Source organism: Enterococcus sp. DIV0712, assembly GCF_050554855.1.
In the GTDB taxonomy this organism is placed as follows: domain Bacteria; phylum Bacillota; class Bacilli; order Lactobacillales; family Enterococcaceae; genus Enterococcus; species Enterococcus faecalis.
In genome coordinates, this window is the sequence record NZ_CP187333.1 from 2,095,838 (window position 1) to 2,153,508 (window position 57,671).

General features: G+C 37.5%; 57 protein-coding genes and 1 riboswitch (2 of these 58 running past the window's edge). Of the genes, 12 read left to right on the top strand and 45 right to left on the bottom strand.

What is annotated here, in order from left to right; translation table 11 throughout:
- The 5 genes from IGL42_RS10005 to IGL42_RS10025 form a co-directional block, all read left to right on the top strand.
- Window positions 1–65, top strand: the end of a protein-coding gene (locus IGL42_RS10005; RefSeq protein ID WP_002381503.1) for a helix-turn-helix transcriptional regulator. Its footprint begins 574 nt before the window's first position; the window shows 65 of its 639 coding nt (coding positions 575–639); its start codon lies off the left edge, out of view; the stop codon is at window positions 63–65.
- A 205-nt stretch (window positions 66–270) separates the two neighbouring features.
- Window positions 271–1,623, top strand: coding sequence for a Mur ligase family protein (locus IGL42_RS10010; protein ID WP_002356584.1), 1,353 nt, complete (start codon window positions 271–273; stop codon window positions 1,621–1,623).
- On the top strand, window positions 1,613–2,305 hold the full coding sequence (locus IGL42_RS10015; protein WP_002356583.1) for a type 1 glutamine amidotransferase: 693 nt from the start codon (window positions 1,613–1,615) through the stop codon (window positions 2,303–2,305). The genes IGL42_RS10010 and IGL42_RS10015 overlap by 11 nt, the downstream gene beginning before the upstream one ends.
- A 114-nt stretch (window positions 2,306–2,419) precedes the next feature.
- Window positions 2,420–2,464: riboswitch (PreQ1 riboswitch) on the top strand.
- A 77-nt stretch (window positions 2,465–2,541) separates the two neighbouring features.
- On the top strand, window positions 2,542–3,522 hold the full coding sequence (locus tag IGL42_RS10020) for a nucleoside hydrolase (protein WP_002372239.1): 981 nt from the start codon (window positions 2,542–2,544) through the stop codon (window positions 3,520–3,522).
- The gene (locus IGL42_RS10025; RefSeq protein ID WP_002359620.1) at window positions 3,519–4,064 is read left to right on the top strand and encodes an ECF transporter S component; all 546 of its coding nucleotides are present in this window, start codon (window positions 3,519–3,521) and stop codon (window positions 4,062–4,064) included. The genes IGL42_RS10020 and IGL42_RS10025 overlap by 4 nt, the downstream gene beginning before the upstream one ends.
- 55 nt (window positions 4,065–4,119) lie before the next feature.
- Here the strand turns inward: IGL42_RS10025 and manA are convergent, their stop codons facing one another.
- The 10 genes from manA to licT form a co-directional block, all read right to left on the bottom strand.
- Window positions 4,120–5,091: a mannose-6-phosphate isomerase, class I gene (gene manA / locus IGL42_RS10030; protein ID WP_002359619.1), complete on the bottom strand. Its 972-nt coding sequence runs from the start codon at window positions 5,089–5,091 to the stop codon at window positions 4,120–4,122.
- Between the two features lie 41 nt (window positions 5,092–5,132).
- Complete coding sequence (locus tag IGL42_RS10035; RefSeq protein ID WP_010710639.1) at window positions 5,133–6,176, bottom strand: serine hydrolase domain-containing protein; 1,044 nt, start codon at window positions 6,174–6,176, stop codon at window positions 5,133–5,135.
- A 129-nt stretch (window positions 6,177–6,305) separates the two neighbouring features.
- Window positions 6,306–7,175 carry a VOC family protein gene (locus IGL42_RS10040; RefSeq protein ID WP_025191864.1) on the bottom strand — a complete coding sequence of 290 codons (870 nt, stop codon included), beginning with the start codon at window positions 7,173–7,175 and terminating at the stop codon, window positions 6,306–6,308.
- A gap of 162 nt (window positions 7,176–7,337) precedes the next feature.
- On the bottom strand, window positions 7,338–9,206 hold the full coding sequence (locus IGL42_RS10045; protein WP_002362258.1) for an ABC transporter ATP-binding protein: 1,869 nt from the start codon (window positions 9,204–9,206) through the stop codon (window positions 7,338–7,340).
- Entirely contained in the window at window positions 9,203–10,930 is a 1,728-nt protein-coding gene (locus IGL42_RS10050) for an ABC transporter ATP-binding protein (protein ID WP_010710641.1), read from the bottom strand. Before IGL42_RS10050 ends, IGL42_RS10045 begins: the two co-directional genes overlap by 4 nt.
- Window positions 10,931–10,950: 20 nt before the next feature.
- A complete protein-coding gene (locus IGL42_RS10055; RefSeq protein ID WP_002367146.1) occupies window positions 10,951–11,628 on the bottom strand; it encodes a TetR/AcrR family transcriptional regulator in 678 nt (225 codons plus the stop codon).
- A 147-nt stretch (window positions 11,629–11,775) separates the two neighbouring features.
- The gene (locus IGL42_RS10060) at window positions 11,776–12,345 is read right to left on the bottom strand and encodes a guanylate kinase (RefSeq protein WP_002367148.1); all 570 of its coding nucleotides are present in this window, start codon (window positions 12,343–12,345) and stop codon (window positions 11,776–11,778) included.
- 180 nt (window positions 12,346–12,525) lie between these two features.
- Entirely contained in the window at window positions 12,526–13,971 is a 1,446-nt protein-coding gene (locus IGL42_RS10065) for a glycoside hydrolase family 1 protein (RefSeq protein WP_010710642.1), read from the bottom strand.
- 24 nt (window positions 13,972–13,995) lie between these two features.
- Window positions 13,996–15,876, bottom strand: coding sequence for a beta-glucoside-specific PTS transporter subunit IIABC (locus tag IGL42_RS10070; RefSeq protein ID WP_002359609.1), 1,881 nt, complete (start codon window positions 15,874–15,876; stop codon window positions 13,996–13,998).
- Between the two features lie 162 nt (window positions 15,877–16,038).
- Entirely contained in the window at window positions 16,039–16,881 is an 843-nt protein-coding gene (gene licT, locus IGL42_RS10075; protein WP_002359608.1) for a BglG family transcription antiterminator LicT, read from the bottom strand.
- A gap of 301 nt (window positions 16,882–17,182) precedes the next feature.
- Here licT and IGL42_RS10080 point away from each other — a divergent pair, with 301 nt between their 5' ends.
- Window positions 17,183–17,809 (top strand): FMN-dependent NADH-azoreductase, encoded by a 627-nt coding sequence (locus tag IGL42_RS10080; protein WP_002356569.1) that lies wholly within the window; start codon window positions 17,183–17,185, stop codon window positions 17,807–17,809.
- Window positions 17,810–17,870: 61 nt separating this feature from the next.
- Here the strand turns inward: IGL42_RS10080 and IGL42_RS10085 are convergent, their stop codons facing one another.
- The 28 genes from IGL42_RS10085 to groES form a co-directional block, all read right to left on the bottom strand.
- Complete coding sequence (locus tag IGL42_RS10085) at window positions 17,871–19,040, bottom strand: AI-2E family transporter (protein ID WP_002381494.1); 1,170 nt, start codon at window positions 19,038–19,040, stop codon at window positions 17,871–17,873.
- 4 nt (window positions 19,041–19,044) lie between these two features.
- Window positions 19,045–19,413 (bottom strand): PTS glucitol/sorbitol transporter subunit IIA, encoded by a 369-nt coding sequence (locus IGL42_RS10090; RefSeq protein WP_002356567.1) that lies wholly within the window; start codon window positions 19,411–19,413, stop codon window positions 19,045–19,047.
- A 127-nt stretch (window positions 19,414–19,540) separates the two neighbouring features.
- A complete protein-coding gene (locus tag IGL42_RS10095; RefSeq protein ID WP_002356564.1) occupies window positions 19,541–19,717 on the bottom strand; it encodes a DNA-directed RNA polymerase subunit beta in 177 nt (58 codons plus the stop codon).
- Between the two features lie 13 nt (window positions 19,718–19,730).
- Window positions 19,731–21,032 carry a UDP-N-acetylglucosamine 1-carboxyvinyltransferase gene (gene murA / locus IGL42_RS10100; protein WP_002356562.1) on the bottom strand — a complete coding sequence of 434 codons (1,302 nt, stop codon included), beginning with the start codon at window positions 21,030–21,032 and terminating at the stop codon, window positions 19,731–19,733.
- 102 nt (window positions 21,033–21,134) lie between these two features.
- On the bottom strand, window positions 21,135–21,371 hold the full coding sequence (locus tag IGL42_RS10105; RefSeq protein ID WP_002356560.1) for a DUF1146 family protein: 237 nt from the start codon (window positions 21,369–21,371) through the stop codon (window positions 21,135–21,137).
- A 188-nt stretch (window positions 21,372–21,559) separates the two neighbouring features.
- The gene (locus IGL42_RS10110) at window positions 21,560–21,979 is read right to left on the bottom strand and encodes a F0F1 ATP synthase subunit epsilon (RefSeq protein ID WP_002356559.1); all 420 of its coding nucleotides are present in this window, start codon (window positions 21,977–21,979) and stop codon (window positions 21,560–21,562) included.
- 16 nt (window positions 21,980–21,995) lie between these two features.
- On the bottom strand, window positions 21,996–23,402 hold the full coding sequence (gene atpD / locus IGL42_RS10115) for a F0F1 ATP synthase subunit beta (RefSeq protein ID WP_002356558.1): 1,407 nt from the start codon (window positions 23,400–23,402) through the stop codon (window positions 21,996–21,998).
- Between the two features lie 73 nt (window positions 23,403–23,475).
- Window positions 23,476–24,384: a F0F1 ATP synthase subunit gamma gene (locus IGL42_RS10120; protein ID WP_002359606.1), complete on the bottom strand. Its 909-nt coding sequence runs from the start codon at window positions 24,382–24,384 to the stop codon at window positions 23,476–23,478.
- Between the two features lie 15 nt (window positions 24,385–24,399).
- Complete coding sequence (gene atpA, locus IGL42_RS10125) at window positions 24,400–25,956, bottom strand: F0F1 ATP synthase subunit alpha (RefSeq protein WP_002356555.1); 1,557 nt, start codon at window positions 25,954–25,956, stop codon at window positions 24,400–24,402.
- Window positions 25,957–25,984: 28 nt separating this feature from the next.
- Window positions 25,985–26,527 carry an ATP synthase F1 subunit delta gene (gene atpH / locus IGL42_RS10130; RefSeq protein ID WP_002356554.1) on the bottom strand — a complete coding sequence of 181 codons (543 nt, stop codon included), beginning with the start codon at window positions 26,525–26,527 and terminating at the stop codon, window positions 25,985–25,987.
- Window positions 26,514–27,044 (bottom strand): F0F1 ATP synthase subunit B, encoded by a 531-nt coding sequence (atpF, locus tag IGL42_RS10135; RefSeq protein ID WP_002365031.1) that lies wholly within the window; start codon window positions 27,042–27,044, stop codon window positions 26,514–26,516. The genes atpH and atpF overlap by 14 nt, the downstream gene beginning before the upstream one ends.
- 137 nt (window positions 27,045–27,181) lie before the next feature.
- Complete coding sequence (atpE, locus tag IGL42_RS10140) at window positions 27,182–27,403, bottom strand: ATP synthase F0 subunit C (protein WP_002356552.1); 222 nt, start codon at window positions 27,401–27,403, stop codon at window positions 27,182–27,184.
- Between the two features lie 48 nt (window positions 27,404–27,451).
- The gene (gene atpB / locus IGL42_RS10145; protein WP_002356551.1) at window positions 27,452–28,171 is read right to left on the bottom strand and encodes a F0F1 ATP synthase subunit A; all 720 of its coding nucleotides are present in this window, start codon (window positions 28,169–28,171) and stop codon (window positions 27,452–27,454) included.
- 302 nt (window positions 28,172–28,473) lie between these two features.
- A complete protein-coding gene (gene smpB, locus IGL42_RS10150) occupies window positions 28,474–28,938 on the bottom strand; it encodes an SsrA-binding protein SmpB (RefSeq protein ID WP_002356550.1) in 465 nt (154 codons plus the stop codon).
- Window positions 28,939–28,950: 12 nt separating this feature from the next.
- Window positions 28,951–31,320 carry a ribonuclease R gene (gene rnr / locus IGL42_RS10155; RefSeq protein ID WP_002356549.1) on the bottom strand — a complete coding sequence of 790 codons (2,370 nt, stop codon included), beginning with the start codon at window positions 31,318–31,320 and terminating at the stop codon, window positions 28,951–28,953.
- Window positions 31,320–32,093 (bottom strand): alpha/beta hydrolase, encoded by a 774-nt coding sequence (locus IGL42_RS10160; RefSeq protein WP_002384145.1) that lies wholly within the window; start codon window positions 32,091–32,093, stop codon window positions 31,320–31,322. Before IGL42_RS10160 ends, rnr begins: the two co-directional genes overlap by 1 nt.
- Window positions 32,094–32,238: 145 nt before the next feature.
- The gene (gene secG, locus IGL42_RS10165) at window positions 32,239–32,475 is read right to left on the bottom strand and encodes a preprotein translocase subunit SecG (protein ID WP_002356546.1); all 237 of its coding nucleotides are present in this window, start codon (window positions 32,473–32,475) and stop codon (window positions 32,239–32,241) included.
- Between the two features lie 167 nt (window positions 32,476–32,642).
- Complete coding sequence (locus IGL42_RS10170; RefSeq protein ID WP_002356545.1) at window positions 32,643–32,918, bottom strand: GNAT family N-acetyltransferase; 276 nt, start codon at window positions 32,916–32,918, stop codon at window positions 32,643–32,645.
- The gene (locus IGL42_RS10175; RefSeq protein ID WP_010710643.1) at window positions 32,908–33,192 is read right to left on the bottom strand and encodes a (4Fe-4S)-binding protein; all 285 of its coding nucleotides are present in this window, start codon (window positions 33,190–33,192) and stop codon (window positions 32,908–32,910) included. Before IGL42_RS10175 ends, IGL42_RS10170 begins: the two co-directional genes overlap by 11 nt.
- Before the next feature lie 91 nt (window positions 33,193–33,283).
- Window positions 33,284–35,113, bottom strand: coding sequence for a heavy metal translocating P-type ATPase (locus IGL42_RS10180; RefSeq protein ID WP_025189876.1), 1,830 nt, complete (start codon window positions 35,111–35,113; stop codon window positions 33,284–33,286).
- A 167-nt stretch (window positions 35,114–35,280) separates the two neighbouring features.
- Complete coding sequence (gene nadE, locus IGL42_RS10185) at window positions 35,281–36,108, bottom strand: ammonia-dependent NAD(+) synthetase (RefSeq protein WP_002356540.1); 828 nt, start codon at window positions 36,106–36,108, stop codon at window positions 35,281–35,283.
- 2 nt (window positions 36,109–36,110) lie between these two features.
- Window positions 36,111–37,595 (bottom strand): nicotinate phosphoribosyltransferase, encoded by a 1,485-nt coding sequence (locus IGL42_RS10190; protein WP_002362267.1) that lies wholly within the window; start codon window positions 37,593–37,595, stop codon window positions 36,111–36,113.
- Window positions 37,596–37,672: 77 nt separating this feature from the next.
- Window positions 37,673–38,083, bottom strand: a complete 411-nt coding sequence (locus tag IGL42_RS10195) for a GtrA family protein (protein WP_002356537.1) — start codon at window positions 38,081–38,083, stop codon at window positions 37,673–37,675.
- Between the two features lie 218 nt (window positions 38,084–38,301).
- A complete protein-coding gene (locus tag IGL42_RS10200; RefSeq protein ID WP_010710645.1) occupies window positions 38,302–39,849 on the bottom strand; it encodes a glucosaminidase domain-containing protein in 1,548 nt (515 codons plus the stop codon).
- A gap of 16 nt (window positions 39,850–39,865) precedes the next feature.
- Window positions 39,866–40,576, bottom strand: coding sequence for a hypothetical protein (locus IGL42_RS10205; RefSeq protein WP_010710646.1), 711 nt, complete (start codon window positions 40,574–40,576; stop codon window positions 39,866–39,868).
- Between the two features lie 23 nt (window positions 40,577–40,599).
- Window positions 40,600–41,319, bottom strand: a complete 720-nt coding sequence (locus tag IGL42_RS10210; RefSeq protein ID WP_002356534.1) for a response regulator transcription factor — start codon at window positions 41,317–41,319, stop codon at window positions 40,600–40,602.
- 302 nt (window positions 41,320–41,621) lie between these two features.
- Complete coding sequence (groL, locus tag IGL42_RS10215) at window positions 41,622–43,247, bottom strand: chaperonin GroEL (RefSeq protein WP_002362559.1); 1,626 nt, start codon at window positions 43,245–43,247, stop codon at window positions 41,622–41,624.
- A 57-nt stretch (window positions 43,248–43,304) separates the two neighbouring features.
- Window positions 43,305–43,589: a co-chaperone GroES gene (gene groES / locus IGL42_RS10220; protein WP_002356531.1), complete on the bottom strand. Its 285-nt coding sequence runs from the start codon at window positions 43,587–43,589 to the stop codon at window positions 43,305–43,307.
- 232 nt (window positions 43,590–43,821) lie between these two features.
- Here groES and IGL42_RS10225 point away from each other — a divergent pair, with 232 nt between their 5' ends.
- Entirely contained in the window at window positions 43,822–43,998 is a 177-nt protein-coding gene (locus IGL42_RS10225) for a hypothetical protein (protein WP_002356530.1), read from the top strand.
- 18 nt (window positions 43,999–44,016) lie between these two features.
- Window positions 44,017–44,670: a CPBP family intramembrane glutamic endopeptidase gene (locus IGL42_RS10230; RefSeq protein ID WP_002362272.1), complete on the top strand. Its 654-nt coding sequence runs from the start codon at window positions 44,017–44,019 to the stop codon at window positions 44,668–44,670.
- Window positions 44,671–44,714: 44 nt separating this feature from the next.
- On the opposite strand, the gene IGL42_RS10235 is transcribed toward IGL42_RS10230, so the two are convergent.
- Window positions 44,715–45,365, bottom strand: a complete 651-nt coding sequence (locus IGL42_RS10235) for a redox-sensing transcriptional repressor Rex (RefSeq protein ID WP_002356528.1) — start codon at window positions 45,363–45,365, stop codon at window positions 44,715–44,717.
- A 213-nt stretch (window positions 45,366–45,578) separates the two neighbouring features.
- Here IGL42_RS10235 and IGL42_RS10240 point away from each other — a divergent pair, with 213 nt between their 5' ends.
- From IGL42_RS10240 to IGL42_RS10255, 4 genes are all read left to right on the top strand, one after another.
- Window positions 45,579–47,525, top strand: coding sequence for an ABC-F family ATP-binding cassette domain-containing protein (locus IGL42_RS10240; protein WP_002394106.1), 1,947 nt, complete (start codon window positions 45,579–45,581; stop codon window positions 47,523–47,525).
- A 14-nt stretch (window positions 47,526–47,539) separates the two neighbouring features.
- On the top strand, window positions 47,540–48,172 hold the full coding sequence (locus tag IGL42_RS10245; protein ID WP_002356525.1) for a GntR family transcriptional regulator: 633 nt from the start codon (window positions 47,540–47,542) through the stop codon (window positions 48,170–48,172).
- 200 nt (window positions 48,173–48,372) lie between these two features.
- The gene (locus IGL42_RS10250; RefSeq protein WP_002388977.1) at window positions 48,373–49,563 is read left to right on the top strand and encodes a quaternary amine ABC transporter ATP-binding protein; all 1,191 of its coding nucleotides are present in this window, start codon (window positions 48,373–48,375) and stop codon (window positions 49,561–49,563) included.
- Window positions 49,556–51,265, top strand: a complete 1,710-nt coding sequence (locus IGL42_RS10255; RefSeq protein WP_002356521.1) for an ABC transporter permease/substrate binding protein — start codon at window positions 49,556–49,558, stop codon at window positions 51,263–51,265. Before IGL42_RS10250 ends, IGL42_RS10255 begins: the two co-directional genes overlap by 8 nt.
- Before the next feature lie 283 nt (window positions 51,266–51,548).
- On the opposite strand, the gene IGL42_RS10260 is transcribed toward IGL42_RS10255, so the two are convergent.
- From IGL42_RS10260 to IGL42_RS10285, 6 genes are all read right to left on the bottom strand, one after another.
- Window positions 51,549–52,283 (bottom strand): YcjF family protein, encoded by a 735-nt coding sequence (locus IGL42_RS10260; protein ID WP_002384134.1) that lies wholly within the window; start codon window positions 52,281–52,283, stop codon window positions 51,549–51,551.
- Between the two features lie 119 nt (window positions 52,284–52,402).
- Window positions 52,403–53,305, bottom strand: a complete 903-nt coding sequence (locus tag IGL42_RS10265) for a diacylglycerol/lipid kinase family protein (RefSeq protein WP_010710648.1) — start codon at window positions 53,303–53,305, stop codon at window positions 52,403–52,405.
- 122 nt (window positions 53,306–53,427) lie between these two features.
- Window positions 53,428–54,441: a CdaR family transcriptional regulator gene (locus tag IGL42_RS10270; RefSeq protein ID WP_010710649.1), complete on the bottom strand. Its 1,014-nt coding sequence runs from the start codon at window positions 54,439–54,441 to the stop codon at window positions 53,428–53,430.
- Between the two features lie 141 nt (window positions 54,442–54,582).
- The gene (locus IGL42_RS10275; RefSeq protein WP_002367172.1) at window positions 54,583–55,731 is read right to left on the bottom strand and encodes a glycerate kinase; all 1,149 of its coding nucleotides are present in this window, start codon (window positions 55,729–55,731) and stop codon (window positions 54,583–54,585) included.
- A gap of 21 nt (window positions 55,732–55,752) precedes the next feature.
- Entirely contained in the window at window positions 55,753–57,045 is a 1,293-nt protein-coding gene (locus IGL42_RS10280) for a GntP family permease (protein ID WP_002359581.1), read from the bottom strand.
- A gap of 109 nt (window positions 57,046–57,154) precedes the next feature.
- Window positions 57,155–57,671, bottom strand: the 3' portion of a protein-coding gene (locus IGL42_RS10285; RefSeq protein WP_002362276.1) for a TVP38/TMEM64 family protein. It continues 167 nt past the right edge of the window; 517 of the gene's 684 nt are visible here — the last part of the coding sequence; its start codon lies off the right edge, out of view; its stop codon occupies window positions 57,155–57,157.

Genomic DNA, 57,671 nt, shown 5'->3' on the forward strand with positions numbered 1-57,671 from the left:
ACAAAGTTTCTAACTTCTTCAATATTTCTAAATATACGCTATACAGTTATATTGATGCGAAATAAAAATGGAAATCGATGGACGATTTGTTGTTAAGACAAGTCGTCTATTCTCTTTTTTCCTTCACTATTCTACTTTTTCTAAAAGACTTTTTAAATAATAGTAAGAAAAAGTAAAAGGAATTAATTTTTTATTTTAGTTATGGTATGATAGATTGAGTTTAATTTAAAATAACGAAAAATTAAAGATATAGAAATTGGGGGACAACAAATGGGGATTCGAAGTCATTTAGCAATTGCTGCAGGAAAAACTTCGCAATGGGTTTTACAAACATTTTTTAAAGGCGGCAGTAGCTACCCAGGGAAATTAGCCCTAAAAATCGATCCTAAAATTTTAGATACATTGGCAAAAGACTATGAAATTGTCGTAGTCACTGGAACGAACGGCAAAACATTGACAACTGCTTTAACTGTTAACATTTTACGCCAAGAATTTGATGAGGTATTAACAAATCCAACTGGTGCTAACATGGAGCAAGGAATTGTCTCTACTTTTTTAAATGCCAAGGCGAAAAAAGGACAAAAGAAATTTGCGGTGTTAGAAATTGATGAAGCAAGTTTAAGCCGCGTCACTAAATATATTCAACCAAAATTATTTGTTTTTACGAATATTTTCCGCGACCAAATGGATCGCTATGGTGAAATTTATACGACGTATCGCTTAATTATGGAAGGCGCCGCCGCTGCTCCTGAAGCAACTATTTTGTGCAACGGTGATTCGCCAATTTTTAATTCAAAAGAAACTGTAAATCCTCGCAAATACTATGGATTTAATCATTTACCACCGAAAGAGCAATTGGCTCATTACAATACAGATGGGGTTTTATGTCCAAAATGTAATCATATTCTTCATTATAAAATGATTACGTATGCTAATTTAGGTGATTACTATTGCCCAAATTGTGGCTTCAAACGCCCTGAATTGGATGTGCAGTTAACGGAAATGGTCCGGATGGATAATACATCTGCTGATTTTGTGATTGATGGCGAAGAATACGGCATTGCTGTTGGTGGGATGTATAATGTTTATAATGCGCTAGCGGCCACAGCGGTAGCAGAATATTATCAGGTGGCACCAGATAAAATCCGAGCAGGCTTAGCTTATGATGAAAAAGTTTTTGGGCGTCAAGAAACCATTAAAGTTGGCGATAAAGAATGTACGTTAGTTTTAGTAAAAAATCCCGTTGGTTTAAATCAGGTCATTGATATGATGGGCTTAGCCCCTTACTCTTTCTCGCTGGTTTCATTATTAAATGCCAATTATGCAGATGGAATTGATGTCAGTTGGATTTGGGATGGTAATCATGAAGCCTTTGCTGATATGGACATTCCAAAAGTAATTGCTGGCGGTGATCGCCATGAAGATATGGCCTTGCGTTTAAAAGTTGCGGGTATTCCTGAAGAAAAATTACTAGAAATTGCTGATTTAGAGCAAGTAATTTCAGAAATTAAAACGTTGCCGACAGATCATGTCTATATTTTGGCAACCTATACTGCTGTTTTGCAATTAAGAAAATCATTAACAGCCCAAGGGTATATTCAAGGGGGAATGAATGGTGTCTAAAGAATTAGTCGTTTGTCATTTATATGGCAACTTATTAAATACTTACGGAGATAACGGAAATTTATTGATGCTTAAATATTTAACCGAAAAAATGGGCGTTACCTTCCGATCAGAAATTATCAGTATCTACGAACCGTTTGATCCCGAAAAATATGATTTAGTCTTTGTTGGTGGCGGTCAAGACTTCGAGCAACTGATCATCTCAGAAGACATTCAGAATAAAAAAGAAGCTTTGACTTCTTATATTGAAAATGACGGCGTCTTGTTAGCTATCTGTGGTGGTTATCAACTTCTAGGACATTACTATGTCGGCGCACAAGGCGAAAAAATTAAAGGAATCGGTGCATTAGATCATTACACTTTGAGCCAAGACAACAATCGTTTCATTGGTGATATCGAAATTTATAATGAAGAATTCGATGAAACGTATTATGGTTTTGAGAATCATAACGGCATGACTTTTTTAGGCGAAGGGGAACGACCTTTAGGAACAGTCAAACAAGGCAAAGGCAATAACGGTCAAGATAATGGCGAAGGCGTTGTCTATAAAAATGTGTTTGGCTCCTACTTCCACGGTCCAATCTTAGCACGCAACAAAAATCTAGGGATTCGGTTAATTCGGACCGCTTTAGAGAAAAAATATGGTGAACCGATCGCTATTCCTGAAACGCTTTATAAATAAAAGAAGAATCTAGTTCCTACATATAGGACTAGATTCTTTTTCATTTCTCCGACAACTATTTACATCTTTACAAAATATAGTAAGATAAAGAGGTGCATTTAAAATCGAGAATTTCTCGGACTGGTTCGGAAACTTCCCAGAATAAAAAACTAAGTATCTCTCAATACTAACTCAAGTCATAGCTTTTTTAACAAGAGTTATCATTTGCAGTTAACGAAAAAGGAGGATTGGAAAAAATGCAAAAAGTAATTATTGATTGTGATCCCGGAATTGATGACACGCTTGCTCTCTTGTACGCACTTGCTTCACCAGAGCTAGATGTCCAAGCGATTACAGTTGTTTGTGGAAATGTCCCTGTGGAGATTGGCGTGGAAAATGTTTTTAAATGTTTGGAAAAAGTTAATCGCTTAGATATTCCTGTCTACCAAGGGGCTGCTAGCCCTTTAAAACGGCCATTTGTTAGTGCACAAGATACACATGGCATGGATGGTTTGGGTGAAACATATTTCCCCAGAACTAGCAAAATCCAAGCACAAGCGCTTTCCGCTGCTGACTATTTAGCACAAACCTTTCAACAAGCTACCGATTGCTCAATCATTGCCCTTGGTCCTTTAACAAATATTGCTTTGGCTTTAAAAAAAGAACCTCTTCTGGGGCGAAATCTTCAACGTTTTGTCTCAATGGGTGGTACCTTTAAAAGCCACGGCAATTGCTCTCCTGTTGCAGAATTTAATTATTGGTGTGATCCTGATGCAGCAGCTTGGGTTTTTGAGGAATTAGGTGCAAAAATCGAGATGGTCGGCTTAGATGTCACACGAGAAATTGTTTTTACACCAACAATTCTCAATTATTGTCAACGACTCAACCCCAAAATGGGGAATTACCTCGCTGAGATTACTCAATTTTATTTTGATTTTCATTGGAAATATGAACGTATTTTAGGGTGTGTTATCAACGATCCCTTAGCGGTTGCTTATTTTATTGATCCTACGCTCTGCCAAGGCTTTTCCAGTTACGGACAAATTGTTCCTGACGGCATTGCTATGGGGCAATCAATGATCGATCAGTATCATTTCCAGCAGCAACCAGCTAATTGTCATGTCTTGACTACGGTTGATAGTCAACAGTTTTTCGTGAAGTTTCTATCCATTCTTTTAAATGTACAAATAGATGAGATCGAAAGAGATTTCAAAAATTTAAGGATGGGACAACCATGAAAAAAATAACACCACGAATCATTACAATTATCGCTTTTAGTGTTGCTTTAAATTACCTTGGCAGTACCATTGCGTTACTCCTTCGTTTACCAATTTATCTTGATAGTGCGGGAACTATTTTTACAGGTGCGTTATTAGGCCCACTCTTTGGCGCACTGACAGGTATTTTAACAAGTCTACTAACTGGATTGACAACGGATATCTTTTCTCTGTATTATTCACCTGTCCAACTCTGCACAGGAATTTTAGCAGGTTTGCTCCTTCATCAGCAGTTAAAAGTAACCAAATTACCATTTAAAACGTTGTGGTTAACGATACCAGGAACAGTGATTTCTTCCTTAATCACAGTTTGTTTATTTGGTGGAATTACTTCTGCTGGCTCCAGCATAATTGTCCAATTTTTATATGGTTTAGGCTTAAATCAGTTAGCAAGCGTCCTGTTGGTTCAATTGATAACAGATTACGGGGATCGTCTGCTATCAGTCATCATCGTCACAGCTGTTATCGCTGCCTTACCTAAACGTTCCTTTATAACAAAATAAACTGTTTTAATGCCAAAAAATGAGGAAATCATCTGTTGATGATCTCCTCATTTTTTTAGCGACTGCCAGGTTCTGAAGCTATAATCGTTAAATCACCTTCAAAACGCCAGCTCGGAATATCTGTTGGAAAGATAAAGCTATCGCCTTTTTTCAAATCAAAAGTAGCCACATCTGCTTTTGTAGCATCTTCTGTAATCAATCGACCCACACCTTCAATAACTGTTGCTAATGTATAAGGTGCTTGTTTTTTAACTTTTAGAATCCCACTGACACGCCACTCATAAACATTAAAGAAATCTGTTTTTACATAAGTAACAATGCTTGATTGTCCTTGATTTTCTTGTTGAATAGAGAGGTCAGGATCCTTTGCCGGAACGGTTGTCACATCAATGGATTGTTGAATATGCAATTCCCGGGTCTTTCCTTGATCATCTGTTCGATCATAATCATAAACCCGATACGTAGTATCACTGCTTTGTTGCGTTTCTAAAATTAAAATACCCGAGCCGATGGCATGAATAGTGCCACTTGGTACATAATAAAAATCGCCTTTTTTCACTGGTACTTTTCTTAAAAGATCGTCCCAACGACCTTCTTCAATCATTTCAGCTAGTTCTTCTTTTGTTTTCGCGTGATGTCCATAAATGATTTCAGCGCCAGGTTCTGCATCAATAATGTACCAACATTCAGTTTTGCCTAGCTCGCCTTCATGTTTTTGGCCATATGCATCATCGGGATGAACTTGCACGGATAAATCATCTTCAGCATCTAAAATTTTCGTTAATAATGGAAAGACAGCGCCACCTGCATGGCCGAATAACTCTTGATGGTCTGCCCACAATTCATCTAATTTTTTTCCTTTAAATTCGCCATTTAAAACAGTACTAACGCCATGTGGATGTGCACTGATTGCCCAATCTTCACCAATTTTATCGCTCGGTAAATCGAAACCAAATAGCGTGTGTAGACGATTGCCGCCCCAAATTTTTTCTTGAAAAACAGGTTGTAAAAATAATGGTTCTTGCATTGACTGTGACCTCCCAAATTGAATTCGCTCTCATTATATCACTAAAAACTAGTCATTTCATCTGAAACTGATGATTTCTCTTTTAAATAGGTTGCCAACAACTGATCTCTTTCTTCGATATAAGTGTTCCGGTGGTCCTCTGGATGGACTCGATTAGATAAAAAGATAAACGCTGATTGTTGTTGCACATCAATTAGCAAAAAAGTGCCTGTATAGCCTGTATGGAATAATAATGGCCGTTGCGTAGCTACATCATATTTAAAATCCCAGCCTAGAGAACGTGGTTTATCTGCAGCTGGCACTTGGTTAACTAGTAACAAATCAATCGTCTCTTTTTTTAAGAATTGGAGATTGTGATAACTGCCTCGATTTAAATACATTCGAACAAATTTTGTTAAATCATAGACATTGCTAAACAAGCCAGCATTCCCTGCATGTTCCCGTAAAACAAATGCCTTAGGATCATGGGTTGCACCTCGAATCAACCCTCGTTGTTCATGTAATTCTGTTGGCACACAGTTTAAAGGATTCTTTGGTAGAAACGTACTTTCGTTCATCCCTAAAGGAAGCAATACTCGCTCAGATAAAATTTCTATCATTGATTGTTGGAACATTTCTTCTAACATAAAGCCTAATAAAATAGTCCCTGCATCTGTATAGACGACTTTTTTACCTATTGCTTTGCCTGCGTGAAATGAATGATTGTAGGCGTCTTTTAATTCTTGAGCATTCAGCTGATCACGATTAGGAATATAGCCTTGTAAATCTGCCGTATGTGTCAACAAATGCCGGATTGTAATATTAGGATCTTGAAAAGAGGGATAATAGGTTTGTAATGATTGATCTAGAATAATTTTTCCTTCTTCCACTAATTGTAAAATAACGGTGGTGGTGCCGACTACTTTGGTTAAAGAAGCCACATCAAACAGCATGGCCGAGGTTAATTGTTCTTTGGTGGGTTTTACTTGTGCGAGTCCCCAACAATTGCTCTCCTCTTTTTCACCTTCAATGAAACAAAAACTAGCCCCCGAAAAAACACCTTTTTTCATCATTTTTTGAATTTTCCACTTTGTTTTTTCGTACATTTTTTCACCTTCTATTTTTAATATTAAAGGAAAAGTCTAGAATAAGTCCCGAACAAAAGTAGCGTTAAACTTTTATTCCGACTTTATTCCAGACTTGCTAAAACAAGCTTATTTTGTCTGTCTGAGCGTTTATTTTAAGACAAACCACCATTCCAAGCCAATTGGATCAAACACAGTGACAATCGCTTTTTTCTGGTCAATAAAGAACTCTTGATTTTTTGCCGTTAATTGTTGCTCCATTGCTAAAATATGGTCTTGATCAGAGAGCTTAATGGTAAAGAAATCTAAACCTAAGTGTGGATCAGGTAATTGATCCACTTCACTTGTTTCAGGTTTTTGGAATCCAATAGTTGCTTTGCCATCTTCTAAAACAAATTGATCTTTTTCATTGCGTTTTAAACCCAGAACTTCCTCATAGTATGCTTTTATTTCTTTTTGATTGTTTGTTTTTAATTGCACATGCGCTAAATATGACCCAGCGGCTAACCCTTGATGTGGCTCTAAGTCCTCACTGATAAGATCTTTAAGCACAATTGGTTGCTTTTCAGAAGTCGAATTTGCTGTTGCTTCATCGTGAAAAATCTCAAATTGATTGCCTTCAAGATCAGTAATGAACATGCTTTGTCGTGTGCCAATTTGGAAACTTTCATCAATTGGGTAGTCTTGCTCAAGCACTCGTTGAGCAATTTGTAAAAATTCTTTTTCCGTAGGAACTTTAATTGAAAAATAAGCCATTTGCTTTTCTTCATTATGAAAATCTTCGGCTTTTCTAGTTTCTTCTAAAATTAATAATTGCGTTCCTGCTTCACGTGTACCCCAGATAGACAGGTTATTTTCTTCTGACTTTAAAACAAAACCCATTACTTTTTTATAAAAGTCGACCATTTCGCCAACTTTTTTCGCACGAATGGCAATTGTTTTTAATGTCGCAGCTTTTTCTAATTGAAATTCAGTCATTTTTTTTGTTACCTCCATTTTCTTCTCTCCCATTTTATACATCTCTTGCTATTTCATCAAGTAATATCCTGTTTTTCTCAAAAGAAAATAGAAATTTTTCAATTTCGCTAACTTTTTGTCAAAAAAATAAGGCTTCAGGAACCAGTCTTTACGACTATGGTTCCTGAAGCCTTATCATGAATTACTATTTTTTTGCTTCGCCTTTTAGGCTACTTCTTCTGAAAACTGACTGTTATATAAATCAGCATAAAAACCATTTTTTGCCATTAATTCATCGTGGGTTCCTGTTTCCACAATTGAACCTTCTGCCATAACGATAATCGTATCAGCATCACGGATAGTCGACAAGCGATGAGCAACTACAAAGCTGGTCCGATTTTCCAATAAACGATTCATTGCTGCTTGAATCAGTATTTCTGTTCGAGTGTCCACACTTGAGGTGGCTTCATCCAAAATTAAAACGTCTGGATTTGCTAAGAATGCTCGTGCAATTGTAATTAATTGTCGTTGACCTTGAGAAATATTGCTGGCTTCTTCATTTAGAATCGTTTGATAGCCTTCTGGTAATTTTCTGACAAAATCATCCACATGGGCTGCTTTCGCCGCACGGATCACTTCTTCTTCGCTCGCTTGCTCATTACCATAATGAATATTGTCATAGATACTTCCAGTGAACAACCAAGTATCTTGAAGAACCATTGAAAAGTGTGCTCGCAACTCTTCGCGAGATAAATCGCGCGTATCTACGCCATCATATTTGATGCTGCCGCTACTAATATCATAGAAGCGTTCCAATAAGTTAATTAGGGTTGTTTTCCCAGCACCTGTTGGGCCCACGATTGCGACCATTTCCCCAGGTTTAACATTTAAATTGAAATCTTTCATTAATAATTTCTCTGGTGAATAGCCAAAAGCAACATGTTCAAAAGAAACACGATAAGGACTATCTGTTTCCACTGGTACGCCAGAAGGTTCATCCACCATTTCTTCTTCATCTAATACTTCAAAGACACGTTCTGCCGAAGCCACCGTAGCTTGGATTGTATTCATTAAATTAGCGATTTGAGTAATCGGTTGTGAAAATTGATTGGTATATTGAAGAAATGCTTGGACATCCCCTAAATCCATCATACCATTCGCTACTTTTACGCCACCAAGGACTGCAACAAACACATAGCCTAGATTTTTGATAAAGTTCATTAAAGGCATAATGATCGCTGAAATAAATTGTGCTTTGCGACCAGCATGGTATAATTTTTCATTTTCTTTTTCAAATACTTCTTGATCACTTTCTTCGTGGTTGAAACTTTTTACTACTACGTGACCACCGTAGGTTTCTTCGACTTGGTTATTCAATAATCCTAAGCTTTTTTGTTGAGCCGCAAAATGTTTTTGCGAGCGAGGCGCCACAACCATCACAACAATTAAACTTAATGGCACTGTTGCTAAGGCAATTAGTGTTAACTGCCAGCTAATGGTCAGCATCATCCAAAGTACACCCACAAATGTCACGATACTGGTAATTAATTGGGTTAAGTTTTGTTGTAAAGTACTCGCAATATTATCCATGTCGTTAATTGCCCGTGACATGATGTCCCCATTACTATGAGTATCATAATAGGAAATTGGAACTTTGTTCATTTTCGCTTCTAATTCTTGACGTAATTCATAAACTGTTCGCTGTGAAACACGTGTCATAATTACTTGCTGCAAGAAATTAAAGACAGCAGAAATAAGATACATGGCAATAACAATTAATAAAATTTGACCGATTTTGTCAAAATCAATTGGAAAAGATGTTATTTTTAAGCCTTGTTTCATTTCAGCAGCGCCTTTCATGACGCCTTTAAAAATTTCAGTTGTTGCCTGTCCTAATACTTTTGGTGTTTGAATTTGGAAAACGACGGCTGCGATTGCTAATACTAAGACAGCAATAATTGACAGCATTCGTTTAGACATGTACCGAAATAAACGTTTCACTGTTTTCCAGAAATTTTTTGGTTTTGGCCCTTTTGCGCCAATGTTGCGTCCTGGTCCACCGCCCATTGGTCCGCCTTTTGGTCGACTACTCATGCAAGGTCCTCCTCTCTCAATTGAGAATGTACAATTTCTTGATACGTTTGGTTGTTCGCTAATAACTCTTCATGCGTTCCTTTACCAACTAATTTCCCTTCGTCTAATACTAAAATTGTCGATGCTTCCATAACCGTACTTACACGTTGGGCCACTAAAACAACAATTGCATCCGTCATCTGCTCTTTTAAGGCTTTTCTTAAATTAGCATCTGTTTTGAAGTCCAATGCAGAAAAGGAATCATCAAAAACATAGACATCTGCTGGTTTTACTAAAGCACGAGCAATAGCCAACCGCTGGCGTTGTCCGCCAGAAAAATTACCGCCGCCTTGTTCGACATGACTATCCAAACCTTCTGCCAATTCTGAAACAAACGCCTTCGCCTGCGCAATTTCTAAAGCTTGCCAAATTTCTTCATCGGTCGCATTTGGGGCGCCGTATTGCATATTTTCACGAATCGTTCCTGTAAATAAAACAGCCTTTTGCGGTACAAAGCCAATCATTTCTCGTAAATTATGCTGTGACGTTTCTTTAATGTTTTTACCATTTAGTAAAATCTTGCCAGATTCAACATCATAAAAACGTGGTAAAAGATTAACCAGCGTTGTTTTCCCAGAACCTGTCCCACCAATAATTGCGACCGTCTCCCCAGATTTTGCTGAAAAATCTATATCTTCCAGTGCTAAGTTTTCAGCATGCTGGTAACGATAATTAACATGTTCAAACGCCAATGTTGCTTTGTCGCCTTTTAGAGAGAGTAGTTCTGGATTGGGTACATCTTTGATTTCTGAATCAGTATTTAGCACCTCATTAATCCGATCAGCAGAAGCTTGCGCCCGCGGTACCATGACAAAAATCATGGATAGCATCATGAAACTCATCAGAATTTGCATGGCATAAGTCATAAAGGCGATTAAGTTCCCTACTTCTAGTTGCATTTCCGCAATATAATGACCGCCAAACCAGGTGATTGCAATATTGGTACCACTCATAATGAGTGTCATTAAAGGAATCATCAAAGCGACAATCGTATTCACTTTAATCGCCGTTTGTGTATAATCCTTATTGGCTTCATCAAAACGTTGTTCTTCATAGTTTGCTTTGCCAAAGGCCCGAATCACACGAACTCCTGTCAGTCCTTCACGAAAAACTAAATTTAAACGGTCGGTTTTCTTTTGCATGCTCTTAAATAACGGAACCGCTAAAAACATGATACCTCCCACTAAAACAGCCATAATTGGTAAAACATATAGAAAAATTTTCGTTAATTGTGGGTCCTTGTTATACGCCATAAAACTTGCACCAATTAACGTTAAAGGTGCGTTAATCATTAAACGTAAAAACATTTGCATAACCATTTGAATCTGATTGACATCATTGGTTGTTCGTGTAATTAGCGAAGCTGTCCCAAATTTGTCAAATTCATTATTAGAAAAATTTTCAACTTTTCGATAAATATCAGTCCGTAATTTTTTACCTAAACTTTGTGATTCTTTGGTGGCAAAAAAGGTATTTCCAATAGAAGCGACAATGCTAATCAAAGAAAAGCCTAACATGACAACTCCTGTACTCCAAATATAGTTAATATCTCCTTTAGCGACACCGTCATTAATGATATTAGATGTTAATGTGGGCAGATATAAATCTGCGATAATTTGTACGATCATAAATACAACCGCTGCAAAGACCGACCATAACGACATCCGTTTGACTAGTTTAATCAACTAACTTCTCCTCCTTTTTGCTACTTATAAGCGCCATTTTTCAACCAATTTAATTTCATTTTTAATTGTTTGACTGCTTCAGTTGAATCATAGGCAGTATTTTCTCTTTGTTGACGATACCCATCAACAATTGTTGAGAAAACGGCATGCATCGCCGTCTGCATGAACCATGTGAATTCTTTTGGCGTTTCAATGGTTAATTTCGAACGATCGATTATTTGATAAAGATGTTCTGCATAGGCAGCATGCCCTTTTCTTCCTCTATGCTTATGACAGTGCTGTTTCCTATTTTTTTCCTCTTCTCCAGTCGCTAAATTATCCGTCACCCGACGTGAAGCACGATAGTCCATGTTGACAAATAAATTCCGATAGAAAGAAGCATTCTCTCCAGTTAGCACTTCGACAATCATTTTGGAGAAATAGACATCCATGGCTTCGATTAAATCACCATTTTCTGCAATAATTTGTTTCTCTAAATCTCGTTCACTATTTTTTCTTAATGTCGCAAAGTAATAAAAATACAAATCTTCTTTGTTCTCAAAATATTGATAAAAGCTACCGCGAGGAATTTCCGCTAATTTAACAATATTTGCAATTGACGCTTCTTGTAAAGAATGGCGTGAAAATTCAATTTGCGCAGCATCTAATAAGCGTTGTTGCTTTTCTTCTGGCAAATGAAAAAACGTATTCGTAGGCATATTTGTGTTCCTCCCTTTTATGACACATTGTCATATGACACCATGTCATTATAGCACTCTCTATTCAGAATGCAAGTTTTTTACAAAAAAAATCAAGCACCTAGCAAGACAAAATTGATGTTAGATTCTGTCTCACCAGTTGCTTGATTAATAATAGTGTTTGATGCATTCTTGTAACAAGCCAGCGACCTCTTTTATAGGTCCATTGGCATCTATTCGTTGATAATTAGGATATTGTTCCAATTGGTTTTTGATAAGAATTTCTTGATCATAAAGGTTTAAACGTTCTTCAATAATTTTAGGATCAGATTCTCGTTGTTTTAAACGTTGATAAATATTTTCTTTTGAAACGTCAAAAAAAACTGGAATGACGGACTCGCCGAAACGCTCAAAGACCGCTTGAAAGCCTGGAAAAGTTAACGCATTATAGGCTGGATGCTCTTTCGTTGTTTCAACGATGGCAGCTACACCGACACCGTAATAGTTTCCATGGTAAAAATCATACTCCACTAACTGATTGGTTTCAATCAAGGTTTGAAAACTTGCTTTTGTTTCAAAATAGTAATCCACACCATCCACTTCATCCAATCGTTTTTTCCTCGTAGTATGCGAGATAACTTTATAGTTTTTCGGAAAAACCTTACTTGTAATTGCGGTCTTGCCAGAACCACTAGGACCCATAATAACAAAAAATGGATGTTGTAATTGCTTAATCATTAGAAACGCTCCTCTCAGTTGTTTCTATTATAACGTATTGTGCACTATTTTGAAAAATTGACAAAAAGAGCTTGGGCCAAAAATCACTTTGGATTTTTGGCCCAAGCTTAAAAATTAATAAACGGCGGGAACAGAAGCAACAACCTACTACGCTTATCTTGTTTTGTTTAATTACAATAACTAGTCTAAGTTTTGTCCATTAGTTTCAATAACTTGTTTGTACCAATTAAACGATTTTTTTTCATAACGGTTTTTAGTACCATTTCCTTCATCGTTTAAATCAACGTAAATAAACCCATACCGTTTACTCATTTCACCTGTGGAAGCACTGACTAAATCGATACAGCCCCACGGCGTATAGCCCATTAAATCGACGCCGTCTGCAACTGCTTCTGCCATTGCTTCAATATGACGACGTAAATAATCAATCCGATAGTCGTCTTCCACATAGAAATTTTCGTCTACTTTATCAATTGCACCTAAGCCGTTTTCCACAATAAATAAAGGTTTTTGATAACGATTATATAATTCATTTAGGGCAATTCGTAAGCCTTCGGGATCAATTTGCCAACCCCATTCACTTGCTTCTAAGAAGGGATTTTTAACGCCGCCTAAAAGATTCCCATTTGCTGTATCGTTGGTAGTACCAGTAACATCGACAGCAGTCGACATATAATAACTAAAGCCAATGTAATCCACTGGGTATTCTTTTAATAATTCTAAATCTCCTTCTTCAATAACTAAGTCTTTCACAGCATATTTTTGATACATGCGTTCTGCGTATGCTGGATATTCACCACGAACTTGAACATCTGTACAATAATAATTAAACTCTTGGTTTTCAATCATTGTAGCAACTTGATTGACTGGATTCGAATCAATGCCATACGTTGTTGCATAAATAATCATACATCCAATTTGTAATTCTGGATTTAATTCATGGCCAATTTTTACAGCTTTACTACTTGCAACAAATTGATTATGCCATGCTTGGAAAATGTTTTGATAATCATTGGCTCCATTGCTTTTCACCAATCCTTGACTAAGTGCTGGGAAATGGAAAGCTGAATTAATTTCATTGAATGTCATCCAATAGTTAACTTTTTGGTGGTAACGTGTTAAAACAGTTTCCGCAAAACGTTCATAAAAGTCAACTAATTGACGATTTTTCCACCCGCCGTATTCTTTCGCTAAATGCAGTGGCATTTCATAATGAGAAATCGTAATTACTGGTTCAATGTTATAGCTTAAACATTCATCGATAACCGCATCATAAAATTTCAAGCCGGCTTCATTCGGTTGTGTTTCATCTCCTTGTGGAAAAATACGCGACCACGCAATTGAAAACCGATAACATTTGAAGCCCATTTTAGCAAACAACGCAATGTCCTCTTTAAAACGATCATAGTGATCAATTCCTGTATGATTAGGGTAGCGATATTTCGTTTCGTCAATCGTCCAATCAAACGCTTCATCTCCTAAAATAGCGAAACGTTGTTTTCCTCCAGGCATCGCATCTGCCACAGATAACCCTTTACCATCGGCTAAGTAAGCCCCTTCTAATTGATTGGCTGCGGTCGCACCGCCCCATAAAAATCCTTTTGGAAATTTTGTCGTTGTTGTCATACTTGTTCCTCCTCCAATTGTCTTTTATTTAATAATGGCTAAAAAGTCTTCACCATGTAACACGTCTGTTTGGTTCATATCCAAAACATCTAAATAATCATTCGTATTCGTTACCACAATCGGTGTAACTACTGGATAACCAGCTTCTTTAATGGCAGCAATATCAAAAGTAACCAGCAAATCTCCTTTTTTAACAGAATCACCTTGTTTCACTGATAATTCAAAGCCTTTACCATCTAATTCGACCGTATCCATGCCAATATGCATTAATAATTCAACGCCCTCTGTTGTCGTCAAGCCAACAGCATGTCCTGTCGGAAATAATGTGGTGATTTCACCATCTGCGGGTGCATACAGTTTGCCTTCAGTCGGCTCAATTGCAACACCTTTTCCTAAAGCACCTGAAGCAAAAACAGGGTCTTGTACTTTTTCTAGCGGTAAAATTTCACCTTGAAGTGGACTTGCTAAAATAATTTTATCTTCTTGATTCGTTTTTACAGGTGCCACCATCTTATCAGTTTCTGTTTTTTCAGTTGCTGTTTCTGGATTAGGTTGATCTTCAAAACGTAAGACAAACGTTAAGACAAACGCAATGATAAAGGCAATTCCGGCACCAATTGCACCAGTAATCATCGGTGCAGTATCTTTTGTCTCTGCAGGAATAAAGCCAGGCAAGCTCAACATACTAACCAAGCCAAACGTAAAGTTTTTCACGTGATTCATAGCCACAAATGCACCACCGATACCGCCACCAATACAAGCTGCAATAAATGGTTTTTTCAATGGTAAAGTCACGCCATATACAGTTGGTTCAGTAATTCCAAAAATAGTCGTAATACTTGAAGACAAAGCCAAACCTTTTAGTTTCACATTTTTTGTTAGGAAAAAGACAGCTAAAGCAGCCCCGCCTTGTGCAATAACGGCTGGTAATAACATCGGTACCATCGTATCGCCACCTTGTGTTAAGTTTAACATCATAATTGGTACAAAGCCCCAATGCATACCAAACATTACCAAGACTTGCCACAACGAACCCATTAATAACCCTGCGATAATTGGACTAAAAGCGTAAATTGCGTTGTATCCTTGTCCCAACCAATCGCCGATGACCGTCCCGATAGGACCAATAGCTAAGAAGGTAACAGGTGCCATAATAAGGAAAACAGCTAACGGAACGCAGATAATTTGTAGAAAACTCGGAATTACTTTTTTGAAGAAACGTTCTACATAACTTTGTGCAAAAACAGCCAAAATAATTGGTAAAACCGAAGAAGTATAGCCACTTGGCCCAATAATCACTGGAAGACCAGCAAAGCTAATTGTTTTGCCTGCTAAAGCAGTAATGCTGGGATGAACCAAGGCCATCGCCAAAGCAACCGCTAAAAAGGGATTAGTATTGAATTTTTTAGCAGCCGTAAACGCTAACATAATTGGTAAGAAAGTAAATAAACCATCTGCAATCGAAAAGAGAACAAGATATACGCCTGAAGTGTCAGCTAACCAGCCCATAGTTACAGCCAATGTTAAGAAGCCTTTTAGAACCCCAGCGCCGGCCATTGCACCTAAAAACGGTGTAAAAATAGAAGAAATAATATCAATTAAACGGTTAAAGATATTTCCGCCACTTTCTTTTTCTCTATTATCAGAATCATTACCTAGTCCACTGTTAGCCATCAAATCCTTATAGACATCACTAACGTGACTGCCAATAACCACTTGATATTGTCCTGCACTTTGAACTACCTGAATAACATCTGGGTCAGCATTCAATGCAGCTGTATCTGCTTTATTTTCATCTTTTAATTTAAAACGTAAGCGTGTAGCACAGTGAACAACACTATTAACGTTGCCTTCGCCCCCAACAGCTTTTAACACACGTGCTGCAATTTCTTGATTTTTACTCATCTCTAGATCCTCATTTCCATTAATTTTTAATATCAAAAAAACCTACATTGAAAAAGAGCCAGATCCTTCTCTTCACAGCTGCGCAGTCTGCGAAAATCGTTATCGGTTTTTTCAATCTAGGTTTTGCCTGCATTATCAGTAACAATCCGCGATTATTGGTTGTTATGCTTTTTTATCATTGACCACTCTTTGGATATGAATGGTTAAATAAATCATTTCCGCTTGATCAATTGGTCGATCATAGCTTTTTAATAAATACTCATTAATACGTTGGACCGCTTGAAACGCCTTAGGATACTTTCCTTGGACCAAAGCAAAAAGAAATTCGTCCTCCTCATCATGCGCTTCTTGTTTTAAATAACGTTGCGCAAAATATTGAAGATGTGTAACAATTCGTTGATAGTTCAATGAATCTTCATCAAACACCTGTCCAAAGTAGCGACTAATAATCGTTAAAATATCACGAACCATCTTGGTTGCTTCCATGGTAACTTCCATATTGCCATTTCCTTGTTCAGCATTCACAATATGAAAAGCAATGAAGCCCGCTTCATTTTCTGAAAATTGAACCCCTAGCTTTTCAGCAATAATCGCTAATGCTTGCTTTGCGATTTCAAATTCTTTAGGATAAAATTTGCGTGTTTCGAATACAAGAGGATTCGGAATATCAATTCCTTCTTTGGCTCGAAGTAACGCATAGTGAATATGATCCGTTAAAGTTAAATAAATATTTGATGAAAGCTCAATCGCTAGCGTTGTTTCTGCTAAATCAACGATTTGTTTGACGACTTCTACTTCTTTGGTGGGGACGTCTTCAAACAGCTGCTGGAATTGCCCTGCCATAGCGGAGTCCTTTAACACGAATTCCTTTTCAACATAATCTGGATTGATCGTGTCTCCAATCTTCTTTTGAAAGGCTAAGCCGCGTCCCATATAAACAATTTCTTCGCCTTGCTCATTTCTTGAAAGCACGACATTATTATTTAAAACTTTTTCAATCCTCATGATGAATGCAACCTCACTTTTTTATAAAAAAAGCCCAGAATCCCTCCACTGATTGTGTTAATGGAAGACTCTGGTTTTGCCTGCAAAGCAGTAACAATCCTTATTTACAAAGTAATAATAGCATGCTTTTTTTTAATATGCAAGCCTTTCCAAAAAAATATTTTTATTTATTTTTTACTCTGTTGATCCATTTTAAAAAAAAGTTTACTAAAAGTAAAAAAAAGACTTGCTTTCTCTTACTTTTTATTAGTAAAATAGAGATGTTGAATTTTTAAACTATTTATTTTAAGGAGATTACACAATGTCAAAATTATTAGTTGTTAAAGCACATCCATTAACAAAAGAAGAATCACGCTCAGTTCGTGCGTTAGAAACATTTTTAGCTTCATACCGTGAAACAAATCCATCAGACGAAATCGAAATTTTAGATGTTTATGCACCAGAAACAAACATGCCGGAAATCGATGAAGAATTATTATCTGCTTGGGGTGCACTTCGCGCTGGCGCAGCATTTGAAACATTAAGCGAAAACCAACAACAAAAAGTGGCTCGTTTTAATGAATTAACTGATCAATTTTTATCTGCCGACAAAGTAGTAATTGCTAATCCAATGTGGAACTTAAACGTACCGACACGCTTAAAAGCTTGGGTAGATACAATCAACGTTGCTGGAAAAACATTCCAATATACTGCAGAAGGACCAAAACCTCTAACAAGTGGTAAAAAAGCCTTACACATCCAATCAAATGGCGGCTTCTACGAAGGAAAAGATTTTGCTTCTCAATACATTAAAGCGATTCTAAACTTTATTGGTGTTGAGCAAGTCGACGGATTATTCATCGAAGGAATCGATCATTTCCCTGATCGCGCGGAAGAACTTTTAAATACTGCCATGACCAAAGCAACTGAATACGGTAAAACATTCTAAATTTTCCGAGTGATTTACATCAAAAAGAGACAAGCAGTTCATTCACTGCTTGTCTCTTTTGTTACGTAGATTCTTGTTGATCTGGCTTATCTTCATCATACAAACCGGAAACGATTTGGTACCACTCAAAAATGTGTGTAATTATCACCTTAGCTGCGGCATAAACAGGAATTCCTAAAATCACCCCGACAATCCCAAATAGTTTACCAGACGTTAATAAAACAACCAAAATGGTGACTGGATGAATGGATAACTGACTGCCTAGGACAAGTGGTGAAATAAACCGACCTTCGACCGTTTGCTCAATGGCAAAAACAATCAAGACTTTAATTAACAAAGCTGGCCCACTGACAATTCCTAAAAAGACTGCTGGAATCATGGCTAAAAATGAACCTAAATAAGGGATTAAATTTAAAAAGCCTGCTGCAATACCTAAAGTGACTGCATAATCTAAGCCAATGACAGAAAAACCAATCATAAACATAATTGCCACTGCGAAAGCGACAGTTAACTGTCCTCTAATATAAGAAGAGACTTGATCATTGACTTCTGCAAGAACTTTTAAGGTTGGTTTACGCATCTTCACTGGTAAAAACTTCATTAAATATGGCGCTAAGTTTTTGCCATCTTTCAGTAAATAAAATAGAATAAACGGCATCGTAATGATGGCGACAAAGATCGTAGCCACCGCCCCAAAGAAATTACCAATTCCTTGTACTGTGAACGTTGAGACGTTTTTAATGATGGTACCTAACGAGCTGACAACTTTATCGCCTGCCGCTTCAAGTTGTTCTCTAAATTGCGCGAAAAGTGGATCACTTAATATTTCCTGCGATTTTTGATCAATTGTATCAATATATTGAGGAAAATGATTCACAAAGCTGACAGATTGCTCACGAATTTTAGGAACGATTACAATACCACCCCAAATGAGTAGTGCCACAATTAAAATAAATAGGCCGATAATACTCCAGACACGTGAGATTTGTTTTTTCTCTAAATAATCGACAATTGGATTTAATAAATAATATAAAATCCCCGCCATAATTACTGGTAAGCCGACAACGCCGAAAAACTGCCAGACGGGCTTAAATAAATAAGAAACTTTCGTAAAAGTTAGAATAATTAACAGCACCAATAAGACAATCAGTAAGGCTGTTACTACTTGATTATTTAAAAACCAACGCCAAAACCAAGACAGGCGTTTATCAGTCGTTTGTTTTTTATCCATTGATTCACGCTCCATTTACTAAATAATCAATTGTTGTTCCAATAGTTATCTTTGGTAACTGATGGGGCGTTAAATAAACACCATTCCGGATAACATCATCCTCATCGGTTGGTGCATCAGCAAAGATTAAAGTGCTGTGAGCGATACTTTGCAAGTTACTATTGGCAAAAGAACCCACTTTTGTGATTGTATAGTTTGTATCGCCAATTTTCAGATGATCTCCTTCTGCCAAGGTAACTTGGTCTTTTTCTGGGAATGATTGAATAACTGCATGTTGCTTCAAGGTATCGGTAGCAGTTTCTCCAAAAAGAATAATCATTTTTTCTGAATCATCGATTGCATGTTTGCCTATTTCTGTTACGGTTGCTTGCATCTTCCATCCCACTCCTTCATTATCTTACTTCTATTATTATAGCATAGAATAAAATAGATATTCAGGAAAAAGAAAAGGCGGTGAACAATCGTCAATTGACTTTTGTTCACCGCCTTAAAATAAGTTTTTATTTAAAGAAGTTCATAATATGAGTCCAAATTTTTTCATCAAAGACATCCATTGGATTCCCATTTCCAATCAAACCATAACCAATCATTGTTCCCACAACAAATAAGATAATGACTAACGAAATGACCACTAGAATTTTCAATAATGTTACTAAAATATAACGAAATGAACTCATACGTTTGACTCCTTTAGATTACTGTCGTTGCTTGTTTTTCTTCAATTTTTTCATCATTGACACGTTCAACGTTCGCGCCTAATTTTTGAAGTTTTTTATGGAACTCATAATAGCCACGATCTAAATATTTCAAATTAGAGACACGTGTAATGCCATTTGCACGTAACCCTACTAAAATCAATGCGGCAGCTGCCCGTAAATCAGTGGCTTCCACTGCTGCTCCTTGTAACTCGTTGCCACCATTAATAACGGCAATGTTGCCGTCAATTTTTAAGTCAGCGTTCATTCGACGCATTTCCTCTAAGTGTTGGTAACGATTTTCAAAGACTGTTTCTGTCACGATGCTTGTTCCTTCAGCAAACATTTGGATCGCTGTCATTTGTGCTTGCATGTCTGTTGGGAAACCAGGATGCGGCATTGTCTTAACATCTGTTGGTTTTAGATGTTTTGGTCCAATTACACGGATGCCATTTTCTTCTTCTTCAATGATTGCACCCATTTCAGTTAATTTAGAAATTAGCGGACGATTATGTTCAGAAATTGCTTCTTCAATTAAAACATTGCCCTCAGTCATTGCTGCAGCTACCATGAACGTACCTGCTTCAATTCGATCTTGAACGATTGAATGCTCTACGGCATGTAATTTATCGACGCCTTCGATACGCATCGTTTCTGTTCCAGCACCGATAACATTGGCACCCATTTTGTTTAAAATGTTTGCTAAGTCAACGATTTCAGGTTCACGAGCAACGTTTTCAATGATGGTTGTTCCTTTCGCACGAACAGCAGCCATCATAATGTTTTGCGTAGCGCCGACACTTGGGAAGTCTAAGTAAATAGTGTTACCGATTAGTTCATCCGCAATTGCTTCAATGTAACCATTTTTTTGGATGATTTTTGCACCTAATGCTTGGAAGCCTTTTAAGTGTAAATCAATTGGTCGTTTCCCAATGGCACAGCCACCTGGCATTGCCACTTTGGCATGGCCATTACGAGCCAATAAAGGTCCCATTACAACGATAGAAGCACGCATTTTACTAACGTACTCATAGTTTGCTTCGATCCCTAAAGGTTGTGTTGCGTCTATTGTTACTTCATTCGCGTCTTCATCAAAATCAATGGCTACATTCAAATGCTTAATTACTTGATTCATTGTAAATACATCAGATAAAATTGGTACATTTTTTAAAGTAGTAACGCCTTCTTCAGCTAAAAGAGTAGCTGCTAAAATTGGTAAAACAGCGTTTTTGGCGCCTTCAATTTTTACAGTTCCTTCTAATTTTGTATTACCACCATGAACAATAATTTGTTCCATTTTGTTCCCCCCAAAAAAATGAGAATAGGTATTCCTATTCAAAATCTTTACTATTATACCATTATTCAACTAAAAATTGTACCTTTTTTTATTTTTCAATTTTTAAGGAAAATACACAATGAAAAGATTTCGACAAAGCGCAATCAATTCTAAAGCAAACGAGCTAACTGTGTATCCGATAGCGATGGCGAAAAATACCATCAACATTCTGATTTGCGGTGTAAATTGGGTTTTGAAAAATTGCTCAATACGCAATGATTGCAACGCCCAAAAACTTATGTAAATGAACATAAGATGACTAACGATTCGAACAATAGCATCTACTCCATAGTATTGCATAAGGAGCCTCCTTTTTTCTAACGTAGGAACATTTTATCACAAAATAATAAAAACCGATAATTAATCCACTTGAAATGCCAAAATTTGACACTATTTATTAAAAAATACGAAGAAATAGAGTTTAAGGCAACTGACTCAATAGCAAGCGCCTTAAACTCTACAAAAGTGACTGAATCCTTCAGCCTTTTTTACCCATGTTTCGATACGTTGATCCGGTTGATTGCTCGATGCAAAGCAACAGTCGCACGACGTAGTTGATCGCGGTCGTCTTTTGCTTTGGCTTCTTCAATTAAACGTTCTGCTCGTTGTTTTGCTCGTTCAGCACGAGGCACATCGATATCTCGTTCACGTTCGGCACTATCGGCAATAATAGAAACGACATTATCACGGACTTCCATGATACCACCATTTACAGCTACCCAGTCAACATGTGTATCTGAATCGGTCCGTTTGATGCGGACTTCATCAATCGCTAGCGGAACGATGATTGGCGCATGTTTTGGTAAAATACCAATTTCACCATCTGTTGTTTTCGCCACAACGATTTTTGCATGGTGGTCATAAACTAGACCATTAGGCGTTACTACATTCACAGTAAGACTATCCATTGTGTTTGCCGCCTTTCTAGTAGTTTAATTGTTTCGCTTTTTCGATGGCATCTTCAATTTTACCGACACTCCGGAAGGCTTCTTCTGGCAGATTGTCATGTTTACCTTCAAGAATTTCTTTAAAGCCACGAACTGTTTCCGCAACTGGTACATAAGAACCAGGTTGACCTGTAAATTGTTCAGCAACGTTAAAGTTTTGAGATAAGAAGAATTGAACACGGCGTGCGCGACCAACAAGTACTTTTTCGTCATCTGATAATTCGTCCATCCCTAAAATAGCGATGATATCTTGTAATTCACGGTAACGTTGTAAAATATGTTGCACTTCGGTAGCCACTTCGTAGTGTTCTTCTCCAACAATTTCAGGAGCCAAGGCACTAGAAGATGAAGCTAACGGATCTACCGCTGGATAAATCCCTTGTTCGGTTAATTTACGTTCCAAGTTAGTTGTTGCATCCAAATGGGCAAACGCTGTTGCTGGCGCTGGATCGGTATAGTCATCGGCTGGAACATAGATTGCTTGAATAGAGGTAATTGATCCTTTTTTCGTTGAAGTAATCCGTTCTTGTAATTGTCCCATTTCAGTCGCTAAGGTTGGTTGATAACCAACGGCTGACGGCATCCGACCTAAAAGGGCAGAAACTTCTGAACCGGCTTGGGTGAAACGGAAAATGTTATCAATAAATAATAGCACGTCTTGTCCTTCCACATCACGGAAATATTCAGCAATCGTTAACCCAGTTAAGGCCACACGCATCCGTGCACCTGGTGGTTCGTTCATTTGACCAAAAACCATGGCTGTTTTTTCAATAACGCCTGAATCTTTCATTTCATAGTACAGGTCGTTCCCTTCACGTGTCCGTTCACCAACACCAGTAAAGACGGAAATCCCTCCATGTTCTTGGGCAATATTATGAATTAATTCTTGAATTAAGACGGTTTTACCAACACCGGCACCACCGAAAAGTCCGACTTTACCACCTTTTAGATAAGGTGCTAATAAGTCAATAACTTTAATCCCTGTTTCTAAAATTTCATTACTGGTACTTAATTCATCAAATGCTGGCGCTTTTTTATGAATCCCACTACGTTCAGCATCTGCAGGGAATGGTGCTTCTAAGTCAATTGTGTCTCCTAAAACGTTAAACACACGACCCAATGTATCTTTACCAACAGGAACTGAAATTGATTTTCCTGTATCGATAACTTCCATTCCACGTTGTAAACCATCTGTCGATTCCATAGCGATAGAACGAATCACTCCATCACCTAGTTCTAAAGCGACTTCAAGTACTACTTTTTGTTTTGCTTCGCCATTTTTATAAACGACTAAAGCGTTGTTAATATCGGGTAAGGATTGATCTAATGAAAATTCCACGTCAACAACGGGACCGATTACTTGAACAATCTTTCCTGAACTCATAATTTCTTTCCTCCAGTCTTCATAAAGTCACACGCTTTGAACGTTTTTATAAACGTTCAAACGTAAGACTAGATTATTCTAGTGCAGCTGCACCAGCAACAATTTCTGTAATTTCTTGGGTAATCGCCCCTTGACGAGCACGGTTATAAGAAATTGTTAAATCGCTAATAATATTTTGCGCATTGTCAGTGGCTGTTTTCATGGCGGTCATCCCAGCAGCATGTTCTGCTGTTTTCGCATCAATGATCGCCCCATAAATTAAGCTTTCTGCATATTGTGGTAATAATTGATCCAAGATTGCTTCAGGTGAAGGCTCTAAAAGATATTCTTGTTCGTAAGAGGTCGCCTCTGATGGATCTAAATCAGTAATTGGCAACATTTTTTCCACACGAAACTGACTCGTTAGTGAGTTAACGTGGTGATTATAACAAACATACAATTCATCAAACACTTCGTTTTGGTACATAGTCGTTGCCGTTGTCACAATCTTACGGACTTCTTCAAACGTTGGTTGATCCGTTAAGCCTCTTAGCTCATAGGAAACATCGATTCCGCGTGCTTTAAAGAAATCCGCCCCTGTACCACCAATAGCGATTAAGGCATATTCTTTATTAGAATCATGGTCTTCTTGAATCATACTCATGGTTTGTTTTAAGATTGAGCTATTGTAGCCACCAACTAACCCTTTGTCAGAAGTGATAACGATATAGCCTGTTTTTTTGACAGGTCGTTGTGCTAACATCACATGATAGTTCCCTTCACTAAGAGAAGATTGTTCTGTTTCACGTAATTCACTTAACTGAGCAGCTACTAAATGCGTAACGACACTACGAATTTTTGAAGAATATTCTTGAAAGCTTTTAGAGGCGCCTTCTGACTTGGTCAATTTGGCTGCAGAAACCATTTGCATCGCTTTGGTAATTTGGCTTGTCTTTTTTGTTGATGCAATGCGTTGTTTGATTTCGTTTAATGAAGCACCCAATGTCGCTCACCTCTCTTATGCGTTATCGATTTTTTCTAAAGCTTCTTTGGCTGAATCTCCGCTATTGTTTGCCGCTGCAAACATTTCAGAAAACTCTGTAATCGCTGCATCTAATGCATCAGTATCTGGTAAGTCTTTCGTTGTACGAATGGTTTCCAATAAGTCTGCATGTTTGCCATCAAAATAATCGAATAAATCTTGTTCAAAGTGTAAAATTTTATCCACGCTCACGCTATCTAAAAAGCCGTGTGTTAACGCATATAAAATTAAGACTTGTTTTTCTACAGGCAGTGGCGCATGTAGTTTTTGTTTTAAAATTTCTACCGTACGACGACCACGGTTTAATTTAGCTTGGGTTGCCGCATCTAAATCAGAGCCAAATTGTGTAAAGGCTTCTAACTCACGGTAACTAGCTAAGTCTAAACGAAGCGTTCCGGCAACTTTTTTCATTGCTTTGATTTGCGCTGATCCTCCGACCCGAGAAACAGATAACCCAGCATCAACGGCTGGACGAGTGCCTGCATAGAACAAGTCGCTTTCTAAGAAAATTTGTCCATCAGTGATTGAAATAACGTTTGTTGGAATATAAGCAGAAATATCGCCTGCTTGTGTTTCAACGAATGGTAAGGCTGTCATTGAACCGCCACCTAATTCATCACTTAATTTAGCTGCACGTTCTAATAAACGTGAGTGTAAATAGAAGACATCCCCTGGATAAGCTTCACGACCTGGTGGACGGCGTAATAGTAGAGAAAGTTCACGATAAGCCACGGCTTGTTTTGATAAGTCATCAAAAATAATTAAGACATGTTTGCCGTTATACATGAATTCTTCACCCATTGCAGTTCCTGCATATGGTGCAATGTAAAGTAATGGTGCTGGTTGTGAAGCCCCTGCAGTCACAACGATTGTATAATCTAAGGCACCAAATTTACGAAGTGTTTCTACTTGGTTACGAACAGTAGATTCTTTTTGACCAATCGCTACATAAATACAAATTACATCTTGTCCTTTTTGGTTAATAATTGTATCAATTGCAATCGATGTTTTCCCTGTTTTACGGTCTCCAATAACTAATTCCCGTTGTCCACGACCAATTGGTACGAGGGCATCAATGGCTTTTAAACCAGTTTGCATTGGTTCAGCAACAGATTGACGTTGCATAACACCGGGAGCTGTTGCTTCCACAGGACGTGTTTTGTCTGTTTTAATTTCGCCTAAACCATCTAATGGTTGACCTAATGGATTAACAACACGGCCAATCAAAGCTTCCCCAACGGGTACTTCCATGATTTTGCCTGTGCGTTGTACTTTATCTCCTTCACGAATGGTTTCAAAATCGCCAAGGATAATAATCCCTACATCATTTGTTTCTAAGTTTTGTGCCATTCCGTATGAACCGTTTGAAAACTCAACAAGTTCTCCACTCATGGCATTTTCTAAACCGTGGGCGCGGGCAATTCCGTCACCGACGTAAGTGACTGTTCCAACTTCTTCAACAGCAAGCTGTTGTTGATAGTTTTCGATTTGTTCTTTAATCAAGGCACTGATTTCTTCTGCTTTGATAGCCATTCAATTCACCTCTTTGTAGTCCTAAAGATTATTTTAATAACTTCTGCTGCATATGTTCTAATTGTTTGCGGATGCTGCCATCGATTACTTGATGGTTTGCTTCAATAACCACTCCGCCGACAATTGACGGGTCAATTAAATTGACTAAATGCGCTTGTTCATACCCTAATAATTGGGCAGCTTTTTCTTCCATTGCTTGATGTTGTTCTTTTGATAAAGGAATGGCTGTTGTCACTGAACCCAAAATTAGTCCTTGGTGCTCATCATAACGTCGTTCATATTCATCAATCATCAAGAGCAGATCGTACATGCGACGATATTCGTAAACCACTCGCAAAAAGTTTTGCATCATTTCACTAAAACCTGTTACTAGTTTTTCCATGATGCTATCTTTTTCATAAGGTTCTAAGCGATCATCACTTAAAATATCGCCAATACCAGGTACTTGGTGATAGACTTCGCGAAGCGTCAATAATTCTTGATAAATTGCTTCAGCTTGGTTCTTTTCAACTGCCAACTCAAACAAAGCCTTGCCGTAGCGTTTACCAACTGTATATTTATCTAGTTTCATTTGCTTTACCTAAACTTTCAATATAAGAATCAATCAATGCTTCATGTGCATCTGGTGTTAATTCTTTATTTAAAATTTTGGCTGCAATTTGAAGAGAAAGATCTGCCACTTCATTTTTTACTGAAGACAATGCTTCTTCACGTTCTTGAGAAATATCTGTCCGAGCTTTTTCGCGTAGGCGAGTAACTTCCGCAGTTGTTTCTTTTAATGTTTTTTGGCGAGTCTGTTCTCCACTTTCTTTCGCGTTTTTAATAATTTCAGCTGCTTCTGATCTGGAAGAAAGTAATTGTTGTTGACGTTCTTTTTCCATTTTCGCTGCTGCTACGCGAGATTGTTCTGCAGAGTCTAAATCGTTGGCAATTTTTTCTTCACGTTGTGTCAAAATATCTACGATTGCTCCCCATGCATATTTCTTTAATAAGAGCATCAAGATTAAAAATGCACCACTGACAACAATCATCGTGCCTAGTGTGGTACTAGGAGCCGTTTCACCGACTACCAATGTAGTAAGTAGCATGAAGTCTCAACTTCCTTTCCTGCAAAAATCGATTTAGCTTCTTCAACTGCTTTATCACCAGCTATTGAAAAGGCTAAAGATAGAAGAAAGCAGTGACGGTCCCGATAATAATCAGCGTCCTGCCTCCATTTTATTGCTTATCTGAATAAAAGTAATAAAGAAACAACGACACCTAAAATTGGCACAGCTTCGATTAAAGCGACCCCGATAAACATTGTTGTTCTTAATTGACCAGACATTTCTGGTTGACGAGTCATTGACTCGATTGTTTTTGAAATAACTTGTCCGTTACCGATAGCGGCTCCGATAGCTGAACCGAAAATTGCAATTGCTGCTGCGATAAAATTTAATCCTTCCATTGTGTAAAATCCTCCTAAAAGATAATTTTTGTCCTTCGTATTTCTTGATTATTCTTCTGTTTCAATTTTGTGTGACATATAAACCATTGAAAGTGTCACAAAGATAAACGCTTGGATACATCCAATAAAGATTGAGAATGCTACCCAAATCATTTCTAGCGGAATTGCTAGTGGGATAACCCATAATCCAACGCTTGCTACGGTTCCAGCAATCAAGCCCAATAGAACTTCGCCGGCAAAAATGTTTCCGTACAAACGCAAGCCTAATGTTAATAGATTCGTGAATTCTTCCATTAATTTTACCGGTAGTAAGAAACCAACGGGTCTTAAATAACTATTAACTAGATAGCCTTTAAAACCAAAGCGTTTCATACCAAAGAAGTGTGTTAAGACAATCATCATCATCGCTAACGTTAAGGTTACGATTGGATCGGCGGTTGGACTTTTCCAAACGCTGAGATCGTCGCCCACAACGATTTTTGTAACGAGACCCAAGATGTTTGAAACAAGCACAAACATGAACAGGGTAAACGCCATTAAATGAAAATTGCTCACTTCTTTACGAGGTAAATTGTCTGTAATGATTCCACGAATAAAATCCACTAACCATTCGATGACCGTTTGTTTGCCTTTAGGTCGTAGCTTCATATTTCTCGTACAAGCATAGACAAAGGCGAAAACAATGATACACGTCAACAGCACCATCAAAACAATGGTTCCATCAAACCAAATTGGTCCGATATTGAAGAGTAATTTCTTCTCTTCCAAATCAATTCACCTCTTTTCCAACAATCTTTCAGAAGTTTCATCCTACTCCTGAGTGATAATCCCTGGCAAAGCTATCGTACCACCACTTGTTGATAATTTACAAATAGTTTACTTTTAAAATTTCATGTGTTGAAAATTGGTTGGAAAACCTTTTCCATAAACCAATCTAATGCAGGGTGGTACTGCTTTCCGAAGCGATTAAAAAATGAATCATTTACATTCATTTACTCAACACTTACCAGATTTTACACCTAATCCGAAGAAAGGCAAGCAAATATGCGAAAAAGAATAAATTTACATTTTTAACGTCGGTTATTTTTTAATGTTCGGCTGATTTGTCGGTCAACTTCCTTACGTTTCAAGTCTTCACGCTTGTCGTACTGCTTTTTCCCTTTAGCTAAACCAATCAAAACTTTGGCATAGCCGTCTTTAATATAGACCTTCAAAGGTACTAATGTGATACCTGTATTTTTGGTTTCGCCGATTAACTTATTAATTTGTTTTTTGTGTAATAATAATTTTCTGGTACGTAATGGGTCATGATTAAAAATATTGCCCTGTTCATATGGACTAATATGAACATTATACAAAAAGGCTTCTCCGTTTCGAATTCGTGCAAAACCATCTTTTAAATTGATACGACCATTTCGAATAGATTTGATTTCTGTTCCTTGTAAAACAAGCCCAGCTTCAACCGTATCGATAATTGAATAATCATGTCTAGCTTTGCGGTTTTGTGCGATTAATTTTCCTTCCCCTTTTGGCATAAGCGACCTCCTCTACTTCTTCTTTTTCCCTTTTTTATTTTTTTGTTTCATTGCTTCTTTATAAAAAGGTTGTTTTTTGCCTTTGCCTTTTTTCTTATTTTTCTTTTTCTTACCATCAAATGATTCATCTTTTTTATTTCTTCGTTGATTATTTGAACGAGTTGAAGAATTGGCTTTACCTTTTTTACGTCCTTTTGGTCCTTCGACTGGTGCGACTTCCTCAGCTGAAATCAATTCAAAATCAACTTCTCTTGTTTCTGGATCAGCTTTTTCAACACGGATTTGAACTTTCTGACCAATTTTCAAAGTCATTCCCGTCCGTTCACCAACTAACGCCATATGATTTTCAATAAAATGGAAATAATCTTGTTTTAAGTTGTTCACGTGAATTAAGCCTTCTATTGTATTAGGCAGTTCCACAAAGATACCAAATTTTGTGACTGAGCTGATGATCCCGTCATACGTTTCTCCCACTTTATCTACCATAAATTCGGCTTTCTTCATGGCGTCCACTTCACGCTCTGCATCAACTGCGCGACGTTCCATACTTGAACTATGATTGGCAATTTCTGGTAATGCTTCGTTCCATTTTTCTTGATTTTTTTCAGATTGATCTTGGCTATAGCTGCGAATCAAACGATGCACAATTAAATCTGGATAACGACGTATTGGTGAAGTAAAATGCGTATAATATTCAGCAGCCAACCCATAGTGTCCGTAGTTGTCTTCTGAGTATTTCGCTTGTTGCATACTTCTTAGCAACATTGTATTGATAACCACTTCTTCCGGCTTATTTTCAACTTGCTCTAAAACTTTTTGTAAATCTTTCGGTGAAATGTTTTCTTTTGTTCCTTTAACAAGAATGCCAAGTACTGCAGCAAAATCAAAGAAACGTTGCATTTTTTCTTCTTTTGGTTGTTCATGAATCCGATAAATAAATGGCAGTTTTAAGTCATGATAATGACGTGCCACAGTTTCATTCGCTGCCAACATAAAGGATTCAATTAATCGTTCACCCACGCCACGCGTGCGTAAAAGAATATCTTGGGGATGACCATTTTCATCAACTAGGACTTTGGCTTCACGATCTTCAAAAGAAATCGCACCACGGCGCATACGCATCTCTTCTAATATATGGTGCAGCTCGCCCATCTCTTTAAACATGGGAACTAGCTCTTTGTAGCGTTCTAACGTTTCAGGTTTTTGCTCTTCTAAAATTTCATTGACTGCTGTATAGGTCATTCGCTCCGTTGTTTGGATTACACTTTGGAAAATTTCATGCGAAATAACTTCTCCTTCTGGTGTAATTTCCATCTCACAACTCATGGTTAAACGTGGAACATGTGGGTTTAGCGAACAAATCCCATTTGATAATCGCTGCGGAATCATTGGCACAACTCGGTCAGTCAAATAGACACTTGTGCCACGTTCATACGCTTCCATATCCAATTGGCTTCCTTCAGTTACATAATAAGAAACATCTGCAATATGCACCCCTAAAAAGAAATTGCCATTTGCTAACTTTTGTACCGTTACTGCATCATCTAAATCTTTCGCATCTTCTCCATCAATCGTCACAATCAACTGATCACGTAAATCCCGACGACCGACTAAATCGCTTTCTGCAATAGTTTCTGGTACTTGGTCCGCTTCAGCCAAAACTTCATCAGGAAATGCTGTGGGAATTCCATGAGCCACCACGATTGATAAAATATCCATTCCTGGATCATTTTTATGACCAATCACTTGTTTGACTAGTCCTTCCATACTTGTCGGATATTCTTGATCTGGATAATAGGTAATTTCAGCAATGACAATACTACCATCTACTGGCTTAATCCCTTCAGGTGCAATTGATACAGTATACTGATTCAATTTCTTATCTTTGGGAATCATGTAGCCATACAGTCCCATTTCTGCCATTTCTTCTTCACTATATGCCACAAATTCTCCGACAACTTGGCTCACTGCTCGCTCTTTAATTTCTTTGACTTTACCTTCTGCGCCGCGATCTGAAAAAGGATCCGCATGTTGGATCACGTCGATTAAAACCGTGTCCCCATCCATTGCAAAGTTCGTTGCCTCTTTAGGAATGTAAACATCTGGTTCTTCAGGATCGATGGTCACGAAACCAAAGCCTCGTTCATTTGCACGAAACGTTCCTTCTATTAATAAGTCTTTCATTGGTAACAGGACTTTGCCTTTTTTGTTGAAACTAACTGACTTTTCTCGTTCCATTTGTGCAATGGTTTGCACTAAAATTTTAAAATCTGAACTTTTTTCTAAATTCAAGCCTTGTGCAATTTCTTCCATTGAAAAGCTTTTCTTTTTTTGGCTTTCCATGAAATGTAAAATTTGCTCTTTAATTGTTTGTTTTGTCATTATTTCTCCTCATTCCAAGGTAGTGTTGCTAAAAATTGCACCACATCTTGCTCTAATTGTTTATGTTCTCCACTCACCGTAATGACATGTCCGCTGTTTGGGTACCATTGTAAGGTCACACGTGCTTGTGTTAGCGCTTGGGCCGTTTGATAGACGCCCATTGGCTCAATCATTTCATCTTTGCCAGCTTGCGCTAAGAAAAGAGGTGCATGGATTTTGTTTAGTTTGTCAGCCGTCTGACTAGCAATCGTTTCAATCGCTCCTAATTGTTGTTTGACTCGTTGCTCAATCGATTGCAACCGGCTTTGTTGTTCCTCTGCAGGAACTTCTGCGATTTTCATCACATTTTCTGCGTATAATACGAAATTTTCTGGGACTTTATTTTCGACAGGGTAGATAGGTGAACAGAAAAATCCACCACCAATTAATCCTGTTAATTGTTCCGTTAATGCATGCATACTGAAAATCCCGCCCATTGATAAACCAAAAATGGCAATTTCTTGGTAGCCTCTTTCTCTCAAAAAAGCGACTGCTTCTTGTGTATCTTGCCACCATTGTTCCGTTGTTTGATCTAAAATATCTTCAGGAACTAGCGTGCCATGTCCTGAAAAATTAGGCGAATAGACAGTATAATTTTCTTTTTCTAAACGTCTGCTTAACATCCGTACATCATTACTGCTGCCAGAATAAGCGTGTAATAAAAGGACCGCCCGTTTTCCTTTTTCTGAAAATAACGGCTTCGGTAAATTGATTTTTTTTGCCACTTCGCTCACCTCAGCTTCATTCTATCATATTCTCAAAAGAAAACCTTCCGAAATGATAAGTTTCAAAGACTTTTTCAGAAAGAAAAAGAACAGAAAAATAAGTGTCCGCACTCATCTCTCTGTTCTAAACTTGTCATTTTAAAAGATTACGTACTTATTTTGAAGATAAGAACGCCAAAACAAATAATAAAATCATCCAAATTGCGCCAAGAACTGCTGTTGAGCGTTGCATAACAGCTTCAAAACCGCGCGCTTTTTGCTTCCCAAATAATTTATCTGCACCGCCAGTGAAGGCACTTGCTGCACTGTTTTGTTTGCTTGGTTGCATCATAACAGTAATGACGATTAAAACAGATAAAATGATGACCAACGTTAAGATTAGATTATACATGCGTTAATTCTCCTTTTTATACAAATATGCGAAATTCATCTACTTTAATGTAGCATATTTTATCTGTAAACACCAGTGAAATTTAATGTCTTTCCCTATTTGTCTCTAATAGCAACAGCCGCAAGTAGGAATCAGATTTCTACTTGCGGCTGTTGCTAGTTTCTTCTTTATTTTCTCAATACGTCTCCGTATTCAGGTTTAGTATCAAATTCTTTTTTGGCAAATGGACATAGCGGAATAATTTTTTTATGCTCTTTTCTCGCTTTTTCAACACCGGCTAAAACAAGTTTTTCAGCTAATTTTTGTCCACGATAAGTTGGATCAACAAACGTATGATCAATAATCATCATGCTTTCGCCAGCATCTGACCAAGTCATTTCACCAATTTCTTGGTTTTCATCGTTATATAGAGCAAAACGATTGTTTTCTTCTTTAATTTGCATATTCGTTCCCTGCTTTCCGAATATATTTTAGAGCACCACTTGGACATGAATCTACCACAATCATGTCATTTTCAACACTTCCGTTATCTGGAATAATCCATGGTTTCCGACCAACTTCAAAGACTTCTGGATTTCCGCGAACACAATTACCAATATGTTCACAAATATCTTTATTATAAAAGATATCAATTCCTTTCCCAGTATATTTACGGTAGCCTTCTTTTAATAGTTGTTCTTCCGTGACTGGTTGCCCATCTATTTGGTTTCCTTTCATTGCACAATCTCTCCCCTGTAACTTATTAATATTAAAAACGTACCTTTATTTTACCACTAAGCTGGACATTCAGGCAATTAATTGTTCCACCTTACTTGCCAATTCGACGAGCACGCAAAGCAGATAAGATTGACACAGTGTCCACGACTTCTTGTAGCATAGCCCCGATTAGCGCCGGAATGATCCCGGTACTAGCAATTAGCATTAGTAAAACGCAGATAAAAATTCCGATTAATACAGATTGTTTGGCAATTTTCATGGTATCTTGGGCAATTTCGACCGCTTGGCTGACTTTACTTAAGTCATCTTTTAAAATAACAACATCAGCAGTTTCACTAGCCGCAGTAGCTCCATGAGCGCCCATAGCAATACCTACGTCTGCAGCAGCAAGCGAAGGTGCATCATTTACACCATCTCCTACCATGATGACTGGATGATTTTCTTTAGGCAATTCTTTTAGAATAGTTAATTTATCTTGTGGTAAACATTCCCCATGTACTTCGGTAATTCCTACTTCTGCAGCAATCGTTTCTGCGACGGATTCTTGATCCCCCGTCAGCATTAAAATTCGTTGAAGATGTAATTGGTGTAATTTTTCCATAGTCTCTTTTGCTTCTGGGCGTACAGTGTCTGTAAAAGTAATTCGGCCTAAATATGTGCCATTACGTGAAATATGAATAGTCGTTTTATCAATTTTTTCAGTTGCTTGAGACTCTTGTGTCACAAAATTCTTTTTACCTACCCGTATCTCAGCACCATCCACAAATGCCTTCACGCCAGCACCAGAAACTTCCGCTAGATCTGTAATATTTTTTAATGGGACATCTTGCTTTCTGGCATAAGCAACAATTGATCTAGCTAAAATATGACTTGATTCTTGTTCCACGCTTGCTGCCAATCCCACTAATTCAGCAGCAGTTATTCCAGCATTGATTGGTTGGACTTGATCAACAGAAAGTTGTCCTTGCGTAATCGTGCCTGTTTTATCAAACGCAATCGTTTTTGCAGAAGCTAATTTTTCGACCATCGTTCCCGATTTAATAACGACCCCATGACGACTTGAACGACCCATCCCTGCCACTAAAGCAATTGGGGCAGATAGAATTAAAGGACACGGCGAAGCAACCACTAAGACTTCCGCAAAGCGTGTCGGACTTTTCGAAACAAACCAAGCAACACCTGCAATTAAGTAGGCAACTAGTGTAAAAGGTACCGCATAGCGGTCTGCTAAACGTACAAAATGAGCTGGACGTGCCGCAGATTCTTTCACTAAGTTCACAATTGTTTGATATTGACTGTCGGCTACAGTTTTTTCAGCAACCATTTTCAAAGAGCCATCACCATTCACGGAACCCGACATTAATTCATCACCAGGATTTTTTTCAATTGGTTTTGATTCTCCTGTTAATGAAGATTCATCGACTGTTGATGTCCCGGTTTTTACCAAGCCATCAACTGGAACTAGTTCCCCTGGTTTTACTACTAATTCATCGCCAACATTGATTTCCTCAACAGAAACATCTTCTAAATTTTCGCCATTCAAGCGATGAGCTTTTTGTGGCGAGTTATCCAATAATGACTTCAGCTCTTGGTTAGCTTTTCCAGCGGCATAGTCTTCTAATGAATCACCACCAGTCAACATAATTAAAATCATCAAACTGGCCCAGTATTCTCCCACAGCTAAGGTTGCAACGATAGCGGTAATCGCTAAAATATCGACACCATATTTTCCTTCACGTAAGGTTTGAATCATTTCCCAGAACATCATTAACGCCATTACAGAACCTGTTATTAAAATAATGCCATACGCCCAATTCGGCTGATGTAAAATAAATTCAAATAATAATGCCAAAACTCCTGTTATAATTGTAATCCCCAATTTTGTTACATGCTTCATCTCTTTTTCTCTCCCATCATTCACTTTACATTATTGAGCGTACCTTTTCTGTTTTGAAAAAGAAAGTGAAAACGCCTAAATGAAAACGACTTTCATTATCATAGGATAGTTGCTGTAGCAACGTTTACTTTCTGAAAAGTAGTTATGTAAAAAAACACAGACCATCGTTCATTCGCCGATGGTCTGTGTTTTTATTTCCAAAAATCATCAAAAATTGTAATGGGTAAATGCCGTTTGTGTTGTCCTTTTTTATACCAGTTTTCAATTGTTTGTTGATCTGTTTCCGAGACTTTTTTGCCTTCCAAATAGTCATCAATGGCATCATACGTGACACCTAAGGCAACTTCATCTGCAACTAACGGTTTGTCATCTTCTAGATCAGCTGTTGGTATTTTTAGATACAAAGCTTCTGGTGCCCCAAGTTCTTTCAGCAAAGCTTTTCCTTGGCGCTTATTTAAACGAAATAACGGTAAAATATCCGCTCCGCCATCGCCATATTTGGTGAAGAAAGCTGTCACATTTTCGGCTGCGTGGTCTGTGCCAATTACTGCGCCAGCATTTTCGCCAGCTACTGCATATTGTGTAATCATACGTTGACGTGCTTTCATGTTCCCTTTATTAAAATCGCTAATTTGAACGCCAGCGTTTTCTAGCGAACCAACCATTGCATCCACTGCTGGTTTAATATCCACTCGTAAAGAAACATCTGGCTGGATAAAGGCTAGCGCGGCTTGTGCATCAGCTTCATCTGCTTGCTCACCGTATGGAAGGCGAATCGCAATAAATTGATACGACATATCTCCTGTTTCTTCGCGCATTTCAGTCATCGCTAATTGTGCTAAGCGCCCAGCTAATGTTGAATCTTGTCCGCCACTAATTCCCAAGACAAAGGTTTTTAAAAAAGGATGTTTAGTTAAATAAGCTTTCAGAAAATCAATACTTTTACGAACTTCTTCTTTTGGATCAATTGTCGGTAAAACACCTAACTCTTGAATGATTTTTTCTTGAAGTGTTGTCATTTCTAGGCCTCCTTATTCACCGTTTCCGTTAAATATTTAACGTCTTTACGCACTTTTTCCAATAAATTCATTTTGTGGTTCCAACAATCTGTTGAAAGGTCCACTGGATATTTCTGCGGATTCAAGTCCCGCTTGTATTCTTCCCAAAGTGAATCTAAATTTTCTTTTGCATATTGTTTAATTTCATCTAAAGTTGGTAATTCATACACACGTTTTCCTTCAACGAAAATATCTTGGAGTACTGGCCGTGCTTCAAAATCACGGACATACTTATTAATAAAGGTATGAACGGGATGGAACATATAAATTTCTTCTTCTTGGCGAGGATCTTCGTTCCAAAGTGTCACATAGTCCCCTTCTGACTTTTTATCAGATTTACGTGTAATGCGCCAGACTTGTTTTTTCCCTGGTGTTGTCACTTTTTCAGCATTGCTAGATAGTTTAATGGTATCTTTCATTTGACCATCTTCACCTTCAATTGAAACTAATTTAAACACCGCTCCTAAAGCCGGTTGATCATAGGCCGTAATCAGCTTGGTACCCACGCCCCATACATCAATTTTTGATTTTTGCATTTTTAGATTCAAAATCGTATTTTCATCTAAATCGTTCGATGCATAAATTTTTGCTTCAGTAAAGCCTGCTTCGTCCAGTTGTTCACGAACTCGTTTAGAAATATAAGCCATATCGCCACTATCAATCCGCACGCCTAGGAAATTAATTTTATCACCCATTTCTCGAGCTACTCGAATTGCGCTTGGCACTCCCGCTTTCAAAGTATCATACGTATCAACAAGGAAAACGCAATCCCGATGTGTTTTGGCATACGCCATGAATGCTTCATAATCATTTCCATACGACTGAACCAATGAATGGGCATGAGTCCCACTAACCGGAATACCAAAAATTTTACCAGCACGAACATTACTTGTCGCGTCCGCCCCACCAATATAGGCGGCTCTTGTGCCCCAAATGGCAGCATCTAATTCTTGTGCCCGGCGTGTTCCAAATTCCAATAAAGGATCATCGCCTATCACGGATTTAATTCGAGCCGCTTTTGTCGCAATTAATGTTTGGAAATTCACCATATTTAGCAAGGCAGTTTCTACCAATTGACATTGTGCCAAAGGACCTTCAATTTGAATTAACGGTTCGTTATTAAAAACCAAATCCCCTTCTAAAGCAGAGCGTACAGTACATTTAAATTCAAAATTTGCTAAATACGTCAAGAAATCTTCTGGATATTCTTCAACTTCTCGGAGATATGCAATATCAGATTCTGTAAACGTTAAATTTTCGAGATAATTGACTAAACGTTCTAAACCTGCAAAAATTGCGTAGCCATGATTAAAGGGCATCTCTCTAAAGTAACATTCAAAAACAGCATGTAAATCTGCTCTCCCTAATTCCCAGTATGTTTGCATCATATTGATTTGATACATATCTGTATGCAATGTCAAACTATCATCTGCATATGTATAGTCCATCGTTTTCTACCTCTATTCTTTGTATTAAAAACTTGTTTATATTATAACAAAAAAATTTTTTTTAGCCTAAAATCTGCTTAGACCTCTTTTTCTTTAAAAATGAAAAATTTACTGAAGAAATAATTTAAAATCACTACTACAACTTGTGTAATCATTTTCGCCCAAAACGATGAAAAATGAATGCCATCAATTAGGAGAATCATTAAACCCATATCAGCCACAAAAGATAAAATTCGGTACCAATAAAATAAGCCCATTTCTTTAAAAAAACCAGCTATGCTTTCATGCTTACTTGCGAATACCCAATATTTATTCGTGAAAAAGGCAAATAGAACAGATAAAAACCAACTAATTGTGTTACTTATCTTGTAATCCAGCCCTAACACATTTTGACAAACAAAAAACACAACTAAGTTGACGACAGTCGTTGCACCACCAAAAAATAAATAAGCCAGTACTTCTCGGTATTTACGAAATAATTCTTTCAATTTTCACGCATCCTTTCAACTAATCATTTTATCAAACTTCGACAAGAAAACCTATCTATTTTGTGTAAAGACACAATTCTCTTGCTAATTTTACTATTTATTAAGTATTTATGAAAAACATAGTAAGAGTAGAGGGTAAGTTCATTCATGGATGAACTTACCCTCTACTCTTACTCTAATAATATATTGACTCCATCGACCGATAAGTTAAATCAGCATTAGTCCTTTAGCTTAGGAAGTGCTATCGTTTGTCCTTCGGTTAATACAGAATACGTTAAGTCATTTGCCTGCTTGAGGGCGGTTAAGGAATAGCCCGTTTTTTTTGCAATTTTTGCGAGTGTCTCTCCTCTTTTTACTTCATAATACTCAGTAGACTCTGTTTTTGAGTCATTCGCTTTACCATTTGATTGCTCTGCTGTTTTCAAAGCATTAGTCACCGATTTACTGATTATTAGTGATTGAAGTAACGCTTGTTCTTTCGGTTCTAGAGAAGTCGCCGCTGTATGCTGAGGAATCGTGATCTTTTGGCCAATATAAAACATTTCTTGAGTCTTTGAATTTTGCTTTAAAATGGCTGTTGCTGACACACCAAACGTCTGGCTAATGGTGGCGAGAGAATCTCCTTTGCTTACTTCGTAGACGACTGCTTCTTTTTTTAGCTGTTCTTTGACTGCTTCCTTATCAAACGAAGGTTTCTTTTCTTCTGCCAAATTAGTCACTACTGGTTTCTTCTTTTCTTGATCGTATTCAGTTAATTGATAGGTTTCAATCAACGCGTTTAATTTTTTATCGTAATATGTATCCGTTGCATAACGACCTGTTAAAAATTTTGTTGCCTGCTGATAATTCGTCGTGTTTGCTTTCAAAACGCCGTGATAAAACGTTGGATTACCCGCCAGCCCATTGATGATTAATTTACTATAGTCTGTTAATGACTCTTTATAGGAAGGATACTGACGAAAATCGGCATGAATGGTGGTCATCTTCCCTTTACCATCATCTTCTTGTGTGGGAAAGCTGACACTTTGACCTTGATAAGCGCCTTTAATGCCAAACAAATTATAATTAGGCGGCGCTGCTAACGCACTATTGCCCGAGCCACTTTCTAAAATAGCTTGAGCTATCATGACAGAAGCGTATAGATCATGTTGCTGACCAATAACTCGTGCTTCTTCACCGATTTTTCTAATAAACTCAGAAGTAGAAGCATTCTCTTGGACAACAAAATTTGCCTCGGCTTGTTGTTGAATTCCTGCTTGCTTTTCCTTTTCTTGACTATTGTCTACCTCTGAATGTACCAACGGCTCTTTGGTCTTTTCAGTTAATGTAGAATTTTGTGGTTCCTGATTATGAGGTAACTTCTCAGTGAGCGCTTTACGCTCTTCAGATACTGGTTGCTCATTTTGTAACGATTCGGTTGGTTTAGTACTAGCAATTGTCTTTTCTTGTGGCGGTAAACTATTTTCAGATTCTGAAGGTTCCACATTATTTTCTGGATGGTCACTGCTGTCATTTTGTGTTGAGCTTTCTTGTTGTTCAAACGAACTTATTATTGTTTCGTTCAGCGTTGAAGAAGTAAGGGTTCCTTGATCTTGATTGGCTTGGTCCGCTCTTTTTTCTTCCAGCGATAGCTGTCGACTTTCGTCCCTCGTTTCGGTCTCTTCTTGAGCGATTAATGGTTCCGAATTGTAGTAACTGGCGCCCGCATAAATCCCTAAAATTCCAATACATACCAACTTCAAATATCTTGCCTTTCTTTTTTTCATCGCATTTCTCCTTCATTTACCTCTTTATTTCTGCTAATAATTGCTCTATCTGTTGGTACGTTCCTGTTGATTCATTCTTGATTGTCAGCATTTGTTCACAATAAGCTTGGTACTCTCTTGCCACTTGCTTCATGCGTGTTAAAGTTGCTAAACGTTGTTCCATCTCTTCATGAACTGTTGCAACTTGTTGGTTAGCTTGGGCAATTGTTTCTTTTGCTTGACGTTTGGCTTCTAATAACACTTCGCCAATTTCTTTTTGAGAAAGCGTAACGGCTGTGTCTAAATTCTCTTCACTGGTCTGTCTCTGTTGCATCTTTTCTTCAGACAATTGTTTCTGTAAAGAAGTGATAGTTGCTTCTTTATCACTTAACGTTTCTTTAACATCTTTAAGTTGAACATCTTTTTCGACTACTTGTTTTTGTAATGCTTCCACTTCATTGGTTTGCATTAATAATTGCTCCGTTAGCTTTTTAATGGATTGCTGATATAGTTGATTTTCTTCTTCTAGTTTTTCAACAAAAGAAAATGACTCTTCTGACAGTTCAGTCGGCACTTGTTGCTGGACCTGCTTAACTTTTGCAGCTTGCTCTTTTGCATAAACAACCTCGTCATCAAAGCTTGCTTCCTCTGTTACCTTTGGTTGTGCTTTCATCGATTGTTCATTTTCAAAATCCGGCATCTTCTCATACTCCTCATCTTCATTGTTTTTAGTCAAAAATTGCCACATTTGTTTCTCCTCCTTCGTACCTTTTACACCGTTAACATATAGCCTTTTGAGCGAATTGTTTTGATATATTGTGGTTTGTTCACATCTTGTTCAATTTTTTTACGCAAATGGAAAATCACATTAGCGACACGATATTTTCGTTCATTCGCAGTATCTTTCCAGACATTTTTGTAGAGTTCTTCATATGTAATTGTTTGTCCTGCGTGTTTGTATAAATACTCTATTGTGAAAAATTCCAATTTTGTTAAAAGAATTTCTTCTCCACTTCCCAAGCAAACACTCAAATTTGGCGCAATTAAATACAATCTCTCAGAAAGATTCTTAGTAACTGTTTGTTCCTCGTTTGCAATAGCTAATTTAGGATAAAAACGTCTTTTTACACGTTGCAATAAATTACTCATGCTTAACATGCATTCTTGACGATCATAAGAATGATCAAAAACGCCATCTGCACCTAATTGTAAATAAATAATTCGATTGACTTTACTAATTACTTCTGTCCGAGAAAATAACCAAATTGGTAAATCTGACTGCTTGCGAATCGTCATTAATAACTCACAACAAGTATTTACTTGCTGGTGGTCAGTAACTTCAATCACTAATCCATCAATATGGTGCAAATGAAGAAGTATATTTGTTCCTTGGATGATCTGACATTCTACTTGATTACTAACAAACCAATTTTGACAGTATTCTTTTGTTTCAATTGTCAAAGGAACGACACCAATTGTATATTTTTCCATTTTCCCACCTCAATCTTCCTAATATTCCCCTTCAAAATATAATAATTTTTATTTATATTCTATTAATAAATAAAAATTACCAACTACTAGTTTTCAAAAAATGATTGTTATTACTAAATTTTATCGAATAAAAACAAGGCTGTCTAGCTAAAACGAAGCCTTTAAATTATCATCTTTTTTGTTAATTGAGTAAATATTTGAGAAAACACTACAAGCAAAGATATTATTTAGATTATTTATTCTTTATGTAAAAAAAAGCTTACGATTTTTCAATCGTAAGCTTTTAGAATACTTTTTTATTTTTACATCATACCGCCCATGCCCATTGATGGATCCATCATAGGAGCTGGTGCAGCTGGTTCTGGTTTGTCTGCAACAACTGCTTCAGTTGTTAATAATAAAGCTGACACAGAAGCTGCATTTTGTAAGGCAGAACGAGTTACTTTTGTTGGGTCAACAATACCGGCTTCAACCATGTTTACCCATTCACCGTTAGCTGCATTGAATCCGATACCTAAGTCAACATTTTTTAGTTTGTCAACAATCACTGATCCTTCATAACCAGCATTTTCAGCGATTTGACGGATTGGTTCTTCTAATGCACGAACGACAATCTTGATCCCTGTTGCCACATCGCCTTCAGCTTCTAGCGCAGCGACTTTACCAATTACATTGACCAGTGCGGTACCACCACCAGAAACCATGCCTTCTTCTACAGCGGCACGTGTTGCGTTTAATGCATCTTCAATTCGTAATTTTAATTCTTTTAATTCTGTTTCAGTTGCAGCACCGACTTTAACGACAGCAACCCCGCCAGCTAATTTAGCTAAACGTTCTTGTAATTTTTCACGATCAAAATCAGACGTTGTTTCGCCGATTTGGTTTTTAATTAAATGAACGCGGGCATCAATGGCTTCTTTTGAACCAGCACCTTCAACAATTGTTGTGTTATCTTTGTCGACAACTACTTTGCTAGCATTTCCTAAGTTTTCAATGGTTGTGTCTTTTAACTCTAACCCTAAGTCGTCAGTGATTACTGTACCACCTGTTAAAATAGCAATATCTTCAAGCATCGCTTTGCGGCGGTCACCAAATCCTGGCGCTTTTACTGCGACAACATTAAATGTACCACGGATTTTGTTCAATACTAATGTTGGTAGAGCTTCCCCATCAACATCATCCGCAATGATCAATAGTGGACGGCTTTGTTGTAGAATTTGTTCTAATAAAGGTAAGATATCTTGAATATTTGAGATTTTTTTGTCGGTAATTAAGATATATGGATTTTCTAAAACAGCTTCCATTTTATCGTTGTCAGTAACCATGTATTGAGATAAATAACCGCGGTCGAATTGCATTCCTTCAACCACATCTAATTCTGTTTCAATCCCTTTTGATTCTTCAATGGTAATTACGCCGTCGTTACCAACTTTTTCCATTGCATCGGCAATTAATTGGCCGACTTTTTCAGAACCTGATGAAACAGCAGCGACTTGTGCAATCGCTTCTTTTGAATCAACTACAGATGAAATATTGTGTAATTCTTCTACTGCTGTTTTTGTTGCTAATTCAATCCCACGACGAATACCTAATGGGTTAGCTCCAGCAGTTACGTTTTTTAAGCCTTCACGAACAATGGCTTGTGTCAAAACAGTCGCTGTTGTTGTTCCGTCACCAGCAATATCATTCGTTTTAGAAGCAACTTCTGAAACTAATTTTGCGCCCATGTTTTCAAAATGATCTTCTAATTCAATTTCCTTAGCAATTGTTACTCCATCGTTAGTAATCAATGGTGAACCAAATGATTTTTCTAAAACAACGTTACGACCTTTAGGGCCTAATGTCACTTTCACTGTATCTGCTAATACATCTACTCCGCGTAGCATTGCTGCACGTGCATCTTCTGCAAATTTAATCTCTTTTGCCATGATTTCTTCACCTCATAATTTTTTTCTTCTATTATATTATTCTGTAAAAGTTGTTTATTATTCAACAGTGGCAATAATGTCTTTGGCTGATACAATTAAGTATTCTACGCCTTCGTATTTCACTTCTGTTCCTGAATATTTTTCAAACATTACTGTGTCACCAATTTTTACTTCCATCGGAACTTTTGTGCCATTTTCAAGCACACGACCTTCACCTACTGCGATAACTTCACCTGTTTGTGGTTTTTCTTTTGCAACGGATGCAAGAACAATTCCTCCAACAGTTTTTTCTTCTTCTTTCGCGACTCTAATTACGACGCGATCGCCTAATGGTTTTAACACAATAAATCCCTCCAAATAAAAAGTTTTCGCTTATTTTAGCACTCGATACATAAGAGTGCTAACTCACACTATTTATAATACTCATTTCACTCTAAAAATGCAAGTCTTTTCTCTCTTTTTCTTGTCAATTATAAGATACGCATTTTTTATTGAGTATTCTTTTTTCATGGAATGTTTTTCCAATCCTTTAATTCATGGTAAAATAAATTGACTACGATTGGAGGCGAATAAAATGAAACAACGTTTACTTACAGCACTAATAGCAACCTTCGTTTATTTTGTGATAGCGAATTTAGGAAATCTTGTTTTCAGTGTCACAGAAGGAATTGTTTCGACACTTTGGGAATCTCTTTTCTTTTTCTTATTCGTTTTTCTTTTATTAGGATATCGCAATAATCGTAAAAAATAATTATAGAAAGGATTAACCATGACCTTAAGAAAATCAAGTTTATTTATTTTAGTCACATACATTATCGCTTTTTTCGGGCCGTTACTTTTTTCGGGTATTTCCCCCAATGCAGCGATTAATGTGACAACTGCTCTCTACATTATTGGCGCCCTTGTAATGATTGGCATCTTTTTAAAAACAACAGAACCTTCTCCTTTAGAGGAAACAGCAACCTTGAAATCACCTATTTTTATTTTTTTACTAGGTGTTAGTGGGATTTTCATTGCCATGCTGATTCAAGGGGTTACTTTTGCCATTGAAGTAGCCATCACAGGAGAACAAGCTACTTCTCAAAATACACAAGCTATTGTAGCGGTGATTTTGGCAAATCCTTTATTTATTTTGGCAACTACTATCGGTGGTCCGATTATGGAAGAATTCGTCTTTCGTTATGCATTTATCCATTTAATCCAGCCTTTTACAAATTTCTGGATTGCGGCTACTGTTAGTTCGGCGATTTTTTCACTCGCACATGCCGATGGTCACTTTTTTGTTTATTTCTTTATGGGATTTTTCTTTGCTCTTTTGTACAAGCAAACTGGAAAAATTTGGACCTCAATTATTGCCCATTGTGGCATGAATACGATTGTGATTATTGTTCAACTACTTTTGCATAATGGTACAATTCAATAAGAAAAGGGCCTAGTCATTTAAACGACTAGGCCCTTTTCTTTTGCTTATTCTTCTTCGTCAATCAATTCGTTGTCATGATGTAAGAAATAAATTAATGTTTGTAATTCGTTGGTTAAGTCAACATTTTGAATTAATACTTCAGGTGGCGCTACTAAACGCGCAGCCGTAAAGTTTAGAATTCCTTTAACCCCTGCTTCGGCAAGTTTGTTCACAACTTCTTGCGCTTTGCGAGCTGGAATAGTTAAAATAGCTACTTCGATTTGTTGAACACGGATTTGTTCCATCATATCTTCCATTGGATAAACCGGAATACCGTCAACAATGCGTCCCACAATATCTTCATTCACATCAAATGCGCAACTTACACGAATACTGTTGCTTTGATGGAATTTGTACTTTAATAAAGCACTTCCTAAATTACCAACCCCGATTAATGCGACATTGGTTAACTCATCTTCATTCAATGTTTTTGCAAAAAAGTTCATTAAGTTTTCAACATCATAGCCGTACCCACGTTTACCTAATTCACCAAAATATGAAAAGTCACGACGAATAGTCGCACTGTCTACTTGTACCGCTTCACTTAATTCAGTTGATGAGACTTTATTTTTTCCTGTATCATGTAACATTCTTAAGTAGCGATAATATAAAGGAAGGCGTCGCGCCGTTGCTTTTGGAATAACTTGATCTTTCACAATTGGACCTCCAATACTTTCACTTAAATCTTATCCATTAACATAATAGCAGTTTTTCACAATAAAAAGCAATTCTATGGCTCAAAAATAGCATTTTTCTTCAAAAGTTTGTGATAAAAGGTATAAACCTTCACAAAGCATTTTTTGATACGTGCTATTTTAGCAGATTTTATGCTACACTAAGGGCAATGAATTTAGAAATGAGGACTACTGATGATTTTATTACAAGCAAATCAAGTTGCCCGGCATTTTGGCTCGGAAACATTGTTTGAAAACATACATTTAGAAATTGCAACAAAAAGTCGGATTGCCTTAGTTGGTCGTAATGGTGCTGGAAAATCGACTTTTTTAAAAATCATTGCAGGCATTGATGCTCCCGATAGCGGAACCATTGCCAAAAATAAAACTGCTACGTTAGGTTATTTAGCTCAAAATACCGGCTTAGAATCAGATAAAACCGTTTGGGAAGAAATGACAAAAGCCTTTGCTGACATCCTAGAAATGGAACAGCGTATGCGAGAATTAGAAACTAAAATTAGTGAAATGGATCCAACCACTTCCGTTTATGAAGGAATTTTAAAAGAGTACGATCAATTGCAACATACGTTTTCTGAAAAAAATGGCTACGGCTATGAAAATGAAATTCGTTCAGTCCTTCACGGCTTTGGCTTTGATGAATCCTTTTACACGAAAGATATTCAAACCTTATCTGGTGGTCAAAAAACCCGGCTTGCATTAGCGAGAATGCTTTTACAAAAACCAGACATTTTAATTCTGGACGAGCCTACAAACCACTTAGATATCGAGACGCTTTCTTGGCTGGAATCTTATTTGCCAAGTTATCCCGGCGCCCTATTAATTGTTTCCCACGATCGTTATTTTTTAGATAAGGTAGTTAATGAAGTTTATGAACTGAGTCGCAAAAAAATGACTCACTACAAAGGAAACTATTCCAAATACTTAGAGTTAAAAGCAGAACAATTAGCCAGTGAATGGAAAGCGTATGAAAAGCAACAAGAAGAAATCAATAAGTTAGAAGATTTCGTTGCCAAAAATCTGGTTCGTGCATCTACAACGAAACGTGCACAAAGTCGCCGAAAAGTATTAGAAAAAATGGACCGTTTAGACCGACCTCAAGGAGATGAAAAATCGGCGCATTTTCTTTTCGATAGTGAAAAAGTCTCGGGAAATGTTGTTTTACAAGTCGAAGATGCCGCCATTGGTTACGACCAAGAACATATTTTATCCGAACCTATTCACTTGGATATTCGTCGCAAAGAAGCCATTGCCTTAGTCGGACCGAACGGAATTGGTAAATCCACTCTCTTGAAATCAATTATTGATCGCATTCCTTTCATTAAAGGAAGTAAAACTTTTGGCACCAATGTTTCTGTAGGTTACTATGACCAAGAGCAAGCCAATTTACATGGCAATAAAACGGTCTTAGCGGAATTATGGGATGAACACCCAACCACACCTGAAAAAGAGATTCGAAGTATTTTAGGCGGCTTTCTCTTCAGTGGAGACGATGTTGAAAAAACGATTCCTTTATTAAGCGGTGGCGAAAAAGCCCGTGTGGCATTAGCAAAATTAGCGATGGATCGTGACAATTTCTTGATTCTCGATGAGCCAACCAACCACTTGGATATCGATAATAAAGAAGTTTTAGAAAATGCGCTGATTGATTATGAAGGAACCATCCTCTTCGTTTCTCATGACCGTTACTTTATCAATCGAATTGCAACAAAAGTTGTTGAGCTTTCTGAAAAGGGCAGCAAACTTTATTTAGGCGACTATGATTATTATTTAGAAAAGAAACAAGAGGAAGAAGAAATCGCTGCCCTCTTAGCTAATGAAGAAGCGGCGAAAAAACCCGAACCAGTTACAGCCAAAAATACCTTTTATCAAAACAAGGAGCAACAAAAATTACTCCGTACTTTGCAAAGAAAAATAACACAAGTCGAAGAAAATCTTGCTCAGTTAGATACGACAATTGCACAATTAGAAGCACAAATGAGTCAACCAGACATTCTAGAAAATCATGTTGAATTGCTGGCTTTAAACCAACAATTAGATGACGCTCGTCAGCAACAAGATGAACTACTTGAGCAATGGGAAAATTTCAGTTTAGAATTAGAAGAAATGGAAAATAACAATTAACGGAGGGATTCACTATGGCTTCCAAAAAAATCAGTTTAACGAAGCCCAAATATCAACAAATCGCCGTTGATGTTGCGGAAAAAATTGCAGAAGGCAAATTACATGTTGGAGATAAAATCCATGCCCGTTCCACCCTAGCTAACCAATACCAAGTGTCGCCAGAAACAGCTCGCAAAGCCATTATCGTTTTAGTCGATTTAGAAATCGTTAAAGCCAAACACGGCAGCGGCTTCTATGTGGCATCAAAAGAAAAAGCACAGGACTTTGTGACACAATATCAAGACGTTCAAACGATTGCTGAAATTAAAGAAGAATTGCTAGATAGCGTAGCGAAACAAAAAGAAGAACTTACTCATTTTTCTAGCATTCTAGATACTCTTGTTGAACAAACAAAGCGTTTTGATTCTTTCAATCCAATGAATCCTTATTCATTAGTTTTAACAGAAGAAGCTGCTTATCTTGAGGCGACGATTAGCGAAATGAATTTTTGGCAAAACACTTCGGCAACGATTATCGCTATCAAACACAAAGAAGAGCTGCTGGTCTCACCTGGTCCATATGCAAAGATTTCGTTGAACGACACACTTTATTTTGTTGGACATGACGAATCAACCTTACAACGAGTGCAGAATTTCTTTTATCCTTAAACAAAAAAGTGACTACTTACCTTGCGGTAAATAGTCACTTTTTTTATTTATTATTTCTATTTTTCATAAAAAACCACTATAAAACCTAGTTAAAACACTGTTTTTCTTCATTTTCAGAAAGATTTTCATCTAATTTGACAAAGTGACAACTTTATAGTAGTCTGATGTAGTCACTTTTTTTAATGAGGAGGAACAATGATTTGCCAAAAGTAAAAGTAAATCACCTTACCAAGATCTTTGGTAAGAAAACCAAACCGGCACTTGAAATGATTCGTGCCAACAAAAGCAAAACAGAAATTTTAGAAAAAACGGGTGCCACAGTCGGTGTTTATGATGTAAATTTCGAAGTTGAAGAAGGCGAAATTTTCGTTATTATGGGGTTATCAGGAAGTGGGAAATCAACATTAATTCGTTTATTAAATCGTTTGATTGAACCAACTTCAGGAAATATTTATATTGATGGACAAGATATTTCTTCTTTAGATAAAGAAGGATTACGTGAAGTACGTCGAAATAAAATGAGCATGGTTTTCCAAAACTTTGGTCTTTTCCCCCATCGAACTATCTTAGAAAATACGGAATATGGTTTAGAAATTCGTGGTGTTCCTAAAGAAGAACGCCAAGCAAAAGCTGAAAAAGCCTTAGAAAATTCTAGCTTAATTGCTTTTAAAGACCAATTACCAAGTCAATTATCTGGTGGGATGCAACAACGTGTCGGCCTTGCTCGTGCCTTGGCTAACGATCCAGAAATTTTATTAATGGACGAAGCGTTCTCTGCTCTTGATCCGTTAATTCGTCGTGAAATGCAAGACGAACTATTAGATTTACAAGAAAATGTCAAAAAAACCATTATCTTTATCACACATGATTTGAATGAAGCTTTACGAATCGGCGACCGGATTGCTTTGATGAAAGATGGTCAAATTATGCAAATTGGGACTGGAGAAGAAATTTTAACCAACCCAGCCAACGAATATGTGCGAACCTTCGTGGAAGATGTGGATCGTTCAAAAGTCTTAACTGCCCAAAATATTATGGTACCTGCTTTAACTACTAACATTGAAATTGATGGCCCAACTGTTGCTTTAAAACGGATGCGTCAAGAAGAAGTGAGTATGTTACTTGCCGTGGATAAAAAACGCCAACTAAAAGGCGTGGTACGCGCAGAAAAAGCTTTAGAAGCGCGTAAAAACGGGACTTCTCTTGTAGAATGTGTGGATCCAGAAATTCAAACAATCGACAAAGATATGTTAGTGAATGATATTTTCCCACTGATTTATGATGCACAAACGCCTCTTGCTGTGACTGATAACGGCAAACTATTAGGCGTGGTCATCCGTGGTAGCGTACTTGAAGCACTTGCAGAAACAGAGGTGAACGAACATGAATAAGTATCAATTACCTGTCGCGTCTTGGGTTGAAAGTTTTACTGATTGGTTAACTTCAACATTTGCTGGATTATTCAGCTTTTTACAAACAATTGGTCAAAGTGTAATGGACAACATTACTGCCTTACTAACAGCCGTACCACCACTTGTGCTGATTGTGCTATTAACGATTGCTGCTTTCTTTATTTCTAATAAAAAAATTGGCTTAAGTTTATTCACATTTATCGGCTTAATGTTTATCTATAACCAAAACTTATGGAACGATTTAATGAGTACCGTTACGTTAGTTTTACTTTCTAGTGTTATTTCCATTATCATTGGTGTGCCACTAGGGATTTTAATGGCGAAAAGTGAAAAAGCCAAGAGTATTATTACACCGATTTTGGACTTCATGCAAACAATGCCTGGTTTCGTTTACTTGATTCCAGCCGTTGCATTCTTCGGAATTGGTATGGTTCCTGGGGTCTTCGCCTCTGTTATCTTCGCTTTACCACCAACCGTTCGCTTTACGAACTTAGGAATTCGACAAGTGCCAAATGAACTTGTTGAAGCAGCTGATTCTTACGGTAGTACTGGATGGCAAAAATTATTCAAATTAGAATTACCTTTAGCCAAAAACACGATTATGGCTGGTGTTAACCAAACAACCATGCTAGCTCTATCAATGGTAGTTATTGCTTCAATGATTGGTGCGCCTGGATTAGGACGTGGCGTCCTTTCCGCTTTACAACGTGCACAAGTCGGGAACGGTTTCGTAAATGGTGTGGCTTTAGTTATTTTAGCGATTATCATTGACCGTTTTACTCAACATTTAAATAATAAAAAAGCAGCCCCTAAAGCAGCTGGTGCCACCTCTAAAAAGAAAAAATATGGGATTATTGCAGCAGTTGTTGTAATTGTCGCTGGCTTAGTTGGTGCTTCAATTTTTACAACAACAAATGATAAGCAAATTTCCCTTTCTTATGTGGAATGGGATACCGAAGTAGCCTCCACACATGTGGTTGCCGAAGTCTTAAAAGATATGGGGTATGATGTTAAAACGACCCCTTTAGATAACGCAATTATGTGGGAATCTGTAGCTAAAGGTGAAACAGATGCCATGGTTGGTGCGTGGCTGCCAGGAACTCACGCAGAGCAATATAAACAATATAAAGATAAATTAGACGACCTTGGTGAAAACCTTAAAGGTGCAAAGCTAGGAATTGTCGTCCCTTCTTATATGGATGTTGATTCTATCGAAGATTTATCTGATCAAGCTGGGAAAAAGATTACTGGAATTGAACCTGGTGCTGGTGTTGTTGCAGCAGCAGAGAAAACTAAAGAAGCTTATCCTAATTTGAAAGATTGGTCTGTTGAAACTTCTTCATCAGGTGCCATGACTGTCGCCTTAGGACAAGCAATTAAAAACAACGAAGACATCGTTATTACTGGCTGGTCTCCTCACTGGATGTTTGCAAAATATGATTTAAAATATTTAGCTGATCCAAAAGGCACTATGGGCGGCGAAGAAGCGATTCACACAATGGCTCGCCAAGGCCTAAAAGAAGATCAACCAGAAGCTTACAAAGTGTTAGATAATTTCCATTGGACAACTAAGGATATGGAATCTGTCATGTTAGAAATTAACGAAGGCAAAGACCCACAAGAAGCTGCACGTGATTGGGTTGATTCACATAAAGACCAAGTAGCAGAATGGAAAAAATAATTCTTAACAAATGACTTCCCCATCTATTAAAAGAGGACGTTGAACAAATTGTTCAACGCCCTCTTTTTTCGCCAAAAAAACCACTCAGTTGGGTAGACTGAGTGGAAAGGAGTTATTTTTACTTGAGGAGTAAAAATGAAAAGTGTTTATGTTGGGTGTTTTGTTGGTATGCTTATATATTAACGAGAACCTGTGAATAATTTGTGACGAAAACCTTGGAAATTTGCTACGAATTACTTAAAAAAGTTTAAATGTGTCTCACCCTAGTTAATCAATACAGCGATTATTTCTTTTTAGCATTTTGGATGGCTTTAAATAATGTTGAAAATTGTCCTTTGAAAGACATCACATCATCAAAGATATCAACACCATCGTTTAACATTTTGACGGTAACCCAGCCAAGCGCTTCCGTAATTGCTACTGCAACTGAAGCATTGACCATGCCACCAGTCACAGTTCCGACAACAGGAATCACTTTTAGAATATTTCCGACTGCGCTCTTACCTAAACTAACCACTACTAATTCTTTGGTTAAACTTTTCCCTAAGCTTTCAGACCAAGACTGACCAAAAATTTTATGCAGCCGTGACATCATAGTTAATTGAACAGGTACCAGTAAAAAAGCATCCGAAAATGGAATTGGTGAAAACCCAATAATTGCTGCTGACAATGCAGCAAAATGAATCGTTTGATGACTTTTCTTTTTCACGTCAGGTGAAACACCAGCCAAAAATTCATCAAATACTTTGTCGAGTTGTGTTTGACTGTTCGTCACTAATTGTTCTGCTTTACCTTTAGAAGTTGCGAAAGCATTCATTATGGCCGTAGACGTTTTTTGTGGAAATTTTTTCAAGACATCTTGAAAAAAAGAACGAAATTCTGGGTCTTCGATTTCTTCATTCAATTGCTTAGTTTCTTGTTCTGCTAATTCTTGTTTTTCAATCTCTTCAAAAAGTTCTTGTTTCTTTTTGTTTTTATGTTTTTTTCTTCTCATCTCATTAACTCCTTTATCTATCAATATGTAGAAACAAAGTATAGCATAGCCCCTGATTGATTCTCTTTTAGATGATTTGAAAAGCCAGAACTTATCTGTTTTTTAAACAAATAGAAATGTTCTAGCTTTTCTCAAAAAATCAGCTATTTTGTTTGTTCTTCACCGCAATAAACCGTCAAGTGTTTAGGCAAAATCTTCAGCGTAATTGGTAAAGCAGCTCCTTCATCACCATCCACATTAGTGGTTAATTCTTCTTGGTTTTCTAAGGAGATTGTTCCTTCTTTAAAGGTTAGGTAAACTAAATTATCAGTGGACTGGTCGACGCCTTTTAACAAATCTGGGACTGCTTTTACTGCATCCCACAATGATTGATCTTTTAAATAAACTAAATGAAGTTTGCCATCATCCACTTGGGCCTCTGGTAATAATGTTTCAAACCCACCGATTGAATTCGTTAAGCCAACTAAAACGGTACTACTTTCAATGGTTTGTTCTTTTTGATCCAAGCTTAAATGAAAAGGATACGTTTGAGCATTCGCTAAATGTTTGGCACCTGAAATAAAATAAGCGAGTTTTCCTAACTTCGTTTTTTGTTCAACGTCCACGTCGTTAATTGACTCTGGAATCGTCCCAATTGCAACGACATTCATAAAGTAGTCGTCATTGATTTTCCCCACATCTAAAGCACTGGTTTTTTCTAAATCTAATTGTTGAATCGCTTCTTCAGGGTCCATCGGTAAATTCAAGGCTCGCGCTAAATCGTTCACTGTTCCTAAAGGAAAAAAGCCAAATTTTGGGCGGTAAGCTTGTTCTGCCAACCCGCTAATTCCTTCATTAACGGTTCCATCTCCCCCCATTACGAAAACACTGTCGAAGTGACTTTCCGCAGCTTCACAGGCAAATTGTTCTGCATCGCCGCCTTTTTCTGTTTGTTTCACTACAACTTCATCAAATAACTGCTTTAATTTTTCTTCTGCTAACGTTTCAAATTCTTTGGCTTTTTCACCACCAGAACTGGGGTTAACAATTAAAACTGCTTTTTTCACTGGCACCACTCCTCATTGATATCTAAATCGTTTGATTCCTTACAATTATTATAAAAGATATTTTTGATTCTGGCGAAAAATATGCTGACACTTGCTTAACAAACAAGCATCCCTGCTCCTCACTACTTTTCAAAACGTTCTTTAAAGCAATAGGCAAAATAATAGAACAATTTCCAAAAATCTTGCCAAACTTTTGGATCCATCCCCGTCAATTCATGAATTCGTTTCAAACGGTAATTCAATGTATTTCGATGGATATGTAATACTTGTGAGGTTTCATTGATGTTTAAGTTATGATTGGCGAAAAAAATAACGGTTTCATAGTATTCATCATAAATCGTCTGGATGGTTTCAAAAAAATCCAATTCAATATGAAAAGGAAAATTAAAAATTCCTTGAATGAAAAAATCTTCTGCTTGGTAAAACTTAGCCTTTTCTAATTGAAGAAACGATAGAAGTAAATACGTGTTTTGTGCCTCTTGGACCATTTGTTGAATCGTGGCTTTTTCCGAACTTATCACAAGGTATTCTGTTACTGGCTTTGTTATCTGAGGTGGTTCAGAAGTAATCACCAGATAACAATTTTCCCATTCAAATATTTCATAGCCAGGATAATAACTGGATAATAAGCGCTTGTCCTTGGTCAGTACACAATGATTCTGGTCATCTAATTGAAGGTTATATAGTTCCAACGCTTCAAGTTTTAAGGCTTCTGAGTAAGCAGAATCAACATGCATTAAGTGCTGGATAAACTGATTTTTTTGTTTCTTCTTTTTTTCGCGTTCTTGTTGTGTATTTAATTCTTCTGTCAGTAAAAGAACAATCGAGCGCACAAGCTTGGTAAATTTGCGCACCTCGTCTGGTTCTCCTGAAATGCCTACGACACCTAAAATGTGATTATTCAAAATAATCGGTTCATTGGTGCCTTTTTTCTCTAAAGAAGTATCTTTATAAATTTCAATATTTTTTCGTTCATTGATGGCTCTTTCTGCACCACGATGGCGCTCCCCAATTCGAGCAGAATCTCCACTCGCAATAATTTTTCCTCGTTCATCCATAATATTGATGTTATAAGGAATATCTGCCATCAACTTTTCAACAATTTTATTTGCTTGGATTTTGTCTAATTTTAACATTGCTATCGCCAACTTTCTAAAAAGCGAGTAGCGTTTGGGACATAAGCCGCAATGACTTATGTCCCAAACGCTTAATTCTTCAGATCAACGACTGAACATTTTTATTTCAGCTTTCATTACTGATGATACCATGGTTAGTTCTTAGTCACAAGGCACCAGCTGTAATGTACGAGCAATATTTTCAACGGTTCTTTCTAAGTTAACTGGTCCATTTTTCAATGCTGCTTCCAATGGTTCGGCTTTGGCCAAAATTCCAAAAATAGCCGTCATCCCTTCTTCATAGAGGACATCCACATCTTTGCCGATATAGCCAGCACAAGCGAAAACCGGTTTTTGATACTTCTTGGCCAAACGTGAGACGCCATAAGGGGCTTTGCCAAATTTTGTTTGAAAATCCATACCGCCTTCACCAGTAAAGACATAATCAGCGGCTTTTATTTTTTCTTCTAATTGATTCACTTCTACGACAATATCAATTCCTGGGCGTAACTGAGCTTTTGTGAATGCTAGTAACCCTGCACCCAAACCGCCAGCGGCTCCTGCGCCTGGCATCATCTCAACATCAATGCCGATCTCTTTTTTGATGATCGCTGCATAATGGGCTAAGTTTTTATCTAATTGAGCCACCATTTCTTCTGTCGCACCTTTTTGCGGGCCAAAGACATGAGACGCCCCTGTTGGCCCTGTTAGTGGGTTATTCACATCACTTGCTACTAGAACTTCGGTAGCAAAAATACGTTGATCAAACTGTGTTAAATCGATCTGCGCCAGTTTATCTAATGCACCACCGCCACGTGTCAATTCTTGCCCTTCCTTGTCTAACAAACGCGCACCAAGTGCCTGAATCATACCGGCACCCCCATCATTTGTCACGCTACCACCAATGCCGATAATGATTTTTTTTGCCCCATGATTGAGCGCATGTTGAATCATCTCTCCTGTACCATAAGTAGAAGTGATCAAGGGATTACGTTCTGCTGCTTTAACCAATTCAATTCCGTTGGCTTTCGCCATTTCAATGACCACCGTTTCTTGGTCACCTAATAAGCCGTAATAGGTTTCAACGATTTGATCAGGAAGCGGTCCTGCCACACGCACTGGTACTCTTGTGCCTCCTGTTGCATCCACTAAGGAATCCACCGTTCCTTCCCCGCCGTCTGCCATCGGGACGTGTTGAATGTCTGCATCTTTAAATACAGCTAAAATCCCTTTTTCCATTGCCAGACAGGCTTCTTTTGCACTCATACTTTCTTTAAATGAGTCTGGAGCCAAAACAAATTTTTTCGTCATCTTTTCGCGCCTACTTTCCAACTAGTTTAAAATAAAGCCATATAAAATGGTTGCAACAATCGTCATTACCCCACCGACACACATTTCATAAGGAATCACTCGAATTCTTTCTTTAATCGTCATATTCATACTTTGTGCCGTAATATGGAAATAATTGCCTTGAGGAACACTATCAATCACAGTTGCACCAGTATGCACCATGACTGCTGCTGAAAGTGAAGATGTGCCCATATCTAAAATCGCTGGTCCAAAAGAACCTGTCGCTAAAATAACCGCTGTGGATGTTGAACCAACTGCTAAGCCCATTAAAATACCAGAAATCGGTGCCAAGAAGGTTCCAGAAATTCCCATAACAGAAATTAAGTGGACAATTTGTGTTGATAAATCAGAAACAGAAATTAATCCAGCAATTGCACCTGCACCAATTAAAATTAAAACGGTATCGGTTACTCTCTTCAAGCCAGAAGATGCATAAAAGGCCAGTTGTTTTGTTTGCCCAATCGCAATTGTCCCAACAACTGAGGCGAACGGCAAAATATACAGAGCATCAATATTCAAACTTTTGATGAAAGAAATATTTAAAACGGCGCCAATCGGATTAAGTAATAATAAGACAATCGCTAACACTGGCGCGATCAACGCCTTTTTCAAAGGTAATAATTCTTTTGTTTGTTCCTCTACAAGATCCGTTTCTTTGACCATTGATCCTTTGCTTCTCATGATATTTGCAAGAACGACAGCTGTAATTAAGCCAAATACGGCTGGAATAAAGCCAGCAATCATAACGTCACTTAGAGGTAAATCAAAGCCGTTCGCCGCTGCAATAGTATTTGGATTAGGCGAAATAATATTGCCCGCTTTGCCGCCACCTGATAAGGCAATCAATAATGATAACTTACTGATACCCGTACTTTTCCCAACAGATAGAGCAATCGGGGCAACAATCAACACTGCAACAGGAATGAATACGCCCACTGCTGTAATTACCATTGTGGATAATGCCAAAGATAAAATAGCTTTTTTCTCGCCAAGCTTTTGTACAATGGCGTTGGCAATTGATTCTGCCGCACCAGATTCCATCATCACACCCGCCAACATGCCGGCTGCTAAGACACGGATTGCGGTTCCCATAATACTTTGTGTTCCGTTTAATAGAACAGCGACTGTATCTGACAGGGAAGCGCCTCCAATAAGACAACCAACAATTGCACCAAAAAACAAGGAATACACAGGATTAAATTTTTTCAAAATTAATACTATCGCTACAACTAATCCTAAAATTGCAGCAACCCAAGATATTGTAATATCTGGCATTCAAAATCAGCTCCTTAAATTGTTTACGCTTTCATTCTATCAAAGTCCTTTCTTTTTAAAATTGTAAATTTAACAGGATTTATTGTTCAAATGCACAAAAAAACCGTTCTTAAAGAACAGTTTTTTGAAATCTTTTTCTATCTTTCTCAATAATGACCACCAATCCAACGAACAAAAGAACACTCACAATTAACAATACTGCCGTTTTATTATATCCATGAAATAGCGCTTCGCCTCCACATGCGTAAAGTATTGAGGAAGGAATTACACCAATGAATATAGCGGCTATTAAATTTTTTAATGGCAACTGCATAGTATCTGCAGCAAAATTAATCACAGAAGAAGGAATAATTGGAATCATGTAGCCCACCATAATCCCAATTTTTGGATGCTTCATCCGTCGAATGGACTGGACCCAATGATTGGTCTCCGTTTTTTTATCTAAAAATTTTATATGATGCATCAAAAAGATTGCAACCAAATTTCCCATACTATTCCCTAAAACGTTAATGAGTGTGCCGCTGAAGGGACCAAAACTCAATCCTGCAATCACACCAATTACTGAGGTCGGAATCCCTGGTACTGCACACATGATCGCGGTCAAAAAAACCAACAATAGCGCTGCT

Coding starts and splice junctions, on each gene's coding strand:
- IGL42_RS10010 (WP_002356584.1), top strand. CDS start 271: ATGGGGATTCGAAGTCATTTAGCAATTGCTGCAGGAAAAACTTCGCAA.
- IGL42_RS10015 (WP_002356583.1), top strand. CDS start 1,613: ATGGTGTCTAAAGAATTAGTCGTTTGTCATTTATATGGCAACTTATTA.
- IGL42_RS10020 (WP_002372239.1), top strand. CDS start 2,542: ATGCAAAAAGTAATTATTGATTGTGATCCCGGAATTGATGACACGCTT.
- IGL42_RS10025 (WP_002359620.1), top strand. CDS start 3,519: ATGAAAAAAATAACACCACGAATCATTACAATTATCGCTTTTAGTGTT.
- manA (WP_002359619.1), bottom strand. CDS start 5,091: ATGCAAGAACCATTATTTTTACAACCTGTTTTTCAAGAAAAAATTTGG.
- IGL42_RS10035 (WP_010710639.1), bottom strand. CDS start 6,176: ATGTACGAAAAAACAAAGTGGAAAATTCAAAAAATGATGAAAAAAGGT.
- IGL42_RS10040 (WP_025191864.1), bottom strand. CDS start 7,175: ATGTATAAAATGGGAGAGAAGAAAATGGAGGTAACAAAAAAAATGACT.
- IGL42_RS10045 (WP_002362258.1), bottom strand. CDS start 9,206: ATGAGTAGTCGACCAAAAGGCGGACCAATGGGCGGTGGACCAGGACGC.
- IGL42_RS10055 (WP_002367146.1), bottom strand. CDS start 11,628: ATGCCTACGAATACGTTTTTTCATTTGCCAGAAGAAAAGCAACAACGC.
- IGL42_RS10060 (WP_002367148.1), bottom strand. CDS start 12,345: ATGATTAAGCAATTACAACATCCATTTTTTGTTATTATGGGTCCTAGT.
- IGL42_RS10065 (WP_010710642.1), bottom strand. CDS start 13,971: ATGACAACAACGACAAAATTTCCAAAAGGATTTTTATGGGGCGGTGCG.
- IGL42_RS10070 (WP_002359609.1), bottom strand. CDS start 15,876: ATGAGTAAAAATCAAGAAATTGCAGCACGTGTGTTAAAAGCTGTTGGG.
- licT (WP_002359608.1), bottom strand. CDS start 16,881: ATGAGGATTGAAAAAGTTTTAAATAATAATGTCGTGCTTTCAAGAAAT.
- IGL42_RS10080 (WP_002356569.1), top strand. CDS start 17,183: ATGTCAAAATTATTAGTTGTTAAAGCACATCCATTAACAAAAGAAGAA.
- IGL42_RS10085 (WP_002381494.1), bottom strand. CDS start 19,040: ATGGATAAAAAACAAACGACTGATAAACGCCTGTCTTGGTTTTGGCGT.
- IGL42_RS10090 (WP_002356567.1), bottom strand. CDS start 19,413: ATGCAAGCAACCGTAACAGAAATAGGCAAACATGCAATCGATGATTCA.
- IGL42_RS10095 (WP_002356564.1), bottom strand. CDS start 19,717: ATGAGTTCATTTCGTTATATTTTAGTAACATTATTGAAAATTCTAGTG.
- murA (WP_002356562.1), bottom strand. CDS start 21,032: ATGGAACAAATTATTGTTCATGGTGGTAATACAAAATTAGAAGGAACT.
- IGL42_RS10105 (WP_002356560.1), bottom strand. CDS start 21,371: ATGCAATACTATGGAGTAGATGCTATTGTTCGAATCGTTAGTCATCTT.
- IGL42_RS10110 (WP_002356559.1), bottom strand. CDS start 21,979: ATGGATAGTCTTACTGTGAATGTAGTAACGCCTAATGGTCTAGTTTAT.
- atpD (WP_002356558.1), bottom strand. CDS start 23,402: ATGAGTTCAGGAAAGATTGTTCAAGTAATCGGTCCCGTTGTTGACGTG.
- atpA (WP_002356555.1), bottom strand. CDS start 25,956: ATGGCTATCAAAGCAGAAGAAATCAGTGCCTTGATTAAAGAACAAATC.
- atpH (WP_002356554.1), bottom strand. CDS start 26,527: ATGAAACTAGATAAATATACAGTTGGTAAACGCTACGGCAAGGCTTTG.
- atpF (WP_002365031.1), bottom strand. CDS start 27,044: ATGCTACTTACTACATTGGTAGTCGGTGAAACGGCTCCTAGTACCACA.
- atpE (WP_002356552.1), bottom strand. CDS start 27,403: ATGGAAGGATTAAATTTTATCGCAGCAGCAATTGCAATTTTCGGTTCA.
- smpB (WP_002356550.1), bottom strand. CDS start 28,938: ATGCCAAAAGGGGAAGGAAAATTAATCGCACAAAACCGCAAAGCTAGA.
- rnr (WP_002356549.1), bottom strand. CDS start 31,320: ATGACAAAACAAACAATTAAAGAGCAAATTTTACATTTCATGGAAAGC.
- secG (WP_002356546.1), bottom strand. CDS start 32,475: ATGTATAATCTAATCTTAACGTTGGTCATCATTTTATCTGTTTTAATC.
- IGL42_RS10170 (WP_002356545.1), bottom strand. CDS start 32,918: ATGCAAATTAAAGAAGAAAACAATCGTTTTGCTCTATATAACGATGAA.
- IGL42_RS10175 (WP_010710643.1), bottom strand. CDS start 33,192: ATGAAAGGAAACCAAATAGATGGGCAACCAGTCACGGAAGAACAACTA.
- nadE (WP_002356540.1), bottom strand. CDS start 36,108: ATGACAACACTTCAAGAAAAAATCATTCAAGAGTTAGGTGTTTTACCG.
- IGL42_RS10190 (WP_002362267.1), bottom strand. CDS start 37,595: ATGGACTATACATATGCAGATGATAGTTTGACATTGCATACAGATATG.
- IGL42_RS10200 (WP_010710645.1), bottom strand. CDS start 39,849: ATGAAAAAAAGAAAGGCAAGATATTTGAAGTTGGTATGTATTGGAATT.
- IGL42_RS10205 (WP_010710646.1), bottom strand. CDS start 40,576: ATGTGGCAATTTTTGACTAAAAACAATGAAGATGAGGAGTATGAGAAG.
- IGL42_RS10210 (WP_002356534.1), bottom strand. CDS start 41,319: ATGGAAAAATATACAATTGGTGTCGTTCCTTTGACAATTGAAACAAAA.
- groL (WP_002362559.1), bottom strand. CDS start 43,247: ATGGCAAAAGAGATTAAATTTGCAGAAGATGCACGTGCAGCAATGCTA.
- IGL42_RS10225 (WP_002356530.1), top strand. CDS start 43,822: ATGAAACAACGTTTACTTACAGCACTAATAGCAACCTTCGTTTATTTT.
- IGL42_RS10230 (WP_002362272.1), top strand. CDS start 44,017: ATGACCTTAAGAAAATCAAGTTTATTTATTTTAGTCACATACATTATC.
- IGL42_RS10240 (WP_002394106.1), top strand. CDS start 45,579: ATGATTTTATTACAAGCAAATCAAGTTGCCCGGCATTTTGGCTCGGAA.
- IGL42_RS10245 (WP_002356525.1), top strand. CDS start 47,540: ATGGCTTCCAAAAAAATCAGTTTAACGAAGCCCAAATATCAACAAATC.
- IGL42_RS10255 (WP_002356521.1), top strand. CDS start 49,556: ATGAATAAGTATCAATTACCTGTCGCGTCTTGGGTTGAAAGTTTTACT.
- IGL42_RS10270 (WP_010710649.1), bottom strand. CDS start 54,441: ATGTTAAAATTAGACAAAATCCAAGCAAATAAAATTGTTGAAAAGTTG.
- IGL42_RS10275 (WP_002367172.1), bottom strand. CDS start 55,731: ATGACGAAAAAATTTGTTTTGGCTCCAGACTCATTTAAAGAAAGTATG.
- IGL42_RS10280 (WP_002359581.1), bottom strand. CDS start 57,045: ATGCCAGATATTACAATATCTTGGGTTGCTGCAATTTTAGGATTAGTT.